Source organism: Oleiphilus sp. HI0043 (assembly GCF_001634935.1).
This window is the reverse complement of record NZ_LWEY01001256.1, coordinates 57672-115342: the sequence shown is the minus strand read 5'-3', so window position 1 is coordinate 115342 and position 57671 is coordinate 57672. Positions and strand designations below refer to the sequence as shown.

Genomic DNA, 57671 nt, shown 5'->3' with positions numbered 1-57671 from the left:
CTACAGGATTATTGCCGCACGTATTTTAAAATAGAGAACGAAGCAGATGCCGATGTAGTGGAGTTGTGGACCAAGCAGCACCGCCTGCAAGCTTTTCACTCCGACTATTATTGTGAAAAAGTTTCTGAATCGCACAGTGAAAAAATACTAGACAAAAGCTACAACATGGACTGGATGACACTGTTTTCGCCAAAGCAGGAAGACCTTTCCAGAGGCTTGGAACTTGAGTCTAGAGAAGAGGATGAAACAAATGCCAATGTTCTGGAAATAGACGCGCCTCCATTACATCAGTTCGATATGTTTGCTGAGCCTCAAAGTGATCAACTCGTCGAAGACGATGAAACAGAAATACAGATCCAAAGTCTGTCTTTGGAAGAATTGCTTAGCGCCTTGTCTTCACCTCTTAAGTACTACTATCAGAAAATACTTGGTTTGAAGGTTAGCAAACTGCCAGATGATCTGGAAGAAAGTGAAGCCTTTGCATTGGACCGTTTGGATATCTATGCACTAAAGGGTGATATCTTAAGAACTGTCGTCAAGGACATGCATAAGGAAGTCGATTCTGACACGCTTACACAAGCGTGTTTTGATCAGTGGCGCTTATCAGGGAGGCTGCCAAAAGCACCTTTAGATGAAACTTACTTTGCTCAAGCGAAGGATGAACTTGTCGATTTATCTACCTATATTGAGCGAGCTTTAGCGAAAGAAGCGTCAACTTTGGTTATCGACTTCCAGCTTTCTGGTAAGCGCATAGTTGGTTCACTAGTCCTACTGGATAGCGCTGTTTGCGAGTTTAGTTTGAGCCGGAGTTCGCCAGCGTTGTTCTTTTCTAGCTGGGTAAAACATGTTGTGGTCAACTATCTATTTCACCATCAAGTTGCACCGGGTCACGAGACGGGACTTGAGCTAAAAACCGAGTCAAGGTTGATTAATGCAGAGCAAGTAACGATCTTTCCTGAATTGAGTGCTGCTGACGCAAAATCTTATATGGAGGGTTTGCTAGAGCTCTTTACGCTAACAGGGCAAGAAGCACTGCCATTCCTACCGAAGACTGCCTTTAGTTGGATATTTGAAGGCGAGTCAAAAGCGAGAAAAATATTTGAAGGTAACAAACAGGGCTACAACGCGCGTGAAGGTGAAATGGATGACCCTTATTGGCAGCGCTATTGCCTTTATACTGATCACGCCGAGGTTCGAGTTTTACCTGATATAGAGTCGCAGCGACTTGTTAAGCAAGTTGCTGCCTATAAAGAAGAGTTTATTTTCACCGACTTGCAAGGGGAGGTTCTAAAATGAAAACGCTAGACCTCTGTCAGTTCCCGCTTGATTCATTGTCACTAATTGAAGCGAGCGCAGGAACCGGGAAAACCTATGCGGTCGCCAATCTCTACTTACGTTATTTGCTAGAACAAAAGCTCGGGGTAGATGAAATTCTGGTAGTGACCTTTACCGAGGCAGCAACGCAAGAGCTTCGTGATCGAGTCCGTGCACGAATTCAGGAGCTTTCCCAGGTATTAAATGGTGAACCTAGTGACGATGAGGTGCTGAATTATTTGTACCAACAATCATCGGATATTGAGGCAGATAAACTTCGTTTAAGAATCGCAGAACGTCAAATAGACCAATCTGAAATCCATACAATTCATGGTTTCTGTCAGCAGCTTCTGGCGCGTCATGCATTAGATTTAAATGTCGCTTTTACGCAAAACCTGATGGAAGACACCAAGCCTCTGTTGCTGCGGGTCTGTGAGGATTACTGGCGCCAGGAAGTCTTTGCTCTACCACAAGAGTTGTTACTAGAGGTCTATAGTAACTGGGCGACGCCTGCAGAACTGATGTCGTCTCTTGAACCTTTGATTAATAGACGACCAGATGTATTCACACCAGCTGTACTTGAGGGTGGTCTTTCAGCCTGGGAGCAGCATTACCATGCCACAATTGATTGGTATCAAACACTTCGCTCACGAACCTTAGATAGCATCGATGAAGTACAGAAACTTGTCGCTGAATCAATGCTAAAAGGCGTGAACCATAAGAATAAATGGCTCACTTTGATTCGCGAATGGTGCGAAGCCGAGTTCACAAGTTTCGACTTTCCTAAAGCCAGTAAACGTAAGAATCTGTTTGAAGTCTTTACTCCAGGGTATTTAAGCCAAGACGTGAAGAAGGGTGGAGTGCCTCCAGAGCATGCCTACTTCAATTTTGTAGAAGCGCACCTGAGAAAACTTCCAGTTGGCTCACGCGAAGTGTTCTTGGTGCAAAGCTTCCAGGAGATCAGTAAACGGTTCAATGAAGAGAAAGAACGGCAACAAGCTGTCAGTTTTGATGACCTGATATTGAACGTAGCGAATGCTTTGTCTGACGAAGATACACGTAATATATTAATTAATACGGTGCGCGAGCGCTTTTCAGTAGCGTTGATTGATGAATTTCAAGATACCGATCGTGAGCAATACCATATCTTTTCGAGTATTTTCTCGTCAAGCATTGAGTCTCGCAAAGATGCCTCGATGGTGCTTATTGGTGACCCTAAGCAAGCAATCTATGCTTTTCGAGGCGGGGATATCGCCACCTACCTCAGAGCTAAGCAGGATATTGACAAACACCCGCGTGGCCACCAGTTCACAATGGATACCAATTGGCGTTCTTCGCCTGAGATGGTCACAGCAGTAAATCAGGTATTCCAGCGCGAATCGAATCCATTTATCGCAGAAGACATCCCTTTTAACGCTGTAAACGCGGCGAAGAGTACACCCGAGCACTTGCGTGGTCAGCCTGCGTTTTGCATCACTCAAGTAAGACCTGAAGGACGTGATATAAAAGCGATGACCTCCATACTTGCCGATCATTGCGTCCAACAAATTCTTGCATTGCTGACTGAAGGAAAGGCCGCTTACTCAGACATTGCCGTATTAGTTCGTTCAGGAAAAGAGGCCGAGCTAGTTAAGCAACGCCTTGCACGCTATGGCTTAAGTGCAAGCTACGAAGGCAAGAGCAATATTTACGATAGTGAAGAAGCGCAGGCCATTTATCGCTTGCTTGCAGCGATAGCAGAGCCGGGTGATGAGTATCTGCTAATGAGCTGTCTGTCTGAATTATTCTTTTGCATCGACGACGAACGCCTCTTGGATATTCGAAATAACGATAGTGTTTTGGAGTATTATCTTGAGCTGTTTAATGACTTGCATAAATGTTGGAATCGCCATGGAGTCTTAGCCGCGATACGTGACGCTATGAGTCGCTTGGGTGTCTATGCATCTTGGCACCAGGATGCCTCACAGTTCCAGGACTGGGAAAGACGCCTTAGTAATGTTAATCAGCTAGCGGAGTTATTACAAAGTCAGGCGCAAGTCACACGTGGTCACTTTGCGCTACTGCGTTGGTTTCGTCAGAATATTTCAGCGTCGGTACTGGCTGATGATGAGAGTCGTCTACGTCTTGAAAGTGATGAACAGCTAATTCGTATCGTCACGATTCACAAAAGTAAGGGCTTAGAGTATCCCTATGTCTTTCTACCGTTTGTATTCACAGGCCGTGGTGCTGATATGGCGTGGTTTTATGATCAGAGCGGCAAGTTAAACCTCGACTTACTCAAGCAAGAGTCAAATGTCAGTTTGGTGGACCGAGAGCGGCTGGCTGAAGATATCCGCTTATTATATGTCGCACTGACACGAGCAAAATATCAATGCTTCCTTGGTACCTACTTTTATAAAGGCGCGGGCGTACTTAGTTTGGGGGTAGCGAAAACTGCCTGGGCTTATCTGCTTGACCGTGAAGCAATACTTGAAGGTTTGGACGAGGATAACTACCGTTCGGCTTTAGAGGGTTTGGCTGCACAATCAAATGGTGTCATTCAATTTAACTTACTCGACGAAGATGATTTAAGCGAGAGCCTAAAGCAACATCGTTTTGCGCACTTTAAATCAGAACAGGGTCGTGACAAGGGTCGGCAAGAGGCGATTGCTTGTGAACTGCTAGATAGAGGGTTGAGTAGCCAATGGCGAGTTCAAAGCTTTACCGGGCTAATGCAGGAAAGCCATGCGCGTCAGCATATTACGACATCACCAGGCTCCAATAGTCGCACGCCGTCGAAAGAGCCCGTAGCGGAAAGCGAAGAGCGAGAGTTAAGCATTTTTGACTTTCCCCGAGGTAGTAAGGCGGGTACTTTTTTACATACCTTGTTTGAAAGTATTGAATTCGAAACGGCTCAGCCGCTCACCAAACTACGCTCAGATGGCCAGCCTCTGAGCCTACGAGACATGATTGCAGAAAAACTGTCATTAAGTCGCCTTGTTGATGAAGGCGCTTTGCCTTTTTGGTCTGCCTATTTAAGCGAGTGGTTAAAAAATATTCTAGATGCCAAGCTAAGCGACAACTTTTCCTTATCGCAATTGCCACTAAGTGACTTTCAAGCAGAAATGGAGTTTTACTTTAAAGTTCAGCGCTGCCAAATCGGGCGTATTAATGAATTGCTTCAGTCGTACGCGTCGACCGTTCCAACACTTGAGTTTGCTTCATTTGAAGGGCACTTAAAAGGCGCCATTGACTTGGTTTTCGTCAAAGAAGGGCAGTACTTTCTGCTAGATTACAAATCGAATTACCTAGGCGATCAACTTGAAGATTATACGCACGACAAACTTTCTGAAGCGATGCTTGATCACCGCTATGACTTACAGTACCTCATCTATAGTCTTGCCTTACATCGCTATCTAAAAGCACGCTTGGGAGCTGCTTATCGTTATGAACGAGATTTTGGTGGTGTATATTATCTCTATCTTCGTGGTATGCCACTTAACTCTGATGGGAACGAGTTGGGCGCATCGCAAACGGGTGTCTATTTCATCAAACCTGAAGCGGCTTTGATAGAAGCACTCGACCTGCATTTGGAGGGCGCATGAGTTTAATTAAAACGCCTGTACTGAAAAACCTTGCTCAGCAGGTCGAGGCACAAAATACTGCATATCGCTGGCTTGATCTTTACGCCGCAGAGTTTGTGGTTAAAGGTTTGTTAGAAGAAGAGCGACAGCATGCCAGCAGCTTAGCGCTTTTAATCTGTGAACTGTCCTACGCGACGAGTAAGGGGCAAATCTGTATTGCCTTGTCAGCTCATAAGATAGGACTTGATCACGACTTCAAAGCTAGCTTATTGCAGCTCTCCGTCGTCGATGACTTCTCACAAGCGAGAGCTCATAAGAGGCTGCATGCAAAACAGAGTGTCAAGCCCTTGGTTGTTTCGGGTGATAAGCTGTATTTGACTCGTTATTGGAATCTACAGTGTGAATTCGAAGCTTGGTTAGCGAAAAGGGTGAGCAGTGAAAGCCTGAGTGACGAAGCACTCAGCGAGTCTCAGTTGGATCGTTTGAGTCAGTGTTTAAAAAGCATGTTTGCATTAAATGGTGTGGACTCAGACGAGAAACCAGACTGGCAAGCCGTTGCAGCTGCACATGCTTTGCTGCAAAAAACAACTTTGATTGCTGGGGGACCCGGTACCGGAAAAACCACCACAGCAGCAAGCCTGTTGCACTTGGTCGATCAATCATTCAGGCTACGTTTGGGCCGACCAGCAAAAGTAAGGTTGCTCGCCCCGACAGGAAAGGCTGCCGTTCGTCTAGCGGACTCAATCGCCTTCCAACTTAAGCGAATCGAAACTGAGCAGGCTGTGCTAGAAGGCTCAGATATGCTTCCACTTAGCGCGTGTTTGCCTGCTAATGGTGAGACGATACACCGTTTCTTAATCGACCATAAAGCTTTACCTTCGCAACACTCTTATTCAGAAAAACTTAACGCAGAGAGCCTCTTTTCGGGGCGGAGTGAAATTGCACTTACTGAAGCTGATATCTTGATTGTTGATGAGTCATCAATGATCGACTTGGCTTTAATGCATGCGTTAATCAAAACCGTGCCTGACACCACACAAGTGATCTTTATGGGTGACCCTTATCAGCTGCCACCCGTGGAGCCGGGCGAGGTATTCTCAGAGACGGTTAGGCGTTTTGAGGATATGTCTTATAGTAGCGAATTTGCCGATCGTCTGGCAAGTCTGACTGGCTATGAGTCAGGAGTCTTTCTAACTCCAGCTGTCGACAAAAAAGTAGCGAGTGAAGGCATTAATCAAGCGCTTTGCTATTTGAGAAAGACCTACCGCTTTGGTGGAGAACTTAAGCGCGCTGCCGAGCAAATTAATGCCGGTAATTTTATCGGTTTTCAAAATGACTTTTGCATTAGTCGCCACTTAGATAGCAATAACAAGCAGGTACGATGGTTCGACTATCAAGAGGGTGAAAACCAAGCTGAAATGAATGCTCAGCAAGTTCATCACTCAATCACGGCAGCCTATCAAAGCTATTTTGAGGCGGTGCAGAAGCAAGCAGATATCGCAGCATTGAATAGTGCCTTTGCTGACTTCCAATTGCTATGTTCGACTCATGAGGGCGAGCAGGGTGTGATCGCTATGAATAATTATATTGAACGAAGTTTGCTGGCGATGCTACCGGGGCACTATTCCGCCAATGTTGATACCGGATCTTTCCTGTATCATGGTAAGGCCATTCTTATTACTAAAAATCACGCAGACTTGGGTGTTTTTAATGGTGATATTGGCTTTGTCGTTGCTCGTAATCATGAGCCGGGTAGTACGGGAAAGTTTCAGGTGGAGGTGCCGCAAGGCTCGGGCGAGAGCATTATCGTATCACCGAAAAGGCTCAAAGCCTGGCAACCTGCTTACGCGATGACGGTGCACAAAAGTCAGGGCTCAGAGTACCAGCGTGTCGGGATTCTTCTTGCTGATTACGCTAAAGAACTTTTATCGCGTTCGCTATTATATACCGGTCTTACGCGGGCTAAACAGCGTTGTGATATATGGGCCGATACGCAGGCTCTGGAAAAAGCTTTTTTGGAGTGAATACTCAGCTAAAGTCTTAGGGTGTTATCTTTCCTCTGTGCAGCGAAGCGCTCTGTGAACTCGATGGTTCAATGTGTAGGCAGAGCCTTAACCTTGCTCGCCAAATAACTATTCACTTCGCTACTTAAGGTATGCTGAGCCAAAAACCGGGCTGCAAAGCCATTGATATCATCAATTTCAGTGCGTTTACCCGCGCGAATATCTTGTAGCATAGAGGAGATATTTGTGCTGGTTTTTTGCATCACATCGAAAACCAGCGTTTCGATTTCATCACCGGAAAGAGGGTAGCTTGCTGTGTTTAGCAGCTCGCTAAGTTCTAGCTTCAGTATTGGCCAACCTTCAATAAAACGTCGTGATGTCCGTACTTGGCCATTCGGGCAATTTAGTAGCGCTGTATAGGGATTAATAGCGCAATTGATCACGAGCTTGTGCCACAAAGCCTGCCATATGTCCTTTTCGTATTGGAGTGTTAGCGTCTTGTCTAATGCGGGTGGCTGAAGGTAATTAAGTAGCGCTCGGGCAGCATCGTTAGATTCTGCAGCTTTGTTTAAGGGGCCGACGCGCGTAAGGCCGGAGCCTGCATGGACAATTTGATTTGAAGAAACCCGATTAGCGCCTTCAGTCGTGACGGCGGCGAAAATAGGGTTATCAGGAAAGGCTTCTAGAATGTCGTATTGGCTACCCAGGCCATTTTGGAATAACACTAATAGGGTTTTATCTGTGATGGCTTCACCAAGCTTTTTAAGGCCGGGAAGGGCATCGAAGCTTTTGGTGCACACAAGTAGGCAATCGATTGTTTGCGGTGTTTGTTCTAGCCTAAAGCTTAGTTGGGTATTTTCTGGAATGTGAGCCAGGAAGGGGCTGCTAATAGAGAAGGAAAGTTCCTTGCGCATAGACAGGTTTGAGTATGCTCGCTTATCAATAAAGCTAACATGCGGGCCAGAGGCCCCTGAAAATCCGCAGTGCAGATGAGCTGCCCAAAGACAGCCCATTGCACCGGCACCCATTATGTGTAGCTTCAAGGCCAATTACATGGCCTTGATTTTTTCGAGCTGTTCAGCCAGCTTGGCTTGGCTACTTTGCGCGTCTTCCAGCTTAGCCTGCTCTTTCTCTACAACGTCTTTTGGCGCATTGCTTACGAACTTCTCATTGTTCAGTTTGCCAGAAAGGCGCTTAATTTCTTTCTCCGCCTTATCGATTTCTTTATTGAGTCGAGCTATCTCGGCATCAAGGTTGATCAAACCGGCCATTGGTACCAAGACTTCCATAGAGCCGACTAACTGAGTTGAACTCATAGGCGCTTCTTCGTCATTTAACCAGCTCATTGACTCGAGCTTGGCGAGTGACTTAACAAAGCCTTCGTTTTCCTGGAAGCGGCGCTGATCTTCATTATTGCCGTTACGCAGTAGAACGGGAATTGCCTTGGCAGGAGAGATATCCATCTCACCACGAATGTTTCGTATTGCGACGATGACACCTTTTAGCCACTCAACGTCACCCAGTGCTTTTTCATCGACTTTCGACTCATCTGCTTCAGGGTAAGGCTGAGTCATAATGGTTGCGCCAGACTGACCGGCCAAGGGAGCAACACGCTGCCAGATTTCCTCTGTGATATAAGGGATAAAGGGGTGAGCCATTCTTAGTACAGCTTCAAGTACTCGTACCAGTGTGCGGCGTGTGCCACGCTTAAGCGCTTCGTCGCTGTCGTCACTGTTTAGAATCGGCTTGGAAAGCTCCAGGTACCAATCACAATACTCATTCCAGATGAAGTCATACAAAGTGTGTGAGGCCATATCTAGACGGAACTCACCAATAGATTTTTCAATGGATGCTTCGGTTTGCTGAAGGCGCGAGATGATCCATTTGTCAGCTAAAGATAATTGATAATCGTCAGAATTCTGAGCACAGTCCTGATCTTCAGTATTCATGAGCACATAACGTGCAGCGTTCCAGATCTTGTTACAGAAGTTTCTGTAGCCTTCTAGGCGTTTCATGTCCCAGTTGATATCACGACCCGTCGAAGCCAGTGAGAATAGGGTAAAACGAAGTGCATCGGTCCCGTGTGCAGAGATACCGTCTTCAAAGGTCTTGCGCGTGCGCTTCTCAATTTTTTGAGCAAGCTGGGGCTGCATCATATTACCGCAGCGTTTTTCAACCAGAGATTCAAGGTCGATGCCGTCAATCATATCGAGCGGGTCGAGTACGTTACCCTTCGACTTGGACATTTTGTCACCATGCTCGTCTCGAATAAGGCCTGTTACGTATACATATTTGAACGGAACCTGGGCTTTACCGTTTTCATCTTTCATAAAGTGCATGGTCATCATGATCATGCGGGCAACCCAGAAGAAAATAATATCGAAGCCCGTTACCAAAACATCTGTTGGGTGGAAGGTCTTCAACCTTTCCGTTGCTTCTGGCCAACCTAGTGTGCCGAAAGTCCAGAGTGCTGAAGAGAACCAGGTGTCGAGAACGTCTTCGTCTTGAGACAGTTCAACTGAAGCATCAATATTGTTTTCAGTACGTACTTCTTCTTCAGTGCGGCCAACGTAAACATTACCTTCAGCATCGTACCAAGCCGGGATTCTGTGTCCCCACCAAAGCTGGCGAGAGATACACCAGTCCTGAATGTCGCGCATCCAGGAGAAGTACATGTTTTCGTATTGCTTGGGAACAAACTGAATCTCGCCATCTTCAACTGCCTGTATTGCAGGTTCAGCTAGCGGGCCTGCACGAACGAACCACTGGTCTGTAAGAAGTGGTTCGATGACAACACCTGAGCGGTCGCCGTAGGGTGCAACCAAATTGTGATCATCAATACTTTCTAATAAGCCAAGCTCTTCAAATTTTGCAATGATGGCTTTACGCGCTTCAAATCGATCCAAGCCAGCAAATTCTGCGGGTAGGGCTGTATCGAAAGCATCTGAAGCTTGGCCTTCAGTGTCGTAAACTTCTGCTTCTTTAAGGATGGCAGCATCAATATCGAAGATATTGATCATCGCTAGGCCGCAGCGCTTACCCACTAGATTATCGTTAAAGTCGTGCGCAGGTGTTATTTTTACACAACCAGTGCCTTTTTCCATGTCGGCATGATCATCACCCACAATCGGGATCAAACGACCAACAAGAGGCAATTCTACAAACTTACCGATCAGGTCTTTGTAACGTGGATCTTCAGGGTTGACTGCAACGCCTGTATCACCCAGCATGGTTTCGGGGCGAGTGGTTGCGACGACTAAGTAGTTTTTACCTTCAGAGGTTTTTTCACCATTGGCTAGTGGATAGCGAAGGTTCCACATATTGCCTTTTTTGTCTTTGTTCTCGACTTCCAGGTCTGAAATAGCCGTGTGAAGCTTAGGATCCCAGTTTACCAAACGCTTGCCGCGATAGATTAAGTCATCTTTGTATAAACGAACAAATACTTCCTGAACGGCTTTGTAAAAGCCATCGTCCATCGTGAAGCGTTCATGGTCCCAATCGACAGAAGCACCTAAACGACGAAGCTGACGGGTAATTGTGCCACCGGACTCTTCTTTCCAATCCCAGATTTTATCGAGAAAGGCTTCACGTCCGAGGTCATGGCGAGTTTTGCCTTCTTCAGCAGCAAGCTTGCGCTCAACAACCATTTGAGTTGCGATACCCGCGTGGTCGGTACCGACCTGCCATAAAGTGTTATGACCTTTCATGCGGTGATAGCGGGTTAGGGCATCCATAATAGAGTCCTGGAAGGCATGTCCCATATGCAAGCTACCGGTGACATTCGGTGGCGGAATCATAATGGTGTAGGGCTGGCCTTCATTTGAAGGCTTGAAGTAGCCGCTTTCTTCCCAGGTTTTATACCAAGACTGTTCTATTTCGCTAGGTTGGTAGGTCTTATCCATAATCGTTGATGCTTACTCGTTAAAAATGGCTAGAGGTCGAGTGCCTGACTTTCGCTTGGCATACGATAAAAAATGGCCGACATTATACATGGCGTGAGCGAGCTGAAGCTAGGGACTTGCTTAATATAGTTGCTTAAAAAAGCAAAGACTTCCCTAAGCTTTCCGTAGATCGTGGATATGAACCTCATGGCCAAGGCTCTTTAGTTGCTTGTATAAGGTACGTGCGTCCTGAATTTCGATTTCAATATTCGGAATGATTAAGCACAAACGGCTGAAATCTTCCAAGCGCTCGGGTAACTGCTTTCGTAGGAGGATGAGCAAAGAATCGTCTTTTTGAAGTGATGACTTTAATGGTTTGTCATCGATGATGACTGGCGCGGTTTTGCTTTCTGACTCATTTTGACCGAGACTATGAGGAATAAAGCTTTCGAGTTTGAAAGTCCATAAAGCGCTGTTTAGTGCTTCGTTTTGAATAGCGTCCACAGTCTGAATATGAATTCGACTGTGTTGTTGCAGGGCTTTCTCCGTTAAACGGCAACAAAAAGCAATTTGCTCAGAAAAGTTGGCTTCATTTAAGAGGTATAGGTCTATTCTGGGCATGCTTTTGTTGTCGCTGTCGTAATTAACTCAATAGTCTTGCTAGATATTTAAGACGCTTTGCTTAACAGATAGTTCAGTAGCAAAGGAACCGGACGACCTGTTGCACCTTTGTCTTTTCCTCCTGATACCCAAGCTGTACCTGCGATATCCAAGTGAGCCCATTTGTATTCTTTGGTGAACCTAGACAAGAAGCATGCAGCGGTAATGCTGCCTGCGCCTTTGCCGCCAATATTTTGAATATCGGCAAAGGGGCTTTCGATCTGTTCCTGATACTCATCCCAAATGGGTAATTGCCACGCTTTATCGTTTACCTCTTTGCCTGACTGCAGAAGTTCATCGACCAGGGTGTCGTCATTGCCCATCACGGCAGAGGTGCTGTGCCCAAGCGCGATAATGCAAGCACCAGTAAGTGTCGCAATATCGATAACTGAGGCGGGCTTGTAGTTTTTGGCGTAGGTTAGGGCGTCACATAAAACTAGGCGGCCCTCTGCATCGGTGTTTAGAATTTCTACTGTTTGACCCGAAGCTGTTGTCACGATATCACCAGGTTTGGAGGCGTGTCCAGCCGGCATGTTTTCAGCCGCTGCAATGATGCAGACGATATTCATTTTGGGTTGTAGGTCGGCAATTGCAGTCATCGTACCGATAACGCTCGCGGCACCGCACATGTCATACTTCATTTCATCCATTTGCGGGCCAGGTTTTAAGCTAATTCCTCCGGTATCAAAGGTGATGCCTTTGCCGACTAACATATGTGGCGCATCGCCTTCTTTGCCACCTTTATACTCAAGGATAATCATTTTTCCTGGTTCTGAGCTACCTTTGGATACGGATAAAAATGCACCCATGTTTAGTGCTTCCATATCAGATTCTTCGAGTACTTTTACTTCAAAGTTATTACTTCTGCTTGCTAGCGCTAGTGCTTGCTCTGCTAGGTAAGCAGGTGTACAGACATTTCCGGGTAGGTTGCCAAGCGTTCTGGTTGTAGCCATGCCTCTCGCCTGAGCTTGAGCGATCACAGTTGCTTCGCTCAAGGCTTGTTGGTCTGCAGTGCAGCAGACGACACTGATGTTTTCCAATATGATGGCCGGAGATTTTTTGCTTTTGTACTGATCGAAAGTGTAATGCTGGTCAGAAATTGAGCGAACGAGACTGTTTGCGAGTTGTCTGGCGCTAATGTCTGTGCCATCTATAGTATTGTCCAAAAAGCAGTGTAAGGATTTTACTTTGGCGCTTTTCGCTTGACTTGCTAATGCGCTGAAGGCCTTGTTTAGGCTGCTTAGGTTTAACTTCTTTTTGTCTCCCATGCCCAAAAGAATAACGCTATTAGCGTGTTCGCTACGAAGGGGTAGGAAGAAGCTTTTTCCTGAATCACTATCAATGTCGAATTGCGATATGCTTTGGCTTAGTTGCCCATCAAGAAGTTTGTCGAGCACTTTGCCTTGCTCACATAGTGTCTGATTTTCGTATAGGCCTATGCATAGGCTGTCTGCTTTTAGTGATGAAATCGCGGTATCGACAATATTGTAATTCATTTCTGTCTCTTATCGTATCGAAGGTCATTAGTGCTGAAGCACATAATGAGGTGGTTTGAAAACGTGTATCGTCATAGAATAGCAAGCCAAATGATGAACTGCATCGTTCTTCAGCAAATTTCTGATATTAGGGCATATTTTTGATTAACCATAAGGCACTTTTGAAAACGCTTTTTAGCAGATTATATATGGCGCTAGGGAACAATAATGAGAAGAATTAATCGTTACATTGTGCAAACAGTGGCGGCGTCCATGCTATTGGTTGCGGCGGTTGTTCTATCGTTAGATGTTTTGTTTGCGTTTATGGCGGAAGTGAATGATTTGAGTGAGCAGTACGGGATTATTGATGCCGCATTGTTCGTACTGACGACCCTGCCTCGACGAATATATGACTACTTGCCTTTGGTGGCGTTTATGGGGTGCTTGATAGGCTTGGGTGCAATTGCCAAAAATAGCGAGTTGGTGGTGATTCGTGCAGCGGGTGTATCGACCAGAAGGATTGTCTTTTTTGCGATGAAGCCTGCAATAGTTGTTGTGCTTATTGGTTTGTTTTTGGGGGAGTTTGTTGCTCCTGTAACGGAAGGTATAGCTCAGAGTCGTAGAGCGGTTCTCCAGGGGGCAGAGCAAAATGTTGCCAGTCATAGAGGGGTGTGGCATCGGGAGGGTAATACTTTTATGCACTTTAATGCCGTGCAATCAAACGGTGTGCTTCATGGTGTGTCGTTGCAGAGGTATGATGCTGATCATCAGCTTGAAAGTAGTGTGTTTGCGAAGCGTGCTATTTTTCAGCGTGGTACTTGGCAGTTAGAGTCTGTTATTGAAACAAGCTTTAAAGGGGCGCGCACTTACGTCAATCATTTCCCAACTAAAACTTGGCAAACAGACTTGTCTCCCTCGGTGCTTAGTGTGTTGGTTGTCTCATCCGACGACTTATCTATATCGGGTTTATATACTTATTCTCAATATCTTGAAGCTCAGGACTTAAACTCTGACGCTTATATGATGTCATTTTGGAAGAAAGCGTTTCAGCCAATTTCAACGGCAGTATTGGTCTTGGTGGCAATATCGTTCGTATTTGGGCCTCTTAGGTCTGTCACGATGGGGTTTAGGGTGTTTTCAGGGGTAGTGGTTGGACTGTTGTTCAAGTATGCACAAGACCTGTTAGGGCCGAGTGCAATTGTGTTTGGTTTTAATCCAATCTATGCGACTGTTATTCCTATTTCGGTATGTTTGGTAGCAGGGATATTCCTTTTGCGAAGGGCACGTTGAGCTGGAGTGAGAGCAGTGTCTCACACAGACTTTCCATGATTGAACCAGGTTGTTAATTCGCGTATTATTCAAGCAGCAACTAGACTGGATAAAATGCGTATGTAGTAGTCCTTGGGTCAAGGGTGGATTGTAGGACCTTGGCACAGGTTTGTGTATGCATGGATGCGGGCTGTATTTAAGAAAGAAAGGGGCGCCTAACGGTACAAAGTCTATATATCCCGATTGGACTAAAATAGAGCTGAAGGCCGGCACAATAAAAAAAGTAGGAGAATACAATAATGAAAGGCTTGAAGAGGTTGGCTTTGGTGACGGCAGTTTCTGCTTTGTCATCAAATGTGATGGCCGAAGTCCAAATGCTTGATGAAGATAGTCTACAAGACGTCACGGGTCAGGCAGGTCTTACTCTTGATGTAGAAAGTCAGTGGGAGATCGGAGAGTTCGCATATCACGATGCAGGCTATTTGTTGATTCAAGGTATCCGTATGGGTGGTAACTCGTTGGGTAATGGTACGGGCTCTGCAGGTACGATGCTTGACAACTTACGGCTTGAGATTGACATCGCCGGTGATGGTACCGACGGTGATAATGAGCTTGCATATGGTTTTTCCAATATGCGTGATATTGCTCAGATGTATGTAAATGATGGGAATACTGATACGACGTTTGTTAGTGTTGCAAACGGTATTGACTCAACTCGTGATAACGCTGTAATTGACGATAAGCGCACATATGGTGATGGTGATTTGGTAATCCATTTTGACTTTACTGATGGCTGGGCTTCAGAAGGCGGTATCGATCAGTATAGAGCTGACGGTAGATTTGGATTAGACGATTTTCATACTGCAGAGCTAGTCCTAGAGCATGCTGTCGACTTTCGTCTTGAAATCGATGCAATTGGCTTGGCAAGTTCAAGTTATGAGCTAGGTTCTGCTGGTCTAGATACTGATGGTCAGGGTCCCGACCAAGGTGCTGCTGGTACAACTACCTTGATTAGTCAATTAGGTATCCAGGGTTACTTAGGTCCTGATGACTTACATCTTGAGAACAATGGTAACGGCTTTGATGGATCTGGACCTCTAGGTGGTAATACGGGTAAGGCTGACTCCAAAATATACTGGGGTCGTTACTTTAAGATTACAGATCTGGATGTATATATTGATATTGCCGGTGTTCAGATTTCTGACATGGAAATTCACAATGAGCGTGGCGATTTGACAGGTTTGGATGGCACTTCATCATTTAGTTTTGCGCACTCTATTCGTGAAATCTATGCAGTTAAAGATGCTGTTTTAAATATAGATGGTCTGCTTGCTGGTAGTAATCCTTTTGTGGATGGTATTGCAATCAATACGCGCTTCAAGGGTGATATTGATATCCACTCTATCTCATTCGGCGATACTGGTGAGTCAATCGGTCAGTTGTTTATTACTGATATGGAGTCGACTACAAACTGGATTATCTCTGCTCACGATTAATTTTTTGTTTGTTGTCTAAAAAGCTCTCGATTATGTCGAGAGCTTTTTTTTGACCTGAGAAAGCTGGTTTGACTTATTTAGAGTCTAGCTGCGCTTTGGAATTCGTATAACTTTGCTTTCAGATGCGATGCATTGCCAGGTTCGATTTTTCTTATCGATGAATACCCAAAGGTAGCCAAGACCGAATGCGGCAATGGAAACTCCGGCGACAAAGAACCTGACAAGGGCTTGGTTCCAGCTGATTGATGTGTTGTCCTCATTTTGTATGCGTAAATGCCAAACCTGCATTCCAAGGGTTTGTCCGGTTTTAGTCCAGAAATAACCAAAAAACAGAAATAGGGAAATAAAAAGCGTTGAGGATAGTAGTGGGTCCTTAAGCGATTGGCCTGACTCATTAATTTGCTTGTACTCTTCGGCACCAATAAGGCTATGGCTAATCGCCATATAGATCATGGTGATGGTCATGGTGAGAGCTATGCATAAGATACTGTCATAAAAAAACGCAAGAAGTCGCCGAAGGAGTGTGGCGGGCATGTATTGGTCGCTTGGTTCGGGGAATTTATTCATAGTAATCGCATTAAGTTGGTGAATTGCGTGGAATATAACAGATTCTTGCTTTAGATGTCTTTTCTATAAAAGAATGCCTAAAGAAAATCTTTTTGCGGACGATAATAGCTATGAGGTCAACCGGATTTTAGAGGGTTTTGTATGAACGCATTAGATAACATTGACAAGCTAAACGATGGTGGGCTGTCGCGGCACCGCTCGCTAGATGCCAGTAAGATAGCTGAAAGCACTGGCTCTGCAAAGCTAAGTGCAAGTATGCAAACAAGCGTTGAAACTCAGCTTTTAGAAGCCGGTACCGATAGTGGAAGGAGAATTTTCTCCCGCTCGATAGAGACAAACTTTAGTTTCAATATTACTATCGAAAAACCTCAGTTTGAGTTTAAAGTGCCTTCTCCATCAGATGTGGCTCATACTGTGCTCGGTTTTGTCGAACGCCGAATTGAAAGCGAGCTCAGAAACGGGGCGGATGAGTCGAGAATTGGTGACTTATTAAGTCAGGCTCGAAAAGGGATTGAGGCGGGCTTTTCATCCGCTAAAGAAGATATCAGCGCATTGGGTTTGATGGATGAAAAGCTTGAGGAGGAAATAGCTCAGTCTCGACATTTGGTTGATGAGGGGGTAGATGATATTGAAGGAAAACATCTGAGTGCTGCAGATGGCTTAGCTGAAGGGAGCAAGCAGAGCGCTAGAAATGAAGTTGCGGCTTCGACTAACACTCCTGTAGATACTGAGGCTAAAACCTCCCAGCAAGCTTTAAATGTTTACGAGTTTTTTACGCCAGAGAAAGTCAATGAACAACAGCTTAAGCCAGAGTCTTTCGAGGCTGTTTCCAAGTACAAATATGCAAGTCATGATAGTACCGAGTTTTCCTTAACGACCAGGGATGGCGATAAAGTCTCGATTCGTTTGAGTGATACATTTGCCTCTATTTACCAGTCTTCGGGAAACTCTCTAGGCGTGGCTGTGTCCGGCGATAAGTCGTTTGAATATAGTGTCGAAGGGGAGCTGGATGAATCGGAGCTTACGGCAATTAACGAGCTATTGTCGCAGCTAGGTAATGTAACGGAATTATTTTTTCAAGACCGCTTTCAGGATGCATTTGAATCAGCGATGAGTGTAGGGTTTGATTCCAGCGAAATTGCATCCTTTTCCTTAGACTTGTCCAAGACTGTAGCGGAAGAGTTAAGAACTTATGGTGCACCTTCTAGTTCACAAGAAGGTCGAACGAATGACTTATCAAACCTAAAGCGGTATCAACCTATTGTAGATATGGTTAATCACTTTAATCAGATGAATGATTCAATGGGAGTGTTTGAATCTCCGCGCGACTCAATGGTCAGCTTGATTCGTGAAACGCTTGAAAGAGTGAAAGGTATGATGAGTGAATTAAGTGAAAATAGCGCTGACGCTGATAAGTCTATGATTCCAGTAGATAAGGTAACTGTTTCCCACTTTATCGAATTTAGTGAGTACTTATTGTCTGAATGATTTTAGAGGTGGCTTCCTAGGTTAAAATAAATTCTAGCCTCGGTAACGGGGCCTAAGTAGCTGTTATGTCTACGTAGATGGTTAGCTTCTGTCCTGGCTGTAGATATTTTTTCTTGTTTAGCTTGTTCCAGCTTACTAGGTCATTAATCGTTACGCTGAACTTACTTGCGATGCGAGCGAGCGAGTCACCTTTTCTTACTCGATAGCCAATCTTTCTGATCATTTGCCTTTTATCTCTAAAAGACGGTAGCGGCATGCTTGCTTTACCTACATCCTTAAGTGACCAGATAATTAATTCCTGACCTGGCTTAATCGGGTCAGTGGGTGCCATGCCGTTCCACTTGGCTAGAGAGCGAACGCCTACTTTGTGAGCTCTGGAAATATCCCACATGGTATCTCCAGAGCGTACTTTATAACGTAGTTTCTTGCTGCCTTGGCTTCCGGATATTTTGTCTTGCTTGCGCTTGAGTCGATTATGCTGGCTTAAGTTGTAATAAGCTTTACCTTCAGATGCAACAGGGATAAGTAATTTTTGTTTCTCTCTGATCGTGTTAGAGCGCAGCTGATTGACTTGCTTAATCAAGGCTGGAGTTGTGTTGAATTTCTTTGCTATGCGAATTAAGGAGTCACCGCGTTTTATACTGTAGCGAGTCCAGTTGAGCCTCTTTTCTGGAGGTAGCTCAGTCAGCGCGGCTTTAAACTGTTTGGCGCTCTCAATAGGTACCAATAAACGATGAGGCCCCATGGGGGCGCTAGCCCACTGATTGAATCCTGGGTTGAGTTTATATATTTCCTTTATATCGATGCCGGCCAGGGTAGCTGCCTGGGCAAGATCGATCTGCCCGCCAGTTTGAACTGTCTCAAAGTACGGTTTATCAGCGATTTTCGGGAATTGAATGTTGTATTTTTCAGGCGACTTTACAATCTTGGCAAGAGCAAGCAGTTTAGGGACGTAAGCGCGGGTTTCTCTTGGAAGCTTCAAAGACCAGAAGTCTTGGGGTTTTCCTAGTTTTTTATTGCGCTTTATCGCCTTACTAACGCGGCCTGAACCAGAGTTGTAAGATGCAAGAGCATGGAGCCAGTTGCCGTCAAATCGTCTACTTAAGTAACTCAGGTATTCGAGAGCTCCTTGAGTCGATGCTAATACGTCACGTCGTCCATCGTACCACCAGTTTTGATGCAAACCATAAATCTTCCCGGTACCTGGAATAAACTGCCATAAGCCTGAAGCACGGCCATGACTGTATGCGAAAGGATCGTAGGCACTCTCGACAAAAGGTAGTAGTGCTAGTTCCATCGGTAGTTTACGTTTCTTAACTTCTTGCACCACATGGTGAAGATAGCGTGAAGAGCGCTTAAAGGTTCGGTCTAGATAATTGGGGTTGTTTACGTACCAGCGTAACTGGCTTTGAATGCGCTTGTTGTCAAGAGTCAGGTCGAGTGTAAAGTGCTTTCGAATATCGTCAAGCAGGTCGCCTTGGTCAGGGTTATGGCTAGGTCTATCACGAAGAAGCTGAAGCTCCTGATTGACTTTCTGTTCCAGCTCATCAGTTGGAGTGATAAAACCGTATTGCTCGTAGTTACGATTCTGCTGTTTGTTATGTTCGGCAGATGCGCTGTCGATAAGCTTATTATTCAGAGCAAAACTACTGAATAGATCTTCATCTGGGCTGCTCAAAAGGCCGCTAACGAAAAACTTTTCTTTTGGCTCCACCGTTTCGTCAAATATTTGAGAGATTAAATAGGGTGGTGCTGTTAGTGCTTCGTTGTCGGAATTACTAGCTGGTGTCGTACTGGTGTGCTCTGGGGAGGGTTGGAGCTTTGCTTTACTAGCAGTTGACGCTTGCTTAATGCCACTTTCTTGAGTATTTGAGATTTGTTCGCTTACTTGAGTGTTTTCCTTGCTCTCAATGTCGGGGGTAGGTTCGCTTTTGTTTGATGTTGTGTTGCTGGAAACTGACGGCACCGAGCTAGGGGGGGCAAGCTGTCCGCGCGACGAATCAAAGCTCGCGCAAGCGTTAATAAGCAAAAGTAGAACTATAAGAGGAAAATGACGCATATCGATTGGGTGGCTATTTTACTGCTGCGAGAAAAGGAACACATTTTGTTAGGCGTTAAGCAAGTTTTCCCGCCCAGTCTATGAAGTAGGGGCTTTAGGGTCAACTGCTTGGAGCTAAATAATTAGTAACAAATTTAACTCTGTAAGTGCTAACCCGTTGTTACTATGGTCAGAACTGATCTTTCGCGAGCCTTGTTGCGGCAAAAATATCTGGCTCACAGCTATTCGTATTGGGGAATAGTTGTTTAACATTCGAAGCTAAGGCTGGATCGTTGCTTCTAAAAAACGGGTTTATCTCCAGTTCTGTTTTTAGTGTGGAGGGGATAGTGGATAAGCCACGCTTACGCAAATCGGTGGCTTCTACTAAGTAGTTTTGTAGTGCCTGGTTGTCTGGCATTAGACTCAGTGCAAAATCTAGATTGGCTAATGTATATTCGTGTGCACAGAAGATGCGTGTCGTCTTCGGTAGTAAGCGGATTTTTCCAAGCGAGTTATACATTTGTTCAGCACTGCCTTCGAATAAGCGACCGCAACCACCTGAGAATAGTGTGTCCCCACAAAACAATGCGTCTAGTTGTTCGCAATAGTAGGCATTATGATCAAGCGTATGACCCGGAACGTCGAGGCTTTTGAATTGTAAGCCAAGTAAGCTGATCGCTTCGCCTTCAGACAGTTGCTCATCGATACCTTCAACTTTTGAGTGAGATGAGCCGAAGCTTTTACAGTCATATTGATCTTTAAGTTTTGCCAAGCCTCCCGTGTGATCAGGGTGGTGGTGAGTGATAAGAATTGCTACTAGGTCTAGCCCTTGTGAATTCAAATAATCTTGAGTGTCACTAAATGAGCCAGGATCAACAACGACAGCCTGCATGCTCGCGTCATCATATATACACCAGATATAATTGTCTGAAAAAGCAGGTATGCCATGAACTTTTATCATATGATAACTCTCACTTAGGTTGATTTGTCATAGCTTAGAATGAATACTGGGTAAATTAAAGCTACTTTAGATAGAGTCTGCTTTGTTGCGAGCACGCTGCGGGAGCTTTGCGATGTCAGGGTTACAAGATTTGGATAAAAATGCACAGGCTAACAGTTCTAAACAACAGCAACTGGAACAGTGGTTTCAGAGTGCTTTAGGACGTAGTTTATTAGCTGACCAACGGCGTAATATAGCAAATAAAATACATCGCTTGTTTGGCTATCACCAGGCTGAGATAGGTGTCTCGCATAGGGTGCCAGTAGGTAACCCAAGTAGCTTGGGGCATAAATTTTATGTGTTGCCAGAGTGGGAACCGGACTTACCTGAAAACTCTATTATTTCTTCTTCTGAGGAATTGGCATTAGAAAGCGAAACCCAAGATGTTGTTATCTTGCACCATGCACTAGATTTTTCCAGTGCGCCTCATCAAACCCTGCGAGAGGCAGCCAGGGTGCTCAAGTCTTCTGGTACGATGGTGATAGTTGGGTTTAACCCTCTCAGTACTTGGGGAGTGAGGAGGTTGTTAGGGAGGTCGCAGCAAGCACCCTGGAATAGTTGTTTTATTGGTGGTAAGCGAATCGAAGATTGGTTGAATTTGCTCGATTTTAGGGTGGGAACTACTAAATACCATTACTACGGCCTGCCTTTTAATAATGCAGGTTTATTTAGGCGTTTTTTGTGGCTCGATAAAGTGCTCAATACAAAAGTCCCCCTAGGCGCATACTATTTGATATCGGCACAAAAACAGGTCGGTTCACGAATCAATTCCTACTCAAAATGGCGTCGAGGTGCAAAGGTCGTAGGAATGCCTTTGGCAAGCTCACGGCACACTCGGGTTTTGGAACAAGACTTTTCAGTTTATAACGAGAAAGATAAAGAAGAATGATAGAGATTTATACCGATGGAGCCTGTAAAGGCAACCCTGGACCGGGAGGTTGGGGAGCATTATTAACAAGCGGGAAGCATCAGAAAAAGATTTATGGTGGTGAGCTTGATACAACCAACAATAGAATGGAGCTGCTTGCTGCAATTCGGGCGCTCGAAAGCTTAAAGAAACCTAGTGTTGTTCACTTACATACCGACTCCCAATATATGCGCAAAGGGATGCTTGAGTGGATAAAAGGTTGGAAGAAAAATGGCTGGAAAACTGCAGCCAAAAAGCCAGTAAAGAATGTTGAGCTATGGAAAGCGTTGGATGAGCAAGTCGCAACACATGAGGTAAAATGGTTTTGGGTGAAAGGTCATAGTGGTGATCCAGGTAATGAAATGGCTGACCAGCTTGCCAATCTCGGAGTTGACTCGGTTATTCGAAAAGACAGTATTGGTAAGGTTCATGTGATTGATGGAGTTGAAGGGTGAGGCAGGTCGTACTTGATACAGAAACCACCGGTATAAATCCTCAGCTTGGCCACAGGATAATCGAGATTGGTTGTGTCGAACTGATTGACCGTAAGCTGACAGGAAATCACTACCATGTGTATATCAACCCAGAGCGGGTCGTAGAGCAAGAAGCGATAGATGTCCACGGAATAACGAATGAGTTTCTAGCTGATAAGCCTTTGTTTGCTGATATTGCCCAAGAATTTCTTGAGTATATAAAAGGTTCTGAACTGGTTATCCATAATGCGGCGTTTGACGTTGGCTTTATCAACCACGAATTTAACCTTTTGGTCAACAAGATCCCTCCGGTAGAAAATTACTGTGGTGTATTAGATACACTAGCCATGGCGCGAGAGAAGCATCCGGGGCAAAAGAACAATCTGGATGCTTTATGTAAACGCTACGGGATCAATAATAGTCACCGTGAACTGCACGGGGCTTTATTGGACTCCGAAATACTCGCTGATGTTTATTTATTACTAAGTGGTGGGCAGACTAGCTTGTTGCTAGATAAGGAAAAGACAGATGAAGGTGGCGCCGGAGGTATTCGAAGGTTACCCGGTACACGCAAGCCTCTACCTGTTCTGGCTGCCAATACAGAGGAAGCTGCGTCTCATGAAAAATACCTCGAATCACTTAGAAAGAAATCAGACCAGGTGATTTGGGACTTATAAGTGTTTCATAAGTAGCAGAGCTAGTCTTTGCTAATTACGAAAACACACAGTGCTAAACTTGTTAAGCGTCGGAATTGTGATATAAATTAATAACCAACGATATTTTTTTAAATTGATTTAGAGCATGTTCTGACCATTAACTGAGACGTTATTTGGTTAGAAGTATTAATACAAGAATTAAAGCGGTTTTATTTTGAAACTTGATAATTACTCTTTGGACCGGAATTAGCTTATGGCCTTGTCATCTACGAGTCTAAGTTCTATTGAACTGGTTCAGCCGGAAATTGAAGCAACAATTCAACACGCAGAGCAAAGCCTGGAACGATTTCAGGAAAATCGCGACAGTGGAGAAGATCTTCAGAACTGCATCGATTACTTGAACCAATTGCGCGGTATCTTTGTGCTGGTAGAGGTACAGGGCTGCGTGCTGCTATGTCAGGAATCTGTTGCCTTAGCGAATGAAGTGCCTGTTGGTGCAAATGACGACAAAAATGGCCTGTTAACAAACCTAAGTAATGCTATTTTTATCTTGCGCCGTTATACCGAATATTTTTGTCAGAAGAAGCTTGATCATCCAGAGCTTCTTTTGCCGATTATCAATGAGCTTCGAATAGCCAGAAAAACCAAACCCTTTCCAGAGTCACACTTTTTTGACTTACCCAGCGATAGGGCATTTGACCCGAGCACTATATTTGGCCTATCGAGTAGTAATAAACTTGGTGACTTTGAACACCACGCTAAGCGCTTCAGGCATATGTATCAGGTTGGTTTGCTTGACATATTGCGTGACCGAAACAAGCAAATAGCGTTGCGGCTAATCTCTCGTGCCTCCAAAGGTGCAATGAAACTATGTGCTGGTGAGCCATTGGCGCAATTTTGGGCCTTAGTGAATATTGTCGCAGACACCTTGCTTGAACAAGATATGAGTACTCATGACCTTCGCAAGCGCTTGTTTATGAAGGTTGAAAAGTACCTTCGTGAGATGGCATTGGTTGGAACTGTGGTGACCAGTAAATCGGCACCGGAGTCTTTGCATAAAGAGCTTATCTACTTGTTAGCAATTAGTGGTTATTATTCTCAGCAAGTGAATGCAGTACTGGAAGGCTACAAAGTTTCCCTATTGGATTTTGATGAAAAGTCTTTATCGGCAGAAAGCAAGCGGTTGTTTGGCCCGGGTGCAGATGTTCTTAAGTCTTTGTCCAATGCATTGCAAGAAGAGCTAATTCAGCTTAAAGAAAAATTAGATATTCTTGAGCGTGGTGATGCGCCAAGCGATGAGGATATGCAGTTTATAGTGGGTGTCTTTGAACGCCTGAGCAGCACCTTGTCTATGCTCGACCTGAAGAAAATTAGCCTAGCTTGTGATCAGCAGATCGAAGCAATCAAAACTTGGCAAGGCACAGGGACGGATGTTGCCGAACAGGATTTATTTGCTGTAGCTGACGCTGTGTTAGGTATTGAGCAGGCGATTAAGCGCTTTGAAGAAACGGGTATTCAGGGTGAAGTAGAGTTGCAGTCGGCCCATAAAGATGGCGAAACGCCATATTTGAGCGAAGCGACTATCGTTGTTATTGATGAGTCAAAGTCCGGGCTAGGCTTGGCTAAACGATCAATTAGCTCCTACGTTGAATCCCAGGGTGATAAGCTTCACCTGGCAACAGTCTATACTGTCATGGACAGTATCCGTGGTGCAATGAGCATCATTGGTGAGGAGAGGTTAACGTCCTTGTTATTGAAGTGCATGTCCTGTATTCAACAGGAGTTGGTTGACGGTGATACGATGCCTGACCAGACTTTGTTAGAAACTCTGGCTGATGCACTGACTTCATTGGAATACTACATTGAGAGTATGACCAAGGCACAAACCCAGAATGATGCTTTGTTAAAGTTGTCAGAAGAAAGTCTGGCTTCAATTGGGTATGGTACTTAAGCTTATACAAGGGTAGGAGGTAATTATGTTCTTGCCCGTCTTGTCTATTGCTATTCTCGGCGCTCTGCTAATTGTTATTTCTTTCAAGTACCTGTTCCTTCGTACATGGTTCAAGGCATGGCTAAAAGCTACGCTTGCTATTCTAGCTATACTCTCTGCAATGGCCCTTCTTTACAGTTCCTGGGATTTGTACAGTTTTAAAGCACAAACTTCTGCTCAAAAGATAGCAAGCGTTGAAACATTTAGACTTGGACCTCAACGATATAATTTGGTTTTAGAGCTAAACGAACAGCCTCCTCTGCACTTTGAAATAGAAGGGGATGTGTGGCAGCTGGATGCTCGCTTGCTCGTCTGGGGAGATTTCTGGCGCTTTTTAGGGATGGAAGATGCATTTCGTTTTGACCGCTTATCTGGACGTTACCATTCAATAGATGATGAAAGAAATAAGCCCAGGACGCTGTTTAATCTTTGGCAGGCTGACAAGGGCTCAGAAAATACGCTGCCTGTGCTTAGAGATTTTAAGCAATGGCTAACTAGTTATAAGTGGCTGCCAGGGGCGAGCTTGGTTTACGGGAGTGGTACCTTTATTCCTATGAAAGACCGGGCTCGGTTTAGCGTTTATTTGAGTGAGGGTGGTTTGCAGGCTCGAGCGGAGAATGTTCAGGCACACGAGGCAATTGAGAGCTGGCTTTAAGCTTTAAAACCGGCTTAAGCGATTTAAGTATTCAATCGCACGTTCTTCTGACCAGTAGAGTCCTTCTTTGTTAAAGCCCATAAAGCCAACATGACCACCAAAACGTGGTGTTTCTAGCTCGAAGCAAGGGTTGCTCTTCGCTGCTTCATGTGGGAAACATTGCTTTGTGAGGAATGGGTCATCTAACGCGCTGATAAGTAGTGTTGGTGTATTTATCTGTTCTATATACCTGCTAGAACTCGATTTGTACCAGTATTCTTCTGCACTAGCAAAGCCGTTTAATGGTGCAGTGTAGCGCTGGTCAAAGTCGTAAAAGGTTTTCAGTTTTCTAAAACCTGTTAGGTCAACTTCTTGCGGGAAACGAAGCTTTTTTTCTTTAAGTTTTGCTTTAAGGCTGAACAGGAAATTTTTCATGTAAATTTTATTCTGTGGCAGCGCTAACTGTTTTGAGCTGCTAGTTAAATCACATGGAACAGAAAAGGTAACGGCGCCGCTGACTTCTTTGGGAACGTCTTCGGATTCGCGGCCAAGGTATAAAAGTGTCTTATTGCCACCAATGCTAAAGCCAACTAAGCAGACCTCTTCGTAACCTTGTGCTATGGCATGCTTAACAACGTATTGTAAGTCTCCTGTTTGACCGCTGTGGTATGACTGGAGCTTTCTGTTTGGTTCGCCACTGCATGAGCGGAAGTTCCAGGCAAGCACATCCCAGTTGTTCTGGAGCGCAATTTTCGCCATGCCGAGTATGTATGGACGTTTACTATGTCCTTCAAGGCCATGACTAAGCACCACAAGCCTTTTAAGAGGGCTTTGCTTGTTCTTGGCCCAATCCAGGTCGATAAAGTCTTGGTCGGGTGTTTCCAGGCGCTCACGAGTATAAAAGTCAGCTGATACCTTTCTGAAAACTGAAGGATAGACGCTCTGAAGGTGGCCATTTCTGGCCCACCAGGGAGGAAGGTATTCCATTTATTTATCACCCAGCAAAAAATATCTGGTGATTATGCGGCAAAACAGGCCGCTGTTAAATACTAAAAGTCGAGAAGCTGTTGAACGAGGAAGCCAAGCATGATGCCAGTGATGCTCATGGCCAATACGATGTCGATAAAGGTAAAAGGTTTACTTTCTTGTCTCATGATCTACTCTCTTCTTTATTTGCGACACTAATTACTCAGGTAATGAACCAGCAGCTAAGATAAGTTTGCTAGTTCACGGTAGGTCGCAATTTAAAATATCCTTGTAATGTCGTTGTGGTTATATTGTAACTAAATTATTGATGCTTTTTAGGGCTCTAATTTAAAACAATGTTAAATGTGAGTTTATGTATCTGAGCGTTTGTTAATTTTTAACAAAGCTAATAGAAACGTCTAATTGCGTCGTTTACATCTAGATACAAAGTAGTTAATTGAGGAAGTTGAATGAATTGGGATCGTGATCGCTTATTAATGGAGTTAGGTAAGTTTTCGTTTAAGTCGAAAGCTGCAGTTAAGGGGGAAATAGCGCATTACTATGACTTCTATGATATGGCTTTCTATCGTGAGTTCGACGGACTAGAGCAGCGTGCAGGTTGGCTTGATGCAAGTGACTTTCGTATCGTTATGCAAAGCTTTAAACCACTTGATGCTAAAGGTACCGTGTTTGTGTTTCATGGATACTTCGATCATGCCGGAATATATCATCACCTAATTCGCTTTTTAATAAAGTCGGGTTATGCGGTTGTTATCTATGATATGCCTGGACATGGATTATCAAGTGGCAAGCCTGCTTCAATTCAGTGTTTCCAGCAGTATCAAGAGGCGATCGATGCTTGTTTGGCGTCGTGTCGCGCTAATCTACCGCAACCATTCCACTGTGTTGGTCAGAGTACGGGCGGGGCAGTTTTGATTGACCGCTTAATGCATACTGAAACGCACGGTGAAGCTTTTGATAAGGTGGTTTTGCTCGCGCCGCTGGTGCGACCTAAAGGCTGGAGCTTTGTTAAAAAGGCTCACTCTTTGGTTAAACCGTTTTTCAAAGTGTGGCATCGCTCATTCTCACAAAATAGCGCGGATGTGAAATTCCTGAAGTTTCTGAAAGAACATGACCCCTTGCAGTCCAAGTGGTTGGCGGTTGACTGGATTAGTGCCTTACGCGATTGGGTTCCACGAATTGAAAGTGGTAAGAAGCTCAAACGAAAGGTATTGATTATTCAGGGCACTGACGACATGACAGTTGACTGGGAACACAATATCACGGTGCTAAAGAGAGTGTTTAGTGAGGTGAAAATAGCCTATCTAGAGGGTGCGCAGCATCATCTGGTAAATGAGTCGCTTCTCAAAAGGCAGAGCGTGTTTGACGCTTTGCTTAGTGAGTTTAATGCAAATTCCACGACGAGTATTGTTGAGGAAAAAAAGGCAGGCAAAAAAGTGACCAAGAAGGTAACTAAGGTTCGTAATAAAGGCTCAGCATCCAAGGCATAAGCGCTTTTCGTTAGAATTAAGTCTTAATTTAGAAGTAAAAAAGCCGCATTCAAATGAGATGCGGCTTTTTGCTTTTTGCTTTTTGCGGATCGAATTGTTTCTAGAACAGAACTCGACAACGAATCGTTCCGTTGACTGTTTTTAGCTTGTCTTTCGCTAGACCGCTGCACTCTTTATTAACATCAATTACAACATAACCCACGCCTTCGTTGGTTTGAAGGTATTGACCTAGAATGTTGATGTTGTTTTCAGATAGCACTTGGTTGATCTCGGACATAACACCCGGAATGTTCTCATGAATATGAAGAATTCTGTGGTTATCTGGGTGAGATGGTAGCGCAACCTCAGGGAAGTTAACCGAAGTGATAGAAGTACCAGTATCACTATAGGTAGCTAGCTTCTCACCAACTTCGAAACCAATGTTGGCTTGCGCTTCCATTGTGCTACCACCAACGTGAGGCGTTAGGATAACGTTATCAAACTCGCGAAGAGGAGAAATAAATTCTTCGTTGTTTGACTTAGGCTCTACAGGGAATACATCCACTGCGGCGCCCAATACTCGGCCAGACTTAAGTGCTTCACATAATGCGTCAATTACAACAACTGTTCCACGAGCTGCGTTAATGAAGATGCTGCCATCTTTCATTTGAGCAAACTGTTCTGGTCCCATCATGTCTTGTGTTGCACCGGTTTCAGGTACGTGCAGGCTGACAATATCAGACATGCCAAGCAAGTCTTCCATAGAATCAAGTTGCGTTGCATTACCCAAAGGAAGTTTGGTTACTACATCGTAGAAGTAGACCTTCATGCCCAATGATTCAGCAAGAACGCTCAACTGGCTGCCGATGCTGCCGTAGCCAACAATCCCGAGCTTTTTACCGCGAATTTCGTAGCTATTGGTAGCTGATTTTAGCCAGCCACCGCGGTGAGCAAGAGCATTCTTCTCAGGTACGCCACGAAGTAGTAGAATTGCTTCGGCAAGTACTAGTTCGGCAACACTTCGAGTATTTGAGTAAGGAGCGTTAAAAACAGCGATACCGTGTTTGGTAGCTGCTTTAAGGTCGACCTGATTGGTACCAATACAGAAACAACCAACTGCGATTAGCTTTTTAGCGGCTTGAAATACTTCCTCAGTCAATTGAGTGCGTGAACGAATACCGACGAAGTGAGCATCTGCGATCTTTTCGATCAACTCATCTTGAGCCAAAGAAGTTTTCAAATATTCAATGTTGGTATAACCTGCCTTTTTAAGTGTTTCCACAGCAGATTCATGTACACCTTCTAAAAGCAAAAACCTGATTTTACCTTTATCTAAAGACGTCGTAGTCATATTCGCAAAAAACCTTTTATCTAAGAATCAAAATACACTGTTAACAACAGATTATTTCAAGAATTTGTGTCTGGAAAAGCCGCGTATGATAACATATTCCGCTTTTTAGTCGTTCAAAATATTAAAACTCTTTTTAATTCTAGCTATATCAATTGTTTAGTTGCAATAGCTAGAATTAAATTTAACATTAAGCGCTGTTATTTCTTGCCTTTTAGCTAACTAGCCTTGGAAGTAAGAGTACAGTTATTAACAGATTTAGGTGGATTGATAAGCTTATGGCTTCGGAAACTCAGATAATTGATGCGTTAAAAGCAGTGGTAGAAGACGGGAAAGTTCGTACTGATGCGGAGACTCTAGAGTCTCATGGTAAGGATTGGACGAAAATATATGCGCCTAAGCCTCTAGCGATTGTATTCCCCAAAACAACTGAAGAAGTTCAGGCAATTGTTAAGCTAGCGAATGAGCACGAGTTTGCACTAGTACCTTCTGGCGGACGAACCGGTTTAAGTGCGGGGGCTGTGGCAAGCAATGGTGAAGTGGTCGTTTCTTTCGATTACATGAATCAGATCGTTGATTTCAGCGCCAGTGATCAGGCTGTACGTTGTCAGGCTGGTGTTGTTACACAGCAGTTGCAAAACTTCGCCGAAGAGAACGGTTTGTACTATCCGGTTGACTTTGCATCGGCCGGTTCTAGTCAGCTAGGAGGTAACCTATCGACTAATGCGGGCGGTATTAAAGTTATCAAATACGGCATGAGCCGTGATTGGGTCTTGGGTTTAACCGTGGTAACAGGTGCTGGCGAAATTCTTGAACTAAACCGAGACTTGTTGAAAAACAATACCGGATATGATTTGCGTCACTTGTTTATTGGTGCTGAAGGAACACTTGGTTTTATCACTGAAGCAACAATGAAACTAACGCGTCAACCGAACAATCTGACTGCTTTGGTTCTGGGTCTATCAGATATTGGTAACACCATGGATGTCTTGAAAGCATTCCAAGCAAAGCTGGACTTGACTGCCTATGAGTTTTTCTCGCACGAAGCGATGGGGCATGTCTTAGCGCACAACGATGTGCCTGCACCCTTTGAAACTGAAGCGCCTTTCTATGCATTGTTGGAGTTCGAATCGACGTCTGACCAGGTAATGGATGACGCAATGGCTTTATTTGAAACCTGTGTTGAAGAAGGGTGGGTTTTGGATGGTGTGATCAGCCAGAGTGAAACCCAGCTCAATAACTTATGGCGTTTGCGTGAAGGTATCTCAGAGTCGATTTCTGTGCGTACTCCGTACAAAAACGATATTTCGGTCGTGGTCTCTAAAGTTCCTGAGTTTCTAAATGAGATCAATTCAGTGGTGACTGAGCATTACCCGGATTTTGAAATTATCTGGTTTGGTCATATCGGTGATGGCAATCTGCATTTGAATATTCTTAAGCCTGAAGATTTAAGCAATGAAGAGTTCTTCTCGAAGTGCATTCAGGTAAATAAGTGGGTTTTTGATATTGTCGCAAAATACAATGGTAGTATCTCGGCAGAGCACGGCGTCGGAATGGTCAAGAAAGATTACCTGGGTTATTCGCGTTCGCCTGTTGAGATCGAAATGATGAAAGGCGTTAAGCGTGTCTTTGATCCAAAAGGCTTGATGAATCCTGGAAAGATTTTCGATCTGTAGCCTCTTTAATTAGATGGTGAATGTACGGTAATGAGAACAATATGCGGGTAGTCGATAAAAGGGGATTTCTTTGCTCTCTCATTCTGCTCGCCTTTATCTCATTGTTGTTCTTGTCCCAGTCGCGGCTTCCAGCGCTGGATGAAAAAGCTCAGATGGGCCAGCGCAACCATCTTAGTTCTCTCGCCTTTGATGTCATTTACCCGCTTAGTGCTGAGCAAGGGCATGCAGAGCGTATTCTCTATAGCTCGCTTAACTGGGCATATACCAACTGGCAAGGAATGACCTTTGGTTTTCTATTTGCTGCAGCTGTACTGACTTTAATATCTTTCCTTTCAATAAACTTGCCTAAAGTCGCAGATGGGCGAAATCCTTATAAACAAGCGTTTATTGGTGCCTTGCTCGGAACTCCTTTGGGTGTTTGCGCCAACTGTTCTACGCCCATTGCTTTTGGTTTATACCGGGGAGGCCTTCCTACTCCCACCGCTTTATCGATGCTGAGTAGTTCGCCAAGCTTTAATTTTATCGTGGTTGCGATGTCACTAAGCTTGCTGCCCATAGAGCTAGTTGCCATTAAGTACATCTTGATCGTATTTTTTGTCTTACTGGTAATTCCCTTTTTAAGTGCTCGTTTTCATGGCGAGGGTGGTAAGTTTAAAGGTAGTGGTATTGATCTCCCGCTAAATGCCTGTGCAATTACGCAACAAACTAGGGGGCTTCAGTTTGTCTTTGAATTTACCAAAGCATATTTGGGGCATTTAGGGTTTATCTTAAAAGGGGCGCTGCCTCTTATGCTTTTAGCTGGGGGGCTTGCTGCGCTTGTAGCAGAATTTGTTTCACTAGATAACTTAAATGGGTCGTGGACCTTAATAATACTAATTGTGGTGGCCTTGTGCGCTGCTTTTTTTCCGGTTCCTATTGCCTTCGATGTTGTTATCTCAGTTGGCTTGTTGGCAGCGGGGGTTGATATTGCCTATGTTGGCGCAGCCTTTTTTGCTTTAGGCGTTTTTAGTATTTATCCCGCGACGATGGTTGCACGAGATATCTCTCTGAAATTGAGCCTTGCCTTATTATTGAGTGTGTCTGTTTTAGCGTTACTGGCTGGTCTGACCGTCAGCGCATATACCGAGCAATCACAGGGCGCTAAGTTGCTATCGGTAACAGAAAAACTATCTCAGCTAGCGATGACTAATGATGCGGCTGAAAAGGAAGCAATAGAGCTTCACGGTTTACCGGAATATTCGGCACGCCCCCTGATGCGAAAAGCTGCCCGTGCCTGCCATGTTCTTGGTGAGTCTCGTCAGTATGACTGCTTTGAACGCTTCGTTGTTGAGCTATTATCGAAGCAATTTAGTGCGAGTGCCTGTGATTATCTGGAGGATGCAGCGAGCTATCGCCAGCGCTGTATGGAGGCATTTGATTATCTTAAAGTCAGGAAAGGCGCCTTAACAAACGAAAGTGTGGATCAGTGTAATAGTTTACCTACGCAATATAGGCAGCGCTGTCGTTATGACTATTTTTTCGAGAAGACACTTGAGCAACAAAGCTTATCGCCATGCTTGTCTTTAAATTCTCAAGAAGGTCAGCGCCAGTGTTTAGTTGAGAGCTTAGCGCTAAATACAGAACTTTATCCGGGCTATGCGCTATGCGCTTCACTTGAAGGTTCTGGAGCCGTAGAAGATTTGACGGCATTTTGCCTCAATGAACATAAGCTTATACGTCAGAATATATTGCTAGTACAGCAAGGAGACTTGAATGCTTGTTCAGGTTTGGAAAGCTCAGTCGCTGTGCAGCGATGTCAGGCGCTGCTAATCAATCACAAGCTAGAGCAGGGTGCAGATAAGTCATTCTGCACGCAGTTGAATGAGCCTGTTATTAAAGCGGCATGCGACGACTTTTCACGTTACTTTCAGGGCATCAATGTCGGTGATTCAGAAGCGTGCTCACTGATTAGTAATACAGCTCTTAAAGCACGATGTAACGAAGAGGCGATTCAAGCTTATTTAGCAGAGCTATTGTCAGATCTGAGCTATCAGTATTTAAATGAACAGCATGATCAGCTTGCGGGAGCGTTGCATAGTGAAGGTGAAGAGGTAGAGGCCTTACTAGCGAAAACCAAAGGGCTAGATTTAGTCGATACGCACCATCTTAAGTCGGAGCTTGGTCGGGACTTTGTGCTTAAGTCTTACGCTTTAAAAGGCCAAAATAGCGATGATTCTGTTGTTGGCTTTGAGCAGACTAAAGCCGCTTCTATTGGTCTGGAAAGTGCGCCTGCGATGAAAGCTGTCGAATTATTTGAGCCCTTCAGCTATGGCCGGGGTATTGCAACGGGGGATACGAACCAGGATCTATGGCCAGACCTGGCAATTGCTTATTCCGACCGCATACGACTTTATCAGAATATGGGGGGGCGCTTTGCTAAGCGAAAAACGCTAGAGTTTGGAAGTGAACTAAGCCCAGTATTGGTCAGTTTTGTTGATTTGGATGCAGATAGCTATCCTGACTTGTTTGTGTCGTTTTATGGTGCTGGTAATAGAATCTATTGGAACCAGGGCGGTAGCTTTGATCAAGGTCGCTATCAGGAGCTGATGCTTGAAAACAGTCAACTAGTGATGTCAGCGGCATTTCAGGATGTTGATCAGGATGGTGATATTGATATGGCTTTGGGTAGCTGGTTTGCTGGCGACTTAAGACATTTTAATCCGCACCGTTCCCAAAATTATTATATTGAGAATGCTGCCATCAAGAAGCATTCATCCAATAATACTCGCCGAGATTTTAAGCCACATGCATTACCTGGAGCGCAAGGGGAGACCTTGTCAGTACTTTTCTCGGATATTGATCGAGATGGTAAGCCGGAGTTGCTCGTGGGAAATGATATGGATGCCCCCGATATTATATATCGCTGGAAATCGGGGCGTTTCCAAGTAGCTAAAGCCGATAGTAACCTGCCAGCTTACAGTGCATTTAACACGATGAGTATCGCCAGTGGCGACCTCAATCGAGACCAGCTAATTGATTACTTTAGTGTTGATATGTCTTTTGGCCAAGAGGGTGGTTTGGACTATTGTCAGCAGGCTGGCATTGCAGACTTACAGGCGTGTAGAGCTTTGCTTTCACTTGATCAGGCTGTCAAATCTGGGCAAGTTGGTACCTGTCAATATTTGGCTGAGAGCAAGAGAAAACAAGACTGTCTTCAGGCGCAGCTTATTCAACTGGCCAGGCAATCAAGGCAAGACGATATTTGTAGTCTCATGACTCAGGAAAACAAAGTGGCTGAGTCTTTATGCCGAGCTGCCAGTAAAGTAATTCCCCCAAAGCAAGCTATCAACTATTCACTATACCCTAAGGGTGTTCAGCGCAATGTCTTGTCTATGTCCTCGATGGGCGGCTGGCAAGAACTTGCTGAAGACTGGGCTGTATCAGAAAGTTATTGGAGTTGGCACAGCAAGATAGCAGACTTGAATAATGATGGCTGGAACGATATTTATGTTGGCAACGGTTATATGTTTGGTGGAGCAGGGCGGCGTACCCAGACCAATGTTTTGTATATGAATAAGCATGGCGAAGGAATGTACCGAGCAGAAGCGGAAATGGGCTTGGAAGATTATCTAAATACCCCGAGCTTTGTGACGGTTGATTTTGACCGGGATGGTGATCTCGATATCATCTCCCAACGAGTTGCTGCCGACCATGGCGTCTTCATCAATCAGACTCGAGAGCCGGGTATATTGATCGATCTAAGACTTAATGGGCAAACGGTATTGGGCTCCAGCGTGCAATTGCTCGGTCATTCTCTTGAAGATGAAAGCGCGGCGCAGTTATCTCAGCAAGTTCTTGGAGGTGGTTTTCTTAGTTTTGATGAGCCTCTTGCTCATTTTGGTATGGCAGAAAAACAAAGCTATCAGCAGCTTCAGATAAAGTGGCTCAGTGGTAGCAGAGAAAAACTAGATTTCCTCTTTCTCCCTGCGCGTTATTACCTAATCGAGTTTGATAAGTAGCGATTCTAGAACAGTCTATTCCGGTTGAGTGCATGACTAATTGTTCCAAATTAGGTGAAAATCACAGTGTCTGAAATTGAAATGTGAATAATATTCAGATACTGTCTCGTTCTCGGTTTTTTGCTGTTCCATTTTGTCGTTCAAATTTCTGGATGGGTAAAGACCTTGTTCTATTGAAAATAATAAAGGAAGTACCATGAGTTCACGAATAACCCGACTATTCTTCTTTACGCTGATACTTGTCGCAAGCGCTCTGCCAGCGAATGCCAGTAATTTAACGCCGGTTAAATTTTGTGTCTGGGACCCTGTTGGTGCTAATGGGCCGTTTATTTCTTTTTTGAAGGAAACAAAGCTCAAGGCAATAAGTTGGGGGATTGATTTGCAAATGGAAGCCTATACGGATGAGAAAGTTGCTTCGAATGACTTCCGTTCAGGCGAATGCAGTGCCGTTTTATTAACCAATATTCTAGCAAAAGACTTCGTGCCTTTTACCGGGGCTTTTGGTGCTCCAGGCGCTATTCGTACTTTAAAAGAATTGAAAACATTGTCGAAATCCTTATCGAGTAAGAAAGCAGAGAAGTTGATTTCCAATGGCAAGTACCAGATGGCTGGGTTGTTTCCAATTGGCGAGATTTATACCTTTGTTCGAGATAAGAGTAATGTGGATATATCAGCAATTAGCGGCAAAAAAGTGTCTATTTTGAATGCTGATGTAGCCAGTGAGCGATTTGCCCAAGTGGTTGGTGCATCGCCGGTACACACTTCGTTGGCTACTTGGGGTGGGCAATTCAATAATGGCAACGTTGACGTAATGTTTGCGCCCGCGTTGGCTTACAACACGTTTGAGTTATACAAAGGTTTGGGCGAAACTGGCGGAATTGTTGACTTCAATATTCTTTATGCTGTGATGGAAATGGTCGTCAATACTGAAACAGCCCCAGCAAATTTTGCTCACAATATGCGCCAGCATGCGCTATCTCGATTTAATGAACTCGAGAATACAGTTAAGCAGGCACACAGTGAAATTCCACAGAAGTACTGGGTGAGTCTCGATGATGTAAGAAAGTCAGAGTATGAAAACCTTTCTAAGAAGATTCGTTTAGCCTTAAGAGATGAAAAAGCCTACGACGCAAAAGCTATCTCAATATTGTGGAAGATCCGTTGTAAATTTAATCCATCTGCGACAGAATGCGCGACTCCGGAGTAGTTGCGCAGAACACTGCTCCTAGAGACCTTGTAGCTTAGTAGGAGTAGTGATGCCTTATACAGCAAAATTTGTTGATGGAAGTTTATTCGAATCACCTATCACAAAAGTCGTTTGTGTCGGGCGTAATTACGCAGAACATGCCAAAGAGCTTAATAACCCCATACCTTCTGAGCCGATTCTGTTTATTAAACCAGGGTCGGCTGTCGTCTCTTTAAGTGAACCTTTCACTATTCCAGACACAGATTGCCACTATGAGGCAGAGATTGCCGTATTGATCGGAGAGACGCTATCTAATGCAAATGCCGAACAAGCGGAGCAAGGAATTGAAGGCTTAGGTTTGGCGCTTGATCTAACGCGGCGTGAGCTGCAGTCAAAGTTGAAAGAAAAATCCCACCCTTGGGAAGTCGCCAAAAGCTTTGATGGTGCTTGCCCGCTCAGTGAATTTGTTCCGTTAGGGAACTGTACAGCCTTAAACCAGCTTGAGTTTACCTTGAGTATCAATGGAGAGTTGCGACAGCATGGTAAGAGTAGCGATATGTTGAACCCGATCGCGCCACTTATTGCGCATATGAGTACCTTTTTCACGCTCAACCCAGGTGACGTTGTTCTTACCGGAACGCCGAAGGGGGTGGGGCAGCTACACAAAGGGGATCAGTTGTCGCTAAAGTTTGGCAAGAATTTAGCTTTTGATACTAAGGCAATCTAAATTTAGCTGCTGACTTCGGTGTCTCCCATTCCCCCAGCTGCCGATTCTCTATATAATTGCGGGCTTTTTCGATATTAGGAATTAGCCCGCGTGCCTCAGACTCAAACCCGTTCTTCTGAACTTGCTAGCAGTGCATCAAGTAGTGAGTCAAATTTGCAGACGATAGCTGATTTTATTCGTTACACTTTTTCGAGTTTGAATCGTGAACAGGTTTATTGTGGCCATGGTACTGACAACAACTGGGATGAGGCAGTCAGCCTGGTTCTTCAGTTATTAGATCTGCCTTGGGATTTTTCGACTGAACTATGGTCTTGTCGTCTGGCAGACGAAGAGAAGGCGCTTATCTTAGATGCGATTAAGCGCAGAACAAAAGGCCGAGAGCCACTGGCTTATATCACCAAACAAGCTTGGTTTTGTGGTTTGCGCTTCAATGTCGATGAGCGAGTGCTCATACCTCGCTCTCCGATTGCCGAACTCATCGGGCATCATATGGAACCTTGGCTATTAAATGAGCCTGAGCGAGTGCTTGATTTATGTACCGGAAGTGGTTGCATCGGCATCGCTGCCGCTTTGGAGTTTGAAGAGGCGCAGGTGGATTTGTTTGATATATCAGTCGATGCCCTGGCCGTGGCAAAGTCGAATATTGAATTGTATGAATTAAATGACCGGGTTCAGGCGTTTTCCTCTGATCTTTTCAGTGCTTTGAGCGATCCTTCGCAGTTCTCGGATGGTGAACATGTTCGTTACGATTTAATTTTGTCGAATCCGCCTTATGTTGATCAAAATGATTTTGACAGCATGCCCGAAGAGTATAGTGCTGAGCCTGTGTTAGGCTTGGTTGCAGGGCCTGACGGGCTGGATATTGTCAGACGAATTCTATCGGAAGGTGCGAAGCACTTAAGCGATGATGGCTTAATGATTGTTGAGGTTGGAAATAGTTGGGAAGCGCTAGAAGAGGCTTATCCTGATTTTCCCTTTACTTGGGTTGAGTTCGAACAGGGTGGGCACGGCGTGTTTGTGATTCGCGCACAAGAATTAAGAAACTACCCTTGGGTATAGAATTGAATATTATTGTTGAACGCTCAAAAGCGTTTAACTAGAGAAAGAGGCAGATAGTATGTCGGGTAATACGTTTGGAAAGCTTTTTACAGTCACTTCTTTTGGTGAGAGCCATGGAAAAGCGATAGGCTGTATTGTTGATGGTTGCCCTCCGGGGATAGAGCTTAGTGAAGAAGATTTACAGGTCGACCTGGATCGTCGGAAGCCGGGCACATCGCGCTACACTACGCAGCGTAAAGAGGCTGATGAAGTTGAGATCCTCTCTGGTATCTTTGAGGGGAAAACAACGGGTACGCCCATAGGTTTGTTGATTAAGAATACGGATCAGCGCTCAAAAGATTACTCGAATATCGCAACGACCTTTAGACCAGCGCATGCTGATTATGCTTACAACCAGAAATATGGCTTCAGGGATTACCGCGGGGGCGGTCGTTCTTCTGCTCGAGAAACAGCAATGCGTGTTGCAGCGGGTGCTATCGCCAAGAAATACTTGAAGCAATCGTTTGGTATTGAAATCAACGGTTACCTGTCTCAGCTGGGTCCAATTAAAGTTGAAAAAGTGGATATGTCTATCGTCAATGACAATCCATTTTTCTGCCCTGATGCCGGTAAAGTCGGTGAGATGGAAGATTATATGAAAGCGCTGAATAAAGAGGGTAACTCTATTGGCGCGAAAATTTCTGTTGTTGCACGCAATGTACCACCTGGTTTGGGTGAGCCAATCTTTGACCGGCTAGATGCCGAGCTGGCGCATGCCTTTATGAGTATCAATGCCGTAAAAGGTGTGGAAATTGGTGCAGGTTTTGATTGTATTGAGCAAAAGGGCACAGAGCATAGAGACGAGATGACGCCGGAAGGGTTTCTTTCGAATCACGCGGGCGGTGTCTTAGGCGGTATTTCAACAGGGCAGGATATTGTTGCGCATATGGCTTTGAAGCCGACCTCAAGCATTCATTTGCCGGGTAAAAGTATCGATACAGCAGGCAATCAGATTGAAGTATCAACCAAAGGCCGTCACGACCCATGCGTGGGTATTCGTGCTACGCCCATTGCTGAAGCGATGATGGCAATGGTTTTGTTGGATCACCTAATGCGCCATCGTGCTCAAAATGCTGACGTTGTCTGTGAAACACCGAGAATCTAAGACGGTATGAAAGTTTCTGATTTTGATTTTGACTTGCCGCCCGAGCTAATTGCTAACTACCCGACAGAAGAGCGAAGCCAAAGCCGTTTGTTGGTGGTCGAAGGTAGTGAGGGGAAACTAGCTCATCGATCCTTTGCTGATGTTTATGAGCTGGTTAATGAAAACGACTTACTGGTATTCAATGATACCAAGGTTGTTCCAGCGCGTTTGTTTGCGAAGAAAGAAAGTGGCGGCAAACTGGAAATTCTTTTTGAGCGAATGATTGATAGTCATACGTTTTTAGCGCATGTCAGGTCTAGCCGTTCCCCTAAAGAAGGTAGCAAGATTCTTGTTGATACCGACGATGGTAGCACGCAAGTAATCGAAATGAAGGGGCGACAGAATGCACTGTTTATTCTTGAGACCGAGTCTTTAGAGGTTTTTGATCTGCTTGAAAAGTACGGCCACATTCCTTTACCTCCGTATATTGAGCGTGGTGATGAGGATATGGATCAGGATCGTTATCAAACTGTCTATGCCGATAAGCCAGGCGCGGCAGCAGCGCCTACGGCAGGCTTGCACTTTGATGATGAGCTTATTGAAAGGCTTAAAGCAAAAGGCGTTGATACAGCTTTTGTTACCTTGCATGTTGGTGCTGGAACCTTCCAGCCAGTAAAGGTTGACGATATTAAAGACCACGAAATGCATTCGGAATGGATTGAAGTGACTCAAGACGTGGTTGATAAAGTGACTGCGACTCGTCGAAAAGGTGGTCGTGTTATTTGCGTCGGCACAACTAGTGTTCGTAGTCTTGAATCTGCCAGCCAGTCAGGCGAGCTTAAGGCTTTTACCGGTGATACTGAGATATTTATTTTCCCAGGTTATGAGTTTAAAAGTGTCGATGCACTGATTACTAACTTTCATTTGCCGAAATCGACCCTATTAATGTTGGTATCTGCATTTTCAGGCCAGGCAAATATCTTAAATGCTTATGAGCAGGCTGTTGCAAATAAGTATCGCTTTTTCAGTTATGGTGATGCGATGTTTCTAAATCCCTCTAGCGGGAATATTTCGGAGTAATACATTGAGTGAATCGAATTGTTGTATGTCCTTTAAGGTCAGCCAGACAGATGGCTTGGCTCGACGTGGAGAAATTGACTTTCCACGTGGGAAAATACAGACCCCTGCGTTTATGCCGGTTGGCACTTACGGTACGGTAAAAGGCATGCTACCTAAGGATATCGAAGAGATTGGCGCGGATATTATTCTCGGAAATACTTTTCATCTAATGCTAAGACCGGGCACCGACATTGTTGAGAAACATGGTACTTTGCATGACTTTATCCAATGGGATAAACCAATTCTGACTGATTCTGGAGGTTTTCAGGTTTTTAGCCTCGGAGATATGCGTAAGATCAGCGAGAAGGGTGTAACATTCAAGTCCCCTATCAATGGTTCTAAAGTAGAGCTGACGCCTGAAATCTCAATGGAAGTTCAGCGTAAGCTTGGTTCAGATATCGTTATGATTTTTGACGAATGTACGCCTTACCCTGCAACGGAAGAAGAAGCACGTAGTTCAATGGAGCTATCGATGCGCTGGGCTGAACGTAGTAAACAGGCTCACGGTGATAACCCTTCAGCTTTATTTGGCATTGTGCAGGGCGGAATGTATGAGCACTTGCGTGATGAAAGCCTGGAAGGCTTAGCCAATATTGGCTTCGATGGTTATGCCATTGGTGGCTTATCTGTTGGTGAACCGAAAGAAGAAATGATGAAGGTGCTTGATCATATCGGCTATAAAATGCCTGAAGATAAGCCTCGTTATTTAATGGGAGTAGGGAAGCCTGAAGACTTGGTTGAGTCTGTTCGTCGCGGTATCGATATGTTTGACTGCGTAATGCCGACAAGAAATGCTCGCAACGGCCATTTGTTTACTTCAACGGGTGTTATCAAGATAAGAAATTCAGCTCATAAAGAAGACCCATCTCCGCTCGATGAACAATGTGACTGCTATACCTGTAAGAACTTTAGTCGTAGCTATCTTCATCATTTAGATAAGTGTAAAGAGATGCTAGGCGCGCAACTCAACACAATTCATAACCTAAGATATTATCAGAACTTAATGAGTGGATTGCGTCAGGCCATCGAACAAGGTAAATTGTCGGCCTTTGTTGATACCTTCTATGCCCAAAGAGGCGAAACAACACCAGAATTAACAGCTGGCGCAGCAGAATAAAGTGTTGCTCAGTTAAAAAATTTTACTGCTAACTATTAGAACTAAACAAGGGGAACCCTTAATGAAATTAATCGCTAAAATTGGTCTGTTTCTGACTTTCTGCATGTACTCTGCGCTTAGCCTGGCTGAAGGCGCGCCTGTTTCACCTCAAGGCCCAAGTGCAATGATGCAGTTGGTATTCTTTGGTGGCTTTATCCTGATTTTTTACTTCTTGATGTGGAGGCCACAGTCAAAGCGTGCCAAAGAGCATAGAAATCTGGTTTCTGAATTAAGCAAAGGTGACGAGATTGTGACGAATGGCGGTATCGCTGGTAAGGTCACAAAAGTTTCAGAAGAGTTTGTTAAGGTTGAAGTTTCTGAGGGTGTTGAAATGAACATTCAGAAAGTAGCAGTTGCCTCAGCATTACCAAAAGGCACCTTAAAAGGTATCTAAATCAGTGTTAGTCGCTCACAAAGGGTGAGCGACTAGGCTAATCGAGATGTTTTTACGTTTGTTTAGGCTTTGTTCGCGTAACAGGGTCTGCGTCGTGATATAACACCTGCACACTCAATTACTTTGAATAATACCGAAAGGATCTGGAGCTAAGATGCTCAATACATACCCCGCGTGGAAATATATTCTCATACTGATCACCCTGGCATTGGGTGCAGTGTACTCATTACCTAATCTCTATCCTGATGACTTTGCTGTGCAGGTGACCGGAACGCAAAGCTCGCTAAAAGCAGACGATGCTCTACAGAAGCGGGTCGTTAGCGTATTAGAGAAAAATAATGTTGTTGTTAAGCATGCGGAGTTAAATGGTAATAACCTTTTGGTTCGTTTCTATGACAACGAAGCTCAATTATCTGCAAAAGAAGTCCTAAGCGATGTTTTGGGTAGTGATTATATTGCGGCGCTAAATATGGCACCAAGCACACCTGATTGGCTTAAGTCTATGGGTGCTGGACCTATGAAACTTGGTCTAGATTTGCGAGGTGGTGTTCACTTCTTACTCGAAGTTGATATGGATAAAGCTTTGAGTCAAAAGCTTCAAGTCTCAATGAGTGATATTAAAACAGCGATGCGTAGTGAAAAAATTCGCTATCGTTCGGTATTGGTTGAAGGCACTGATGGCCTCAAGGTTAAGTTCAAGTCTGAAAAGGAATTGGACAAAGCGGTTTCGCTTGCCGCATCAGAATATCGTCAGTTTACACGTACAACAATCGAAGAAGATGAAAGCTTCTTCTTATTGCTAAAACTATCTGAAGCGCGAATTAAAGAGATTGAAGATTATGCTGTTCAACAAAACCTGATTACGCTTAGAAATCGTGTTAACGAACTGGGTGTTGCTGAGCCTTTGGTTCAGCGTCAGGGGCGTAACCGTATCGTGGTTGAGCTCCCTGGTGTTCAGGATACGGCGGCAGCAAAACGTATTATTGGTAAAACAGCAAACCTGGAGTTTCGTCTAGAGGCTAAGTCGAGCGCTTCTAGCCGAGAAATGCAGCAGTTTGACTTCAAGAGTGAGAAAGGACGTACCGCTTACCTGGAAAAAGATATTATCGTCACGGGAAGCAATGTATCGAATGCTCGTGCGAGTTTTGATGAAAACGGAGTGGCACAGGTTAATATCGACCTTGACGGTAAGGGCGGTAAGTTGATGCTTGAAGTGACCAAGCGAAACTTAAAGCGCCGCATGGGTGTTTTATTTATCGAGCAGAAGTCTGAGCTAATTAAGAAAATAGTCGACGGTGAAGAAGTAACAGAGCGTCGTAACCGTGAGATTCGCCAGATTATTAACTTGGCAACGATACAGGGGGCGTTTGGTAACAGCTTCCGTATTACCGGTCTGGACTCAGCCACCGAAGCTGCTGAACTGGCATTGCTTCTTAGAGCGGGTTCGCTTGCAGCGCCAATTTACTTTGTTGAAGAGCGTACAGTTGGGCCTAGCCTGGGGCAGGCAAATATCGACGCGGGTTTGATGTCCGTTCAAATCGGTTTCGCTTTGGTCTTATTGTTTATGCTTGTTTACTACCGGGCATTTGGTGTTGTCGCGAATATTGCTCTAGCAATAAACGTCATTCTATTGTGTGCATTAATGTCGATGATCTCTGCCACACTTACCCTGCCAGGCATCGCTGGTATTGTACTGACTGTCGGTATGGCGGTTGATGCAAACGTGTTGATCTTTGCTCGTATCCGCGAGGAGCTGGCAAACGGTCTTTCTCCTCAGCAAGCTATTCATGCCGGCTATAGTCGAGCATTTGTAGCGATTTTCGATGCAAATATAACCACGTTGATTGCTGCGGTTATCTTGTTTGCGGTAGGAACTGGCCCGGTTAAAGGTTTTGCGGTGACATTGTCACTCGGTATTATGACTTCGCTCTTCACTTCTGTCGTACTGACGCGAGCGATTGTTAACTTGGCCTATGGCGGCCGTCAGCTGAAGAAAATTTCGATAGGGTAAGGTGCTCAGGATGAACAATACAATAGATTTTATGGGCAAACGTAAGATTGCCGCGGCATTCTCGATCATCTTATTGCTTGCCTCAATTACTTCGCTTGGTGTGAAAGGTCTGGCTTTGGGTTTGGATTTTACAGGGGGGACGCTGGTAGAGGTTGAATACCAAGAAGCGCCGAACCTTGAAGAAGTGCGTGAGCAGTTGCTTGCAGCGGGTTATGAGAAATTAGTTGTACAAAACTTTGGTGCAGCAACATCTGTGTTGGTTCGCTTGTCTGAGTCGTTTAACGATAAGGTTGGTGCGCAAGTCGCGAGCACCTTGTCTGCGAATGGTGTGCAGCTAGAGCTGACCAGAGCTGAATTTGTTGGCGCACAGGTTGGTGAAGAGTTAAGAGAGCAGGGCGGCATTGGCTTGCTGTTGGCCTTGGGTTTGGTCATGTTCTATGTTGCTGTCAGGTTTCAGTTCAAGTTCTCGGTAGGTGCTGTATCGGCTTTGATACATGATGTCATTATCGTTATTGGTGCTTTTTCCATTCTGGGTTGGGATTTCGACTTAACCGTATTGGCTGCTCTACTAGCGGTAATTGGTTATTCCTTGAATGACACGATTGTTGTATCCGACCGTATTAGGGAAAACTTCAGAAAGTTAAGAAAGTCAGAGCCTGATGAAGTCATTAACATTTCGTTGACACAAACTTTATCTCGAACCTTGGTTACATCGGCGACGACTTTGTTAGTGCTGTTTGCCTTGTACTTTCTTGGTGGTGAAATGATTAACGGCTTTGCTAAGGCGCTTTTGATTGGTGTGTTAGTGGGTACGTATTCATCTATTTATGTTGCTAGTAATGTCTTGTTGTCGATGGGTGTGAGCAAAGAAGATTTGATTGCTCCAGTTGTCGAGGACGAGGAAGGAAACGCTATTGATGACCAACCTTAAAGTCAGGTAGTCAAATACTAGCCATAAAAAAGGGAGCAGAAGCTCCCTTTTTTATGGCTAGTATTTAGCGCTCTCAAACGCGCTACCTTAGAGGCGTGTTTGAAAAGTATTAAAGCGCTGGACCAATGCTTTAAAGAGCTTTGGATTGGCAACGATGATTTTGTCTTCTTTATCGCTAAATACACCGCCGTTTAGTGTACCTGTCAGTGCGCCAGACTCCTGGCATAGCAGCAGAGCTGCTTCAAGCTCTTTAGCGTTTACCTTGGTTAGTATTGCTGCATCAATTTGGCCAGCGGCAACCATGGCGACATCAAGAGCATCGCAATTGCTAACCTGCATTTGACCGACATTGCTTCCCACTTCACTAATAAAGTCAGCAATGACGTGAGATTCGGCAGGTGAGTCGAATTGATTTATGGTATTGATTGCAACCGTCGCTTCAGCTAGCGATTTAGGAGAGGTACAACGAATTCTTCTGCCATTAAGTGCTGCTCCGCTTCCACGGCTTGCTGTGTATTCATCACCATTTGTCGGGTTAACAAGTAAGGCGTTTTGAGATTTTCCTGAAGACTTATGAACAAGTGAAAAAGCCGTTGCTGGGATTTTTCGTAGCAGGTTGTAGGGCGCGTGAAAGCCGTTAACTTGCCAGCTATCTTCTTTTACGTCGCTAGGTGTTTCATCGGGTGCGATAATGAAGTGGGTTGGGTTGGCTTTCTTTAGGCTATCAAAGAAGGTTTGAAATAAAGTAGATTCAAGATGGCTGACCAGCTTTTCATTAGCATTAGGGTCAGATTGGTTTGGATCATTTTTATCGATACTTTGATTAATATATTCGCATGCTTGACGAGAAGCGCGCAAAGCAATATTTAAAATAGGCTTCATAGTTACCACTTACATATAAAAAGTGAATGACAAAAGAACGAATTGATAAAGAGCGTATGGTGCAGTCCAGCGTACTGGAGACCAAGTGGGGCGGATCATAGCAAAAAAATGTGACAGAGGCACGCGAATATAGAAATCTCCAAGGTGCTATTCAGAGGGTCCCGGTGAGCAAATCTTGATTAGGTACTCCCATCTAGATTAAAACGGCGTTAAACTAGCGCTCTAGTTGGTGAATTTTCAGAGTGTGTACATCTAGCAGCCTGGTCACCTTATAATTTATTCGCAATTATATGGAACAACTTTGCAAGATAAAACAAATGACAGTCGTCGCAGGCCGACTCAGGCAAGAAGTAAAAAGCGTGTCGACGCAATTCTGAATGCAGCAAAATCCTTAATTTCTGAAAAGGGCAGCGCCCAACTTAAAATTCACGAAATTTCGGAGCGTGCTGGTGTTACCCCAGCTTCTATATATCAGTACTTTCCTAGTAAAAATGCGATTACCTTAGCGCTAGCTCAGGATACCTTTGATCAATCATTTAGCTCTTTGTCTGAAGCCTTGCCGGTGACGCGCTCAAAAGAAGAGGCATGCTTTGTGTTGCAAGAGGTTATTGAGAGCTACTATCAAGAATACCTTTCTGAGCCTGCCATGATGGATATCTGGGTAAGTGTTTCGGCAGACAAATCCTTACAGGATTTGGATATCGAAGATAGTCGCCGCGTAACGAAGCTAATTGTTGATTGTATTAAGCAATACTACGATGAACAGTATTGGGAAAAGTTACAACAGGTTGGTTTCCTACTTTCGCATATGGCAGGCTCTGCTGTTCGCATGGCTTTGTCGGTGCCTGCAAAAGAGGGGAGAGCGTTGATAGATTCCTTTAAGAGTCTGGTAAATCCAGCTTCTTTAGATAGTATGATATTTTTGGATATTGCCAGTGACTCAAAATAATATAGCGCTTAGTCGTGAAGAAAAACTGAGTGACCTGGTGACAGTTGTATTGGTTAGAACTAGTCATCCGGGAAATGTCGGTGCAGTTGCTCGTGCAATGAAAAATATGGGCTTAAGTCGCCTGGTCTTGGTCTCGCCATCAGAAGCCTATGAAAAAGATGAGCATGGTGAAATTGTTTATTTGTCTCCCTTAAATACTCACGATGCGATTAGGCGAGCTTCAGGGGCTGAAGATATTCTGGCAAAAGCAATGGTCTGCACTTCGCTTGATGAGGCTTTGGCTGGTAGTCAGATAGTGATTGGTGCTAGTGCCCGCAGTCGTAAAATGACTTGGCCGCTTATGAACCCTAGAGACTGTGCTTCCTTAGTGCTTGACAAGGTTTTAGCAGATGAAAACATCGACTCTAATGAGTGTGGCAGTTCGGTGTCGCTTATATTCGGTAATGAGGCGAGTGGCTTGAGTAATGAGGAACTGCACCGCTGTCATTATCATGTAAATATTCCAGCAGTAGAGAGTTTTTCCTCACTAAATTTAGCCATGGCGGTTCAGTTACTTAGCTATGAGCTGCGAATGGCTTTGCTATATCGACCAGATTGTTTGACCGAAAGCGTTGATAAATCTGTAACTGCCCCCAAACACCATTCATTGGCCAGTGTTTCCTCTCAAGATGAATCTTGGGATGAGCCGCTAGCAACTGTGTCCGAAGTTGAAGGGTATTTTAGTCATCTAGAAAAAACGCTAATAGAAGTAGGCTTTCATGACCCGGATAATCCTCGTCAGTTGATGACAAGGTTGCGGCGCTTATATCAGCGAGTTCACCTAGATAAGATGGAAGTTAATATATTACGCGGCATATTGACGGCAACGCTCAAGTTTGGTCGAAAAAAATAGAAGCTCCATATTTTCGGGGCTAGATAGGAAATTTTATGTTTGAAGGCTTGAAAGACGATATTCAGAGTGTATTTGATCGTGATCCTGCAGCAAGAAACACCTTTGAGGTGTTAACGAATTATCCTGGTTTACATGCCTTGCTGCTACATCGACTAGCCCATAAGCTCTGGCTCAGAAATTTTCGTTGGCTTGGGCGCTCCCTTTCAACTTTTAGTCGCTGGCTCACGGGAATAGAAATCCACCCGGGGGCACAAATAGGTAAGCGCTTTTTTATCGATCATGGCATGGGTGTAGTGATTGGCGAAACCGCAGTAATTGGAGATGATGTTACCCTTTACCAGGGGGTTACCTTGGGGGGCACAAGTTGGAACAAAGGTAAGCGTCACCCAACGCTTCAGGATGGTGTGGTGGTTGGCGCGGGTGCCAAGGTACTTGGGCCCTTTGATGTAGGGCAAAATGCTAAGATTGGTTCAAATGCAGTTGTTACTAAAGAAGTCCCGGCTGAAGCAACCGTAGTTGGAATCCCGGGACGAATTATTCTCAAATCAGTTCCTGAAACGGCTACCCCGGATGACAGTAAGCGTAAGAAAATGGAAGAGAACTTTGGCTTTGATGCTTATGGCTTAAGTGATGAGATGCCCGACCCGGTTGCGCGTTCGATTAGAAGTATGCTGGATCATATGCATATGGTTGATGAACGGATGAATGAAATGTGCAAATCCTTACGTAAGCTTGATGACGGTTATAACAAAGAGGCTGTACCTTCTATTGATGAAGATGACATGTGCTGTTTTAAAGATATTAAGTAATAGTTCGATTTGGTGAAGGGCTAATGTCTCAATTATTGGGGAGAGGCTTGAGAATACTTGATTAAATTACTCAGGTAATAGATAATTTTTCAGCAATGCATCGCTCCGATGCTGACTATAAACACTTCAAGAGACATGAATTAAGCAATGCGCCTAACCACAAAAGGTAGATATGCAGTCACTGCAATGCTTGATCTTGCGCTGCATGCTTGTCATAACCCGGTTGCCTTAGCAGATATCTCGCTTAGGCAGGGTATCTCTCTTTCTTATTTGGAACAGCTGTTTTCGAAACTTAGACAACGTAAGCTGGTTAGAAGTATACGTGGTCCGGGAGGCGGTTATCAGCTAAATGTTGAGGCTGCTGATATTTCAGTTGCCGCCGTTATTGATGCTGTTGATGAGTCAATTGATACAACTCGTTGCGGCGCCAAAAGCCGTGAGGGTGTGGAGGAAAAAGCTGAGAAAGGCGGTTGTCAGGACGGCGAGCAGTGCCTCACTCATCATTTATGGATGGATCTTAGCCAGCAAATACATAGTTTTCTAAATTCTATAAGTCTTCAAGACCTTATGAACAAACGAGAGGTTCAGGTTACTGCTATTCGTCAGAATGAAGCGGCAGAACTTATTAACTCAAGTTTATTAGATATATAGCATTCTGCGGGCTCTTTTCTATTGCAGTAGTTGTGCTTGTCGGTCAATTTACGTTCATGGTAATCAGAACTTCCTCTCTATATAATACGCGCAAAATTTAGTCTGTATTATTTTGTGAACCCTAATCTATGAATAAGCCTATTTACCTCGATTATGCGGCGACTACTCCTGTTGATTTGCGTGTAGCTGAAAAAATGTCCAAGTTTCTGACGATGGACGGTGTCTTTGCCAATCCAGCCTCCCGTTCTCATATATATGGTTGGCAAGCAGAAGCCGCTGTCGAGCATGGGCGAAAGCAAGTTGCCAGCTTATTATGCGCGGATACGCGAGAGATTGTCTGGACCTCTGGTGCGACAGAAGCGAATAACTTAGCAATTAAAGGTGCGGTGTTGGCGCGTAAGTCGCAGGGTAAGCATATTGTTACATCGATGACTGAGCACAAGGCAGTTATTGATAGCGTCAAGTTCTTAGAGTCGCAGGGTTATTCGGTGACTTGGTTGAAGCCTCGCGTCAGTGGGGGAATCTCAGTTGATGATGTAGCGCAGGCACTTCGCCCTGATACGGTTTTGGTCTCCTTGATGCATGTGAACAATGAAACTGGTGCGATTAATGATGTCTATGAAATCTCCAGACTTACGGAATCGAAGGGGATTCTTTTTCATATCGATGCTGCGCAGAGTGCAGGAAAACTAAAAGTAGACACGAACGAATTACGTGCCGATATGATTTCAATGTGTGCTCACAAAATCTATGGTCCGAAAGGTATTGGTGCCTTATATGTACGGCGCAAAGCTGATTTCACTCTTCCAGCGCAAATACATGGTGGTGGCCATGAGCGAGGAATGCGTTCTGGTACTTTACCTTCGCACCAGATCGTTGCGATGGGAGAGGCCTTCGAGATTGCAGCGGCATCAATGACGGAAGAACAGGTCAGTATCTCTGATCTTAAATCCCTGTTTATGGAACGTATTTCGGGCTTGGGTTGTGTGCGTGTAAACGGTCAGTTCGAGCATTCGATTTCAGGTATTTTAAATCTGTCATTTGAGGGCTTGGATGGGCAGGTCTTGCTTTCTGCTCTGCCACAGTTAGCGATTTCGTCAGGCTCCGCGTGCACCTCGGCTAGCATGTCTCCATCGCATGTGTTGACAGCTATGGGCTTGTCTGACGAATTGGCATTGAGCGCCTTGCGTTTTTCCTTTGGTCGTTTCACAACTAAAGATGAAGTGCTGAAGGCCGCTGAGATGCTCTGCTCGGCAGTCACGCGAATGAAGGGCTAGAGTTCGCTAGTTTATTGGGCTAAAAGGCTGCTAGAGTTCTTTGTTTTAATATTTTTTAATGGCGTTATTGGTGAGTGTCTTTTTTCTGCTTTGCCCTGTATAATCCCGCCACAATTTTTTAACTTTTAAACTTACTTTGGAGATAAGCTCATGGCGGTAGAACGCACTCTTTCAATCATCAAACCTGATGCAGTAGCAAAAAATGTAATTGGTAAAATCTACAGCCGTTTTGAAAAAGCTGGACTAAAGATTGTTGCTTCAAAAATGATCCACATGGATGATGAAAAAGCTGGCGGTTTCTACGCTGAGCACAAAGAACGTCCTTTCTATGGTGACTTGGTTTCATTCATGACGTCTGGACCGGTTGTTGTTCAGGTTCTAGAAGGTGAAAACGCAGTTCTTGCTCACCGTGACCTAATGGGTGCAACAAACCCTAAAGAAGCAGCAGAAGGTACAATCCGTGCAGACTTCGCAGAGTCTATCGATGCGAACGCAGTACACGGTTCTGATTCAACTGAATCAGCAGCTCGTGAAGTATCTTACTTCTTCGCAGATGCAGAGATTTGCCCACGCGGCTAAGGCTACATTAGCCTAAAGCAAGCAGGATACCATTCCCTGTAGCGCCTCAAATAGACGCTCAGAGAAAGGATCCTGCTTTTTGTCGTTATTATAGCCGGATTAATAACGAGTAGACTTCGCTCAATAATTTGAATGATTGGGTGAATAAACATGCAGTTCGGCAGTATTTTTACGCGAGAGAATTTATGAGCGCAGATGTAACACCAGAAACCAAAAAAGTTAATTTGTTGGGTCTTCCACGGCAAAAAATGCTGGATTTCCTGGAGGGGATCGGTGAGAAACCGTTTCGTGCCAAACAAATCATGCAATGGATTCATCAATATGGTGTGCATAACTTCGACGAAATGACCAATATCAGCAAAGCGCTGCGTGAAAAACTTTCAAAGATCGCAACGATTGAAGGGCCAGATATTATCTATCAGGATATCTCGTCAGATGGAACTCGTAAGTGGGTGATGCAGATGCCTGGCGGTAGTAGTATCGAGACGGTGCTTATTCCTGAAGGTGACCGTGGAACCTTGTGTATTTCTTCTCAAATCGGTTGCGCTCTGGATTGTAGTTTTTGTTCTACTGGTAAGCAGGGTTTTAATCGTAACTTGTCTACAGAAGAGATTGTTGGCCAGATTTGGAATGCTATTGCCTCCTTTGAAGAACTCGACCGGGTAAAAGATCGTCCCGTAACAAATGTTGTGTTTATGGGTATGGGCGAGCCGCTGTTAAATTTTGACAATGTCATGGATGCTGTAGACATCATGATGGATGATTTCGCTTACAGCATTTCCAAGAAGCGTCTGACAATCAGTACTGCTGGTGTCGTGCCAGCAATGGATCGAATGGGCGAATTTACCGATGCCTCGATTGCAATATCCTTGCATGCACCAAACGATGAGCTTAGAAACGAACTGGTGCCGGTGAACAAGAAGTATCCGATTAAGATGCTGCTTTCATCGCTAAAAAGCTATCTGGATCAGCTTTCGGATAAACGAAAAGCGACCATCGAATATACCCTAATTGCAGGAGTGAATGATCGAAAGATTCATGCAGATCAATTGATCGAGATTTTGCGTGGAATTCCCTGTAAGATCAACCTTATACCTTTTAATCCTTTCCCAGGCTCAGGGTATAAAAAGCCCTCAAACAACGAGGTCCGATGTTTTCAGGATTGGTTGATTGCGGGTGGTTATATCACGACCGTTAGAACAACGCGTGGTGATGATATTGATGCGGCTTGTGGGCAGCTTGTCGGTCAGGTTGAAGATCGAACGAGACGCAGTGCGCGCTACGCGGATGCAGCAAATACAATTGCTGCAAAACAGCTATAAAATATATTGGTTTGGTTAATTTTTATAGAAAAAGAGACCGCAATGAAAGCGGCTCGTATAAAAAATAGAAAAAGGCAGATTAAATTCGCATGCTGTTTTTGAATAAACAATACAGATTCTTATTGAAGGGCTGGCTGATAGTCTTCTGCCTTCTCTTGCAAGCTTGTGTGACGACGACCAATAGTTCGCTAACTGATAAGGCCGATCCGGTTGTCGCAGTAGGGCGTTATGTGACGCTTGGTCTTGAGTACATTAAGCGGGATGACCTGCATCGAGCTCGAAAGCACCTGAACAGAGCGTTGGAGATATCACCACTGGATGCCCCAGCTAACGCAGCTATGGGCTTGGTTTACCACCAGGAAGGGGAGACAGTTGCTGCTGAGAATTACTTTAAACAGAGTTTGGAAACCGACCCAAGCTATACGCGTGGAAGAAGTTATTACGGCGCGTTTTTGTATTCAGTTGACAGAATTGAGGCGGCGCTTGAACAGTTTAAACTAGCATCTGAAGATACGCGTTATGAAGGCCGTTCACAAATATTCTCTAATATCGCTTTATGCCAACTTAAACTAGGTAATAGTGCTGAAGCAATTGAAGCTTATACCAGTACTTTGCGCTTGGATCGTAGTAATGGTCGTGCGCTATCTGGTGTAACGGAGCTGCTGATCCAGTCCAACGATTTTGAAAGAGCTCAGCATTATTATAATCGCCTCGTACGGTTGATTCGTGAGCGCGGTATGCAACACTCAGCTCAGAGTTTATGGCTGGGAATCAGGATTGCCAATTATTATGATAGTTCTCAGCAAGTGATTACTTTGGCAGGCTTACTCGAGCAAATGTATCCCGATACTGAAGAAAACCAGCTTGCCAAGAGTTTACTTGGAAAAAAAATAACGCTAAATGGTGCTAGTCGATGAGTAAGGAAACAGCTGATATTTCGTCAAGCCCAGGCTTAATTCTCCGGACTGCACGAGAAGAGTTAAAATTTTCTATCGACCATGTTGCACATGATCTTCACCTAAGGGCAAGTGTTGTGCAGTCAATGGAGAATGAAGATTATGACGACTTCAGTAGCGATGTTTTCTTAAAAGGTTATTTTCGCTCTTATTGTCGTTTGGTTAACTTGCATGAAGAGCGAATGGTTGAGCTGCTTGAGGTTCAGTTACGTACTCGCAAGAATGAAATCGAGAATGTAGCCTTAAGCGCTAAAAAAGCCGAGAAAGCCAAGTTCCGAAAGAAACTGATCAGTGTAATGTTTGCATTGGCTTTAGTTGCTGGTTTGAGCGTGTATGTTTTAGGGTATTTACTGGTGGAAGATAAGCCTCTACAAGAGGGCAGCCCCTTACCTGAAAGTACGACTTCGGCGCCTAGTGATCAATCACTCAGTACTGAAACTGAAGGCCAACAGCTTATGCTTAATAAGCCAAAATCTGAAGCTCAGGACACGCTCGAAGACTCTCCCAAATCAGCGCTTCCAACTGCTACAAACGCAGCACAGACTCTGGCAAATGAAAAGATTGTGATCAAGGCTGTGCCAGAAGAAACTGAGGGAAATACTTCCACAGCTTCGCTTGAAGACGCGCCAAACATAGTTGAACCCGGTACTGATAGCGATAAGCCTCCAGTTGTTGAGGAGAAACAGTTTTTTAATGCAAGTTTTACTGCCGAGTTTAGTGGCGATTGCTGGTTCAAATTTACCAATGCAGAAGGTAAAACTGTATTTGCTGCTTTAAAACGTGCAGGCAATAAAGTCAATTATACGGGGCCAGCTCCTTTTACAATGGTTCTGGGCGATGCCAAGCAGGTTCAGGTTGAGTTTGAAGGGAAGGCGGTTGATTTAATACCGCATACTGCCAAGAACGGCAGGGCTCAATTGACCTTAAGCCCATAATGCTAATGATTTGTTATGAGTGGCCTTCTCAGGTCAAAGGATTAAATGAATGAAGTTTGAATCGCCTATAAAACGCAGAAAATCCAAGAAGATATGGGTTGGAGATGTGGCTGTCGGTGGCGATGCACCTGTTGCTGTGCAAAGTATGACCAATACTGACACCTGTGATGTTGACGCGACGGTAGCCCAAATAAAGGCATTGCAGGACGCAGGTGCCGATATCGTGCGTGTTTCGGTTCCTAGCATGGAAGCGGCAGAAGCATTCAAAGAAATTAAGAAGAAGACCTCTATTCCACTTGTTGCTGACATTCACTTTGATTACAAAATAGCCCTAAAAGTAGCCGAATACGGCGTGGATTGTCTGCGTATTAACCCTGGTAATATAGGTAAAGAGGACCGTATTAAAGCAGTAATTGACTGTGCTAAAGAGAAAAATATCCCGATTCGTATCGGAGTTAATGCGGGCTCATTAGAAAAAGATTTGCAAAAGAAGTATGGCGAGCCAACCCCTGAAGCCTTGGTGGAGTCGGCAATGCGTCATGTTAATATCCTGCGGGCTCATGATTTCGATAACTTTAAGGTCAGCCTTAAAGCTTCAGATGTTTTTATGACAGTTGCTGCGTATCGAATGATTGCTGATCAAATTGAACAGCCTTTGCATTTGGGTATTACCGAAGCCGGGGGTTTTCGATCAGGTGCGGTTAAGTCTGCCGTGGGTTTGGGGATGTTATTAATGGATGGCATTGGCGATACGATTCGAGTGTCGCTTGCTGCCGACCCTATTGAAGAAATCAAAGTTGGTTTTGATATTCTTAAAAGTTTAAAGATTCGCTCAAAGGGTATTAATTTTATTGCCTGCCCAAGCTGCTCTCGACAAAACTTTGATGTTGTTCAGACAATGAATGAATTGGAAGAGCGCTTAGAAGACGTCACGACGCCATTGGATGTCGCGATAATTGGCTGTGTTGTAAACGGTCCGGGTGAGGCTAAAGAAGTAGACGTTGGTCTGACCGGTGGCTCGCCGAATAATTTACTTTACCTTGATGGAAAGCCGGACCATAAATTAGCTAACACAACACTTGTTGATGATTTAGAGCGAAACATCAGGTCCAAGATCGCAGCCAAAGAGGCCCAGGAGTCTCAGGTGATTGCAAAAGCATAGAATTTAACACTGTAATTTTTCCTCTTGCTTGCTAAGTGAGCTCGAGAGAAGTTCTAGATAATAAGGATTAAACCTTGGCAAAAATACAAGCTATCCGTGGAATGAATGATTTGTTACCCGGGCAATCTGCAGTTTGGCAGTACTTGGAAGGGCATATAAAAGGTGTGCTCCAAAGTTATGGCTATCAAGAAATTCGCATGCCTATTGTCGAGCAGACAGAACTATTTAAACGCTCTATCGGAGAAGTTACCGATATCGTTGAAAAAGAAATGTATACCTTTGAAGATAGAAACGGTGACAGTTTAACCCTGCGCCCTGAAGGAACTGCATGCTGCGTTCGAGCAGCCGAGCAGCATGGTCTATTGTTCAACCAGACTCAGCGCTTGTGGTATACAGGGCCGATGTTCAGACATGAGCGTCCACAAAAAGGAAGATATCGCCAATTCCATCAGGTCGGTGTTGAGTGTTTTGGTTTTAAAGGGCCTGATATTGATGCTGAGTTGATCATGATGACTGCTCGCTTGTGGAAGCAGCTTGGTTTATCTGAACATGTGGTGTTAGAGATAAACTCTTTAGGCTTGCCTGAAGAGCGCAAGGCCTTTAAAGATGCATTAGTTGCTTATCTTGAAGGTTATGCTGATCAGCTTGACGAAGATAGTCTGCGTAGGATGAAAACCAATCCTCTAAGAATCCTGGATAGCAAAAATACTAAGACCCAAGAGATTCTCGCGAATGCGCCAAGTCTGTTCGATTTCTATGGAGACGAGTCTAAGGATGACTTTAACGAGCTGTTGTCGCTGCTGGATCATGCAGATATCAAGTATCGTGTTAATCATGGCTTAGTACGAGGTTTGGATTATTATTCGAAAATGGTCTTTGAGTGGGTGACAGATGCCTTAGGTGCTCAAGGCACGGTATGTGCTGGTGGGCGCTACGATGGTCTGGTTGCTCAGCTTGGCGGAAGGCCAACTCCGGGAGTTGGTTTTGCAATGGGGGTAGAGCGTTTAGTGCTACTGCTTGAAGAGCTGAAGCTTGTCCCTGAGTCGGTAAGCGAGCATGTCGATATTTTTATTGTGGCGGCAGGAGAAGGTACTTTACATAAAGCCTTTGAAGTTGCTGAGTTGCTTAGAAGTGAAACTTCCTTGAGAGTACTGCAGAATGCAGGCGGTGGTAGTTTCAAGAGTCAGATGAAAAAAGCTGATAAGTCTGGCGCACCTCTTGGTATCATTATTGGCGAACAGGAGCTGGAAAATGATACGTTGGTAGTCAAACGACTAAAAGGTGAGGGTGGGCAAAAGCTGGTTAGTTTTGCAGAGCTCTTAACAGAAGTGAATTCTGCATTTAGTTAAAGCTTGGGAGTTGCCGGGAATTTGGCTGTATTGCCAAAAAGTAAGCAACACTAGCTGTTTTTAATGCTGCGAACTCGACCGAGTCGGTTATAATGCAGCGCAATACAATGATAACGAAGGTGCCCTGTAAGGGTGCCAAGACAAAAACAAGGTAGACAGGAGCAAGACGTGGACAACCTTTCAACAGAAGATGAACAACTGGCGGCATTGAAAAAGTGGTGGAGCGATAACGGTAATTCACTATTGATGGGTATTGGTGCAGCGCTGGTTATTGTGTTTGGCTGGAAGGCTTACCAGAACAATGTGATTCAGGAAAAAACAGCAGCGTCTTTGCAGTATCAACAATTGGTAACAGTCGCTACGCAAAACGATTTTGATAGTGAAGACGAAGCGGAAACAGTCAGCTACTTGGCAGAGCAACTGAAAGATGAGTTTGAGGGCACTGAATACGCTTTGTATGCTGCGATGTTTATGGCAAAAGACCTGGTAGAAGACAAAAACTACGAAGGTGCAGCAGAGCAGCTAAATTGGGTTTTATCAAAAACAGAAGATGTTCGTCTTCAACATATTGTCACCGCTCGTTTAGCTCGTATTTTATCTGCGCAAGAAAAGCATGACGATGCTTTGGCCTTGCTTAAGCCAAGTGAAGAGGCGTTTAAAGCGAGCTACCTTGAAATAGAGGGTGACATTAAAAAGCGACAAGGTGATATCCCTGGCGCTATCGAGGCATACAAGAATGCTTTCGAACTTATTAAAGAAGAGCCTCAGGCGCAACCTTTGTTGGCGGTTAAGCTGTCAGACTTAGGTATCGATCCTAAGACCCTATAATCAATTTTGCCCCTTTTTGTCAGCCAGCATTGCCTAGGCTGAAAACTACAAAGGGGCGAGAATTTATCTTTCAAAGGCAGCTAAGCTCTGCCTTTTTTGTTTTTATATAGTGTTTGAAGTAATCATACAGAACGCTAAGTTGCATTAGGGATTTCATAGCATGGCGCTAGAGAAAATACATCGGTGGTGTAAAAAGGTCGCCTTTCTTGGCCTTTTGTCTTGTTTGCTAGCTGCTTGTAGTAGTTCGCCAGTAAATCAGCCTGCAGAGCTTGATATCGACTTCAAAGACCAAATTAACTTTAAACGTATATGGAAGAAGTCGGTAGGAGAAGGTGATCAAGAACTAAAGCTTCAGCTTTCACCTATCCTTAGAGATGATAAGATTTACTCAGTCGATACTGAAGGCTTACTTAGTGCTATAGATCGTTTATCCGGTAAGACTCTCTGGAGTCATGAGCTGGATGAGACTATTAGCAGCGGCT

General features: G+C 44.5%; 46 protein-coding genes (2 of these 46 cut by a window edge). 36 read left to right on the top strand and 10 right to left on the bottom strand.

Annotation, left to right across the window (positions count from 1 at the left end):
* The 3 genes in view from recC to recD are tightly spaced (each overlapping or abutting the next) and all read left to right on the top strand, a layout consistent with a single transcriptional unit that may run on beyond the window.
* Positions 1-1296 carry the end of an exodeoxyribonuclease V subunit gamma gene (recC, locus tag A3729_RS16090; RefSeq protein WP_068634076.1) on the top strand. Its footprint begins 2304 nt before the window's first position, so the window shows 1296 of its 3600 coding nt (coding positions 2305-3600); the start codon falls outside the window, past its left edge; its stop codon occupies positions 1294-1296.
* Positions 1293-4898, top strand: a complete 3606-nt coding sequence (gene recB, locus A3729_RS16085) for an exodeoxyribonuclease V subunit beta (protein ID WP_068507845.1) — start codon at positions 1293-1295, stop codon at positions 4896-4898. Before recC ends, recB begins: the two co-directional genes overlap by 4 nt.
* Complete coding sequence (gene recD / locus A3729_RS16080) at positions 4895-6901, top strand: exodeoxyribonuclease V subunit alpha (protein ID WP_068507843.1); 2007 nt, start codon at positions 4895-4897, stop codon at positions 6899-6901. The genes recB and recD overlap by 4 nt, the downstream gene beginning before the upstream one ends.
* Before the next feature lie 68 nt (positions 6902-6969).
* Here the strand turns inward: recD and A3729_RS16075 are convergent, their stop codons facing one another.
* The 4 genes from A3729_RS16075 to A3729_RS16060 form a co-directional block, all read right to left on the bottom strand.
* The gene (locus A3729_RS16075; RefSeq protein ID WP_156490266.1) at positions 6970-7923 is read right to left on the bottom strand and encodes a ketopantoate reductase family protein; all 954 of its coding nucleotides are present in this window, start codon (positions 7921-7923) and stop codon (positions 6970-6972) included.
* A gap of 6 nt (positions 7924-7929) precedes the next feature.
* The gene (locus A3729_RS16070) at positions 7930-10782 is read right to left on the bottom strand and encodes a valine--tRNA ligase (protein WP_068552996.1); all 2853 of its coding nucleotides are present in this window, start codon (positions 10780-10782) and stop codon (positions 7930-7932) included.
* Positions 10783-10935: 153 nt separating this feature from the next.
* Entirely contained in the window at positions 10936-11382 is a 447-nt protein-coding gene (locus tag A3729_RS16065) for a DNA polymerase III subunit chi (protein ID WP_068507836.1), read from the bottom strand.
* Positions 11383-11429: 47 nt separating this feature from the next.
* A complete protein-coding gene (locus A3729_RS16060) occupies positions 11430-12917 on the bottom strand; it encodes a leucyl aminopeptidase (RefSeq protein ID WP_068634075.1) in 1488 nt (495 codons plus the stop codon).
* Between the two features lie 207 nt (positions 12918-13124).
* On the opposite strand from A3729_RS16060, the gene lptG reads away from it, so the two are divergent.
* Together lptG and A3729_RS16050 are read left to right on the top strand one after the other, a co-directional pair.
* Positions 13125-14186, top strand: coding sequence for an LPS export ABC transporter permease LptG (lptG, locus tag A3729_RS16055; protein WP_068552995.1), 1062 nt, complete (start codon positions 13125-13127; stop codon positions 14184-14186).
* 278 nt (positions 14187-14464) lie between these two features.
* Positions 14465-15661, top strand: a complete 1197-nt coding sequence (locus tag A3729_RS16050; RefSeq protein ID WP_068552994.1) for a DUF6160 family protein — start codon at positions 14465-14467, stop codon at positions 15659-15661.
* Between the two features lie 84 nt (positions 15662-15745).
* Here A3729_RS16050 and A3729_RS16045 read toward each other — a convergent pair whose 3' ends face one another.
* Entirely contained in the window at positions 15746-16228 is a 483-nt protein-coding gene (locus tag A3729_RS16045) for an RDD family protein (protein WP_068552993.1), read from the bottom strand.
* Positions 16229-16369: 141 nt separating this feature from the next.
* On the opposite strand from A3729_RS16045, the gene A3729_RS16040 reads away from it, so the two are divergent.
* Complete coding sequence (locus A3729_RS16040; RefSeq protein WP_068634074.1) at positions 16370-17716, top strand: DUF5610 domain-containing protein; 1347 nt, start codon at positions 16370-16372, stop codon at positions 17714-17716.
* Between the two features lie 52 nt (positions 17717-17768).
* Here the strand turns inward: A3729_RS16040 and A3729_RS16035 are convergent, their stop codons facing one another.
* Both A3729_RS16035 and gloB read right to left on the bottom strand, forming a co-directional pair.
* A complete protein-coding gene (locus A3729_RS16035) occupies positions 17769-19745 on the bottom strand; it encodes a LysM peptidoglycan-binding domain-containing protein (protein ID WP_197473230.1) in 1977 nt (658 codons plus the stop codon).
* Between the two features lie 199 nt (positions 19746-19944).
* A complete protein-coding gene (gloB, locus tag A3729_RS16030) occupies positions 19945-20715 on the bottom strand; it encodes a hydroxyacylglutathione hydrolase (RefSeq protein ID WP_068507824.1) in 771 nt (256 codons plus the stop codon).
* Positions 20716-20827: 112 nt separating this feature from the next.
* Here gloB and A3729_RS16025 point away from each other — a divergent pair, with 112 nt between their 5' ends.
* From A3729_RS16025 to A3729_RS16005, 5 genes are all read left to right on the top strand, one after another.
* Positions 20828-21643 (top strand): class I SAM-dependent methyltransferase, encoded by an 816-nt coding sequence (locus A3729_RS16025; protein WP_068552990.1) that lies wholly within the window; start codon positions 20828-20830, stop codon positions 21641-21643.
* Complete coding sequence (gene rnhA, locus A3729_RS16020; RefSeq protein WP_068510651.1) at positions 21640-22116, top strand: ribonuclease HI; 477 nt, start codon at positions 21640-21642, stop codon at positions 22114-22116. Before A3729_RS16025 ends, rnhA begins: the two co-directional genes overlap by 4 nt.
* The gene (dnaQ, locus tag A3729_RS16015; RefSeq protein WP_068634073.1) at positions 22113-22811 is read left to right on the top strand and encodes a DNA polymerase III subunit epsilon; all 699 of its coding nucleotides are present in this window, start codon (positions 22113-22115) and stop codon (positions 22809-22811) included. Before rnhA ends, dnaQ begins: the two co-directional genes overlap by 4 nt.
* Before the next feature lie 232 nt (positions 22812-23043).
* Complete coding sequence (locus A3729_RS16010) at positions 23044-24741, top strand: hypothetical protein (protein WP_068634072.1); 1698 nt, start codon at positions 23044-23046, stop codon at positions 24739-24741.
* Between the two features lie 25 nt (positions 24742-24766).
* Positions 24767-25435 (top strand): hypothetical protein, encoded by a 669-nt coding sequence (locus tag A3729_RS16005; RefSeq protein WP_068634071.1) that lies wholly within the window; start codon positions 24767-24769, stop codon positions 25433-25435.
* A gap of 3 nt (positions 25436-25438) precedes the next feature.
* On the opposite strand, the gene A3729_RS16000 is transcribed toward A3729_RS16005, so the two are convergent.
* Positions 25439-26401 (bottom strand): YheT family hydrolase, encoded by a 963-nt coding sequence (locus A3729_RS16000; protein ID WP_068510646.1) that lies wholly within the window; start codon positions 26399-26401, stop codon positions 25439-25441.
* Positions 26402-26850: 449 nt separating this feature from the next.
* Between A3729_RS16000 and A3729_RS15995 the strand changes: the two genes are divergently transcribed.
* Entirely contained in the window at positions 26851-27891 is a 1041-nt protein-coding gene (locus A3729_RS15995; RefSeq protein WP_068507260.1) for an alpha/beta hydrolase, read from the top strand.
* 100 nt (positions 27892-27991) lie between these two features.
* Here A3729_RS15995 and serA read toward each other — a convergent pair whose 3' ends face one another.
* Positions 27992-29221 carry a phosphoglycerate dehydrogenase gene (gene serA, locus A3729_RS15990; protein ID WP_068507262.1) on the bottom strand — a complete coding sequence of 410 codons (1230 nt, stop codon included), beginning with the start codon at positions 29219-29221 and terminating at the stop codon, positions 27992-27994.
* Between the two features lie 275 nt (positions 29222-29496).
* On the opposite strand from serA, the gene A3729_RS15985 reads away from it, so the two are divergent.
* From A3729_RS15985 to secF, 11 genes are all read left to right on the top strand, one after another.
* A complete protein-coding gene (locus A3729_RS15985; protein WP_068510644.1) occupies positions 29497-30894 on the top strand; it encodes an FAD-binding oxidoreductase in 1398 nt (465 codons plus the stop codon).
* 20 nt (positions 30895-30914) lie between these two features.
* Positions 30915-34892 carry an FG-GAP-like repeat-containing protein gene (locus A3729_RS15980; RefSeq protein WP_068634070.1) on the top strand — a complete coding sequence of 1326 codons (3978 nt, stop codon included), beginning with the start codon at positions 30915-30917 and terminating at the stop codon, positions 34890-34892.
* A gap of 196 nt (positions 34893-35088) precedes the next feature.
* Positions 35089-36099, top strand: a complete 1011-nt coding sequence (locus tag A3729_RS15975) for a putative solute-binding protein (protein WP_068510642.1) — start codon at positions 35089-35091, stop codon at positions 36097-36099.
* Positions 36100-36148: 49 nt separating this feature from the next.
* On the top strand, positions 36149-36805 hold the full coding sequence (locus A3729_RS15970; RefSeq protein ID WP_068553251.1) for a fumarylacetoacetate hydrolase family protein: 657 nt from the start codon (positions 36149-36151) through the stop codon (positions 36803-36805).
* A 90-nt stretch (positions 36806-36895) separates the two neighbouring features.
* Complete coding sequence (prmB, locus tag A3729_RS15965) at positions 36896-37864, top strand: 50S ribosomal protein L3 N(5)-glutamine methyltransferase (RefSeq protein WP_068510637.1); 969 nt, start codon at positions 36896-36898, stop codon at positions 37862-37864.
* Between the two features lie 58 nt (positions 37865-37922).
* Complete coding sequence (gene aroC / locus A3729_RS15960) at positions 37923-39008, top strand: chorismate synthase (RefSeq protein WP_068634069.1); 1086 nt, start codon at positions 37923-37925, stop codon at positions 39006-39008.
* A 6-nt stretch (positions 39009-39014) separates the two neighbouring features.
* A complete protein-coding gene (gene queA / locus A3729_RS15955; protein WP_068553245.1) occupies positions 39015-40067 on the top strand; it encodes a tRNA preQ1(34) S-adenosylmethionine ribosyltransferase-isomerase QueA in 1053 nt (350 codons plus the stop codon).
* Positions 40068-40092: 25 nt separating this feature from the next.
* Entirely contained in the window at positions 40093-41223 is a 1131-nt protein-coding gene (gene tgt, locus A3729_RS15950; protein WP_068510630.1) for a tRNA guanosine(34) transglycosylase Tgt, read from the top strand.
* A gap of 163 nt (positions 41224-41386) precedes the next feature.
* A complete protein-coding gene (gene yajC, locus A3729_RS15945; protein WP_231872197.1) occupies positions 41387-41656 on the top strand; it encodes a preprotein translocase subunit YajC in 270 nt (89 codons plus the stop codon).
* Positions 41657-41810: 154 nt separating this feature from the next.
* Positions 41811-43667 (top strand): protein translocase subunit SecD, encoded by a 1857-nt coding sequence (gene secD, locus A3729_RS15940; protein WP_068553243.1) that lies wholly within the window; start codon positions 41811-41813, stop codon positions 43665-43667.
* 10 nt (positions 43668-43677) lie between these two features.
* Positions 43678-44598, top strand: a complete 921-nt coding sequence (secF, locus tag A3729_RS15935) for a protein translocase subunit SecF (protein ID WP_068510624.1) — start codon at positions 43678-43680, stop codon at positions 44596-44598.
* Positions 44599-44685: 87 nt separating this feature from the next.
* Here secF and A3729_RS15930 read toward each other — a convergent pair whose 3' ends face one another.
* Entirely contained in the window at positions 44686-45480 is a 795-nt protein-coding gene (locus A3729_RS15930) for an inositol monophosphatase family protein (RefSeq protein WP_068510623.1), read from the bottom strand.
* 301 nt (positions 45481-45781) lie between these two features.
* On the opposite strand from A3729_RS15930, the gene A3729_RS15925 reads away from it, so the two are divergent.
* The 13 genes from A3729_RS15925 to bamB all read left to right on the top strand — a co-directional run.
* On the top strand, positions 45782-46429 hold the full coding sequence (locus A3729_RS15925; protein ID WP_068510621.1) for a TetR/AcrR family transcriptional regulator: 648 nt from the start codon (positions 45782-45784) through the stop codon (positions 46427-46429).
* Positions 46416-47321, top strand: coding sequence for an RNA methyltransferase (locus A3729_RS15920; RefSeq protein WP_231872195.1), 906 nt, complete (start codon positions 46416-46418; stop codon positions 47319-47321). The genes A3729_RS15925 and A3729_RS15920 overlap by 14 nt, the downstream gene beginning before the upstream one ends.
* A gap of 35 nt (positions 47322-47356) precedes the next feature.
* Entirely contained in the window at positions 47357-48130 is a 774-nt protein-coding gene (gene cysE / locus A3729_RS15915) for a serine O-acetyltransferase (protein ID WP_068510617.1), read from the top strand.
* 147 nt (positions 48131-48277) lie between these two features.
* A complete protein-coding gene (locus A3729_RS15910) occupies positions 48278-48781 on the top strand; it encodes a Fe-S cluster assembly transcription factor (protein WP_068510615.1) in 504 nt (167 codons plus the stop codon).
* A gap of 128 nt (positions 48782-48909) precedes the next feature.
* On the top strand, positions 48910-50058 hold the full coding sequence (locus A3729_RS15905) for an aminotransferase class V-fold PLP-dependent enzyme (protein WP_068634068.1): 1149 nt from the start codon (positions 48910-48912) through the stop codon (positions 50056-50058).
* Positions 50059-50208: 150 nt separating this feature from the next.
* Positions 50209-50637 carry a nucleoside-diphosphate kinase gene (gene ndk / locus A3729_RS15900; RefSeq protein WP_068510611.1) on the top strand — a complete coding sequence of 143 codons (429 nt, stop codon included), beginning with the start codon at positions 50209-50211 and terminating at the stop codon, positions 50635-50637.
* Between the two features lie 185 nt (positions 50638-50822).
* Positions 50823-51959 (top strand): 23S rRNA (adenine(2503)-C(2))-methyltransferase RlmN, encoded by a 1137-nt coding sequence (gene rlmN, locus A3729_RS15895; protein WP_068510609.1) that lies wholly within the window; start codon positions 50823-50825, stop codon positions 51957-51959.
* 89 nt (positions 51960-52048) lie between these two features.
* The gene (pilW, locus tag A3729_RS15890) at positions 52049-52876 is read left to right on the top strand and encodes a type IV pilus biogenesis/stability protein PilW (protein ID WP_068554620.1); all 828 of its coding nucleotides are present in this window, start codon (positions 52049-52051) and stop codon (positions 52874-52876) included.
* Positions 52873-53850 carry a RodZ domain-containing protein gene (locus tag A3729_RS15885; protein ID WP_068634067.1) on the top strand — a complete coding sequence of 326 codons (978 nt, stop codon included), beginning with the start codon at positions 52873-52875 and terminating at the stop codon, positions 53848-53850. Before pilW ends, A3729_RS15885 begins: the two co-directional genes overlap by 4 nt.
* A 49-nt stretch (positions 53851-53899) precedes the next feature.
* Complete coding sequence (gene ispG / locus A3729_RS15880; protein ID WP_068634066.1) at positions 53900-55012, top strand: flavodoxin-dependent (E)-4-hydroxy-3-methylbut-2-enyl-diphosphate synthase; 1113 nt, start codon at positions 53900-53902, stop codon at positions 55010-55012.
* Between the two features lie 74 nt (positions 55013-55086).
* Positions 55087-56361, top strand: a complete 1275-nt coding sequence (hisS, locus tag A3729_RS15875) for a histidine--tRNA ligase (RefSeq protein ID WP_082880608.1) — start codon at positions 55087-55089, stop codon at positions 56359-56361.
* A 168-nt stretch (positions 56362-56529) separates the two neighbouring features.
* On the top strand, positions 56530-57189 hold the full coding sequence (locus A3729_RS15870; RefSeq protein WP_068634064.1) for a tetratricopeptide repeat protein: 660 nt from the start codon (positions 56530-56532) through the stop codon (positions 57187-57189).
* A 160-nt stretch (positions 57190-57349) separates the two neighbouring features.
* A protein-coding gene (bamB, locus tag A3729_RS15865; protein ID WP_068634063.1) for an outer membrane protein assembly factor BamB crosses the window boundary here: on the top strand, positions 57350-57671 show its 5' portion. The gene runs 923 nt beyond the window's last position; the window shows 322 of its 1245 coding nt (coding positions 1-322); its start codon is at positions 57350-57352; the stop codon falls past the right edge of the window.

Coding starts and splice junctions, on each gene's coding strand:
- A3729_RS16045 (WP_068552993.1), bottom strand. CDS start 16,228: ATGAATAAATTCCCCGAACCAAGCGACCAATACATGCCCGCCACACTC.
- A3729_RS16065 (WP_068507836.1), bottom strand. CDS start 11,382: ATGCCCAGAATAGACCTATACCTCTTAAATGAAGCCAACTTTTCTGAG.
- cysE (WP_068510617.1), top strand. CDS start 47,357: ATGTTTGAAGGCTTGAAAGACGATATTCAGAGTGTATTTGATCGTGAT.
- A3729_RS15885 (WP_068634067.1), top strand. CDS start 52,873: ATGAGTAAGGAAACAGCTGATATTTCGTCAAGCCCAGGCTTAATTCTC.
- A3729_RS16060 (WP_068634075.1), bottom strand. CDS start 12,917: ATGAATTACAATATTGTCGATACCGCGATTTCATCACTAAAAGCAGAC.
- lptG (WP_068552995.1), top strand. CDS start 13,125: ATGAGAAGAATTAATCGTTACATTGTGCAAACAGTGGCGGCGTCCATG.
- aroC (WP_068634069.1), top strand. CDS start 37,923: ATGTCGGGTAATACGTTTGGAAAGCTTTTTACAGTCACTTCTTTTGGT.
- A3729_RS15985 (WP_068510644.1), top strand. CDS start 29,497: ATGGCTTCGGAAACTCAGATAATTGATGCGTTAAAAGCAGTGGTAGAA.
- A3729_RS15975 (WP_068510642.1), top strand. CDS start 35,089: ATGAGTTCACGAATAACCCGACTATTCTTCTTTACGCTGATACTTGTC.
- rlmN (WP_068510609.1), top strand. CDS start 50,823: ATGAGCGCAGATGTAACACCAGAAACCAAAAAAGTTAATTTGTTGGGT.
- serA (WP_068507262.1), bottom strand. CDS start 29,221: ATGACTACGACGTCTTTAGATAAAGGTAAAATCAGGTTTTTGCTTTTA.
- A3729_RS16010 (WP_068634072.1), top strand. CDS start 23,044: ATGGCCTTGTCATCTACGAGTCTAAGTTCTATTGAACTGGTTCAGCCG.
- A3729_RS16040 (WP_068634074.1), top strand. CDS start 16,370: ATGAACGCATTAGATAACATTGACAAGCTAAACGATGGTGGGCTGTCG.
- rnhA (WP_068510651.1), top strand. CDS start 21,640: ATGATAGAGATTTATACCGATGGAGCCTGTAAAGGCAACCCTGGACCG.
- A3729_RS16070 (WP_068552996.1), bottom strand. CDS start 10,782: ATGGATAAGACCTACCAACCTAGCGAAATAGAACAGTCTTGGTATAAA.
- A3729_RS16025 (WP_068552990.1), top strand. CDS start 20,828: ATGTCAGGGTTACAAGATTTGGATAAAAATGCACAGGCTAACAGTTCT.
- queA (WP_068553245.1), top strand. CDS start 39,015: ATGAAAGTTTCTGATTTTGATTTTGACTTGCCGCCCGAGCTAATTGCT.
- A3729_RS16005 (WP_068634071.1), top strand. CDS start 24,767: ATGTTCTTGCCCGTCTTGTCTATTGCTATTCTCGGCGCTCTGCTAATT.
- A3729_RS15910 (WP_068510615.1), top strand. CDS start 48,278: ATGCGCCTAACCACAAAAGGTAGATATGCAGTCACTGCAATGCTTGAT.
- recD (WP_068507843.1), top strand. CDS start 4,895: ATGAGTTTAATTAAAACGCCTGTACTGAAAAACCTTGCTCAGCAGGTC.
- tgt (WP_068510630.1), top strand. CDS start 40,093: ATGTCCTTTAAGGTCAGCCAGACAGATGGCTTGGCTCGACGTGGAGAA.
- ispG (WP_068634066.1), top strand. CDS start 53,900: ATGAAGTTTGAATCGCCTATAAAACGCAGAAAATCCAAGAAGATATGG.
- A3729_RS15980 (WP_068634070.1), top strand. CDS start 30,915: ATGTACGGTAATGAGAACAATATGCGGGTAGTCGATAAAAGGGGATTT.
- pilW (WP_068554620.1), top strand. CDS start 52,049: ATGCTGTTTTTGAATAAACAATACAGATTCTTATTGAAGGGCTGGCTG.
- A3729_RS15970 (WP_068553251.1), top strand. CDS start 36,149: ATGCCTTATACAGCAAAATTTGTTGATGGAAGTTTATTCGAATCACCT.
- A3729_RS15995 (WP_068507260.1), top strand. CDS start 26,851: ATGAATTGGGATCGTGATCGCTTATTAATGGAGTTAGGTAAGTTTTCG.
- yajC (WP_231872197.1), top strand. CDS start 41,387: ATGATGCAGTTGGTATTCTTTGGTGGCTTTATCCTGATTTTTTACTTC.
- A3729_RS16000 (WP_068510646.1), bottom strand. CDS start 26,401: ATGGAATACCTTCCTCCCTGGTGGGCCAGAAATGGCCACCTTCAGAGC.
- ndk (WP_068510611.1), top strand. CDS start 50,209: ATGGCGGTAGAACGCACTCTTTCAATCATCAAACCTGATGCAGTAGCA.
- gloB (WP_068507824.1), bottom strand. CDS start 20,715: ATGATAAAAGTTCATGGCATACCTGCTTTTTCAGACAATTATATCTGG.
- A3729_RS16050 (WP_068552994.1), top strand. CDS start 14,465: ATGAAAGGCTTGAAGAGGTTGGCTTTGGTGACGGCAGTTTCTGCTTTG.
- A3729_RS15930 (WP_068510623.1), bottom strand. CDS start 45,480: ATGAAGCCTATTTTAAATATTGCTTTGCGCGCTTCTCGTCAAGCATGC.
- secD (WP_068553243.1), top strand. CDS start 41,811: ATGCTCAATACATACCCCGCGTGGAAATATATTCTCATACTGATCACC.
- A3729_RS15905 (WP_068634068.1), top strand. CDS start 48,910: ATGAATAAGCCTATTTACCTCGATTATGCGGCGACTACTCCTGTTGAT.
- secF (WP_068510624.1), top strand. CDS start 43,678: ATGAACAATACAATAGATTTTATGGGCAAACGTAAGATTGCCGCGGCA.
- recB (WP_068507845.1), top strand. CDS start 1,293: ATGAAAACGCTAGACCTCTGTCAGTTCCCGCTTGATTCATTGTCACTA.